The 54,372-nt window shown below is 42.9% G+C and carries 64 protein-coding genes (2 of these 64 running past the window's edge); 31 read left to right on the forward strand and 33 right to left on the reverse strand.

The genetic code is table 11. The features are described from left to right. Positions 1-1,226 carry the 5' end (the start) of an excinuclease ABC subunit UvrA gene (gene uvrA / locus ACZIX4_RS16725; RefSeq protein WP_463336790.1) on the reverse strand. 1,606 nt of this gene lie to the left of the window's left edge, so the window shows 1,226 of its 2,832 coding nt (coding positions 1-1,226); it begins with the start codon at positions 1,224-1,226; the stop codon falls past the left edge of the window. A 142-nt stretch (positions 1,227-1,368) separates the two neighbouring features. Between uvrA and ACZIX4_RS16730 the strand changes: the two genes are divergently transcribed. After that, positions 1,369-1,854, forward strand: a complete 486-nt coding sequence (locus ACZIX4_RS16730; RefSeq protein ID WP_463336791.1) for a DUF6650 family protein — start codon at positions 1,369-1,371, stop codon at positions 1,852-1,854. A 168-nt stretch (positions 1,855-2,022) separates the two neighbouring features. Here the strand turns inward: ACZIX4_RS16730 and ACZIX4_RS16735 are convergent, their stop codons facing one another. Further along, on the reverse strand, positions 2,023-2,322 hold the full coding sequence (locus ACZIX4_RS16735) for a GIY-YIG nuclease family protein (protein WP_463336792.1): 300 nt from the start codon (positions 2,320-2,322) through the stop codon (positions 2,023-2,025). Positions 2,323-2,798: 476 nt separating this feature from the next. On the opposite strand from ACZIX4_RS16735, the gene ACZIX4_RS16740 reads away from it, so the two are divergent. From ACZIX4_RS16740 to ACZIX4_RS16755, 4 genes are all read left to right on the forward strand, one after another. Beyond that, positions 2,799-3,044: a hypothetical protein gene (locus tag ACZIX4_RS16740; RefSeq protein ID WP_463336793.1), complete on the forward strand. Its 246-nt coding sequence runs from the start codon at positions 2,799-2,801 to the stop codon at positions 3,042-3,044. 178 nt (positions 3,045-3,222) lie between these two features. Then, positions 3,223-3,426, forward strand: coding sequence for a hypothetical protein (locus ACZIX4_RS16745; RefSeq protein ID WP_463336794.1), 204 nt, complete (start codon positions 3,223-3,225; stop codon positions 3,424-3,426). A gap of 103 nt (positions 3,427-3,529) precedes the next feature. Then, entirely contained in the window at positions 3,530-3,715 is a 186-nt protein-coding gene (locus ACZIX4_RS16750) for a hypothetical protein (protein ID WP_463336795.1), read from the forward strand. A 31-nt stretch (positions 3,716-3,746) separates the two neighbouring features. Continuing rightward, entirely contained in the window at positions 3,747-3,995 is a 249-nt protein-coding gene (locus tag ACZIX4_RS16755) for a hypothetical protein (protein WP_463336796.1), read from the forward strand. A 61-nt stretch (positions 3,996-4,056) separates the two neighbouring features. Here the strand turns inward: ACZIX4_RS16755 and ACZIX4_RS16760 are convergent, their stop codons facing one another. From ACZIX4_RS16760 to ACZIX4_RS16770, 3 genes are all read right to left on the reverse strand, one after another. Next, positions 4,057-4,755 carry a carboxypeptidase-like regulatory domain-containing protein gene (locus tag ACZIX4_RS16760; RefSeq protein ID WP_463336797.1) on the reverse strand — a complete coding sequence of 233 codons (699 nt, stop codon included), beginning with the start codon at positions 4,753-4,755 and terminating at the stop codon, positions 4,057-4,059. A gap of 72 nt (positions 4,756-4,827) precedes the next feature. Next, on the reverse strand, positions 4,828-5,748 hold the full coding sequence (locus ACZIX4_RS16765) for an alpha/beta hydrolase fold domain-containing protein (protein ID WP_463336798.1): 921 nt from the start codon (positions 5,746-5,748) through the stop codon (positions 4,828-4,830). A gap of 3 nt (positions 5,749-5,751) precedes the next feature. Next, positions 5,752-6,513, reverse strand: coding sequence for a C40 family peptidase (locus tag ACZIX4_RS16770; protein WP_463336799.1), 762 nt, complete (start codon positions 6,511-6,513; stop codon positions 5,752-5,754). A 272-nt stretch (positions 6,514-6,785) separates the two neighbouring features. Between ACZIX4_RS16770 and ACZIX4_RS16775 the strand changes: the two genes are divergently transcribed. Both ACZIX4_RS16775 and ACZIX4_RS16780 read left to right on the forward strand, forming a co-directional pair. Then, positions 6,786-7,505, forward strand: coding sequence for a PaeR7I family type II restriction endonuclease (locus ACZIX4_RS16775; RefSeq protein ID WP_463336800.1), 720 nt, complete (start codon positions 6,786-6,788; stop codon positions 7,503-7,505). Between the two features lie 3 nt (positions 7,506-7,508). Beyond that, positions 7,509-9,122: an Eco57I restriction-modification methylase domain-containing protein gene (locus tag ACZIX4_RS16780; RefSeq protein WP_463336801.1), complete on the forward strand. Its 1,614-nt coding sequence runs from the start codon at positions 7,509-7,511 to the stop codon at positions 9,120-9,122. Between the two features lie 95 nt (positions 9,123-9,217). Here ACZIX4_RS16780 and ACZIX4_RS16785 read toward each other — a convergent pair whose 3' ends face one another. Continuing rightward, on the reverse strand, positions 9,218-10,396 hold the full coding sequence (locus ACZIX4_RS16785; RefSeq protein WP_463336802.1) for an acetyl-CoA C-acyltransferase: 1,179 nt from the start codon (positions 10,394-10,396) through the stop codon (positions 9,218-9,220). A 187-nt stretch (positions 10,397-10,583) separates the two neighbouring features. Between ACZIX4_RS16785 and ACZIX4_RS16790 the strand changes: the two genes are divergently transcribed. The 3 genes from ACZIX4_RS16790 to ACZIX4_RS16800 all read left to right on the forward strand — a co-directional run bounded on the left by ACZIX4_RS16790 (position 10,584) and on the right by ACZIX4_RS16800 (position 11,768). Then, positions 10,584-10,946 (forward strand): hypothetical protein, encoded by a 363-nt coding sequence (locus tag ACZIX4_RS16790; protein ID WP_463336803.1) that lies wholly within the window; start codon positions 10,584-10,586, stop codon positions 10,944-10,946. Between the two features lie 109 nt (positions 10,947-11,055). After that, the gene (locus ACZIX4_RS16795; RefSeq protein ID WP_463336804.1) at positions 11,056-11,412 is read left to right on the forward strand and encodes a hypothetical protein; all 357 of its coding nucleotides are present in this window, start codon (positions 11,056-11,058) and stop codon (positions 11,410-11,412) included. Positions 11,413-11,471: 59 nt separating this feature from the next. Continuing rightward, a complete protein-coding gene (locus tag ACZIX4_RS16800) occupies positions 11,472-11,768 on the forward strand; it encodes a hypothetical protein (RefSeq protein ID WP_463336805.1) in 297 nt (98 codons plus the stop codon). Positions 11,769-11,817: 49 nt separating this feature from the next. Here the strand turns inward: ACZIX4_RS16800 and ACZIX4_RS16805 are convergent, their stop codons facing one another. Together ACZIX4_RS16805 and ACZIX4_RS16810 are read right to left on the reverse strand one after the other, a co-directional pair. After that, positions 11,818-12,237, reverse strand: coding sequence for an OsmC family protein (locus ACZIX4_RS16805; RefSeq protein ID WP_411406972.1), 420 nt, complete (start codon positions 12,235-12,237; stop codon positions 11,818-11,820). A gap of 124 nt (positions 12,238-12,361) precedes the next feature. Next, a complete protein-coding gene (locus tag ACZIX4_RS16810) occupies positions 12,362-13,390 on the reverse strand; it encodes an alpha/beta hydrolase (protein ID WP_463336806.1) in 1,029 nt (342 codons plus the stop codon). A 143-nt stretch (positions 13,391-13,533) separates the two neighbouring features. On the opposite strand from ACZIX4_RS16810, the gene ACZIX4_RS16815 reads away from it, so the two are divergent. Further along, entirely contained in the window at positions 13,534-14,514 is a 981-nt protein-coding gene (locus tag ACZIX4_RS16815) for a hydrogen peroxide-inducible genes activator (RefSeq protein WP_463336807.1), read from the forward strand. Between the two features lie 170 nt (positions 14,515-14,684). Here the strand turns inward: ACZIX4_RS16815 and ACZIX4_RS16820 are convergent, their stop codons facing one another. The 4 genes from ACZIX4_RS16820 to rpsF form a co-directional block, all read right to left on the reverse strand. Next, the gene (locus tag ACZIX4_RS16820; protein ID WP_463336808.1) at positions 14,685-15,152 is read right to left on the reverse strand and encodes a DUF6495 family protein; all 468 of its coding nucleotides are present in this window, start codon (positions 15,150-15,152) and stop codon (positions 14,685-14,687) included. A gap of 161 nt (positions 15,153-15,313) precedes the next feature. Further along, positions 15,314-15,772 carry a 50S ribosomal protein L9 gene (rplI, locus tag ACZIX4_RS16825; RefSeq protein ID WP_463336809.1) on the reverse strand — a complete coding sequence of 153 codons (459 nt, stop codon included), beginning with the start codon at positions 15,770-15,772 and terminating at the stop codon, positions 15,314-15,316. Between the two features lie 15 nt (positions 15,773-15,787). Next, positions 15,788-16,084 (reverse strand): 30S ribosomal protein S18, encoded by a 297-nt coding sequence (gene rpsR / locus ACZIX4_RS16830; protein WP_322624722.1) that lies wholly within the window; start codon positions 16,082-16,084, stop codon positions 15,788-15,790. A gap of 2 nt (positions 16,085-16,086) precedes the next feature. After that, positions 16,087-16,428, reverse strand: a complete 342-nt coding sequence (rpsF, locus tag ACZIX4_RS16835) for a 30S ribosomal protein S6 (protein ID WP_322624723.1) — start codon at positions 16,426-16,428, stop codon at positions 16,087-16,089. Positions 16,429-16,609: 181 nt separating this feature from the next. On the opposite strand from rpsF, the gene ACZIX4_RS16840 reads away from it, so the two are divergent. After that, the gene (locus tag ACZIX4_RS16840) at positions 16,610-17,308 is read left to right on the forward strand and encodes a LytR/AlgR family response regulator transcription factor (RefSeq protein WP_463336810.1); all 699 of its coding nucleotides are present in this window, start codon (positions 16,610-16,612) and stop codon (positions 17,306-17,308) included. 81 nt (positions 17,309-17,389) lie between these two features. Here ACZIX4_RS16840 and priA read toward each other — a convergent pair whose 3' ends face one another. Then, positions 17,390-19,840: a replication restart helicase PriA gene (gene priA, locus ACZIX4_RS16845; RefSeq protein ID WP_463336811.1), complete on the reverse strand. Its 2,451-nt coding sequence runs from the start codon at positions 19,838-19,840 to the stop codon at positions 17,390-17,392. A gap of 112 nt (positions 19,841-19,952) precedes the next feature. On the opposite strand from priA, the gene ACZIX4_RS16850 reads away from it, so the two are divergent. Together ACZIX4_RS16850 and ACZIX4_RS16855 are read left to right on the forward strand one after the other, a co-directional pair. Further along, a complete protein-coding gene (locus tag ACZIX4_RS16850) occupies positions 19,953-20,408 on the forward strand; it encodes a DUF6932 family protein (protein ID WP_463336812.1) in 456 nt (151 codons plus the stop codon). A gap of 1 nt (position 20,409) precedes the next feature. Next, a complete protein-coding gene (locus tag ACZIX4_RS16855) occupies positions 20,410-20,712 on the forward strand; it encodes a hypothetical protein (protein ID WP_463336813.1) in 303 nt (100 codons plus the stop codon). A gap of 3 nt (positions 20,713-20,715) precedes the next feature. Here ACZIX4_RS16855 and ACZIX4_RS16860 read toward each other — a convergent pair whose 3' ends face one another. Then, positions 20,716-21,399 carry a hypothetical protein gene (locus ACZIX4_RS16860; RefSeq protein WP_463336814.1) on the reverse strand — a complete coding sequence of 228 codons (684 nt, stop codon included), beginning with the start codon at positions 21,397-21,399 and terminating at the stop codon, positions 20,716-20,718. 221 nt (positions 21,400-21,620) lie between these two features. After that, positions 21,621-22,722, reverse strand: a protein-coding gene (prfB, locus tag ACZIX4_RS16865) for a peptide chain release factor 2 (protein WP_463336815.1) whose coding sequence is annotated in 2 segments (ribosomal slippage) — positions 21,621-22,658 and positions 22,660-22,722 — 1,101 coding nt in all. Because the reading frame shifts where the segments join, the coding sequence is not laid out codon by codon here. A gap of 52 nt (positions 22,723-22,774) precedes the next feature. Here prfB and ACZIX4_RS16870 point away from each other — a divergent pair. Then, positions 22,775-23,800, forward strand: coding sequence for a threonine aldolase family protein (locus tag ACZIX4_RS16870; protein WP_463336816.1), 1,026 nt, complete (start codon positions 22,775-22,777; stop codon positions 23,798-23,800). A gap of 54 nt (positions 23,801-23,854) precedes the next feature. Further along, complete coding sequence (locus tag ACZIX4_RS16875; protein ID WP_463336817.1) at positions 23,855-24,154, forward strand: hypothetical protein; 300 nt, start codon at positions 23,855-23,857, stop codon at positions 24,152-24,154. Between the two features lie 230 nt (positions 24,155-24,384). On the opposite strand, the gene trmD is transcribed toward ACZIX4_RS16875, so the two are convergent. From trmD to ACZIX4_RS16890, 3 genes are all read right to left on the reverse strand, one after another. Beyond that, positions 24,385-25,059, reverse strand: coding sequence for a tRNA (guanosine(37)-N1)-methyltransferase TrmD (trmD, locus tag ACZIX4_RS16880; RefSeq protein WP_463336818.1), 675 nt, complete (start codon positions 25,057-25,059; stop codon positions 24,385-24,387). A gap of 129 nt (positions 25,060-25,188) precedes the next feature. Next, positions 25,189-25,641, reverse strand: coding sequence for a DUF1569 domain-containing protein (locus tag ACZIX4_RS16885; protein WP_463336819.1), 453 nt, complete (start codon positions 25,639-25,641; stop codon positions 25,189-25,191). A gap of 92 nt (positions 25,642-25,733) precedes the next feature. Continuing rightward, on the reverse strand, positions 25,734-26,534 hold the full coding sequence (locus tag ACZIX4_RS16890; protein WP_463336820.1) for a class I SAM-dependent methyltransferase: 801 nt from the start codon (positions 26,532-26,534) through the stop codon (positions 25,734-25,736). Positions 26,535-26,633: 99 nt separating this feature from the next. On the opposite strand from ACZIX4_RS16890, the gene ACZIX4_RS16895 reads away from it, so the two are divergent. After that, positions 26,634-27,566 carry a peptidylprolyl isomerase gene (locus ACZIX4_RS16895; protein ID WP_463336821.1) on the forward strand — a complete coding sequence of 311 codons (933 nt, stop codon included), beginning with the start codon at positions 26,634-26,636 and terminating at the stop codon, positions 27,564-27,566. A 535-nt stretch (positions 27,567-28,101) separates the two neighbouring features. On the opposite strand, the gene ACZIX4_RS16900 is transcribed toward ACZIX4_RS16895, so the two are convergent. Further along, positions 28,102-28,701, reverse strand: a complete 600-nt coding sequence (locus tag ACZIX4_RS16900; protein WP_463336822.1) for a DUF1684 domain-containing protein — start codon at positions 28,699-28,701, stop codon at positions 28,102-28,104. Positions 28,702-28,842: 141 nt separating this feature from the next. On the opposite strand from ACZIX4_RS16900, the gene ACZIX4_RS16905 reads away from it, so the two are divergent. Both ACZIX4_RS16905 and ACZIX4_RS16910 read left to right on the forward strand, forming a co-directional pair. Beyond that, the gene (locus ACZIX4_RS16905; RefSeq protein WP_463336823.1) at positions 28,843-29,727 is read left to right on the forward strand and encodes a toxin-antitoxin system YwqK family antitoxin; all 885 of its coding nucleotides are present in this window, start codon (positions 28,843-28,845) and stop codon (positions 29,725-29,727) included. Continuing rightward, complete coding sequence (locus ACZIX4_RS16910) at positions 29,711-30,202, forward strand: GyrI-like domain-containing protein (RefSeq protein WP_463336824.1); 492 nt, start codon at positions 29,711-29,713, stop codon at positions 30,200-30,202. The genes ACZIX4_RS16905 and ACZIX4_RS16910 overlap by 17 nt, the downstream gene beginning before the upstream one ends. Before the next feature lie 108 nt (positions 30,203-30,310). On the opposite strand, the gene ACZIX4_RS16915 is transcribed toward ACZIX4_RS16910, so the two are convergent. After that, positions 30,311-31,144 (reverse strand): hypothetical protein, encoded by an 834-nt coding sequence (locus tag ACZIX4_RS16915; protein WP_463336825.1) that lies wholly within the window; start codon positions 31,142-31,144, stop codon positions 30,311-30,313. Between the two features lie 4 nt (positions 31,145-31,148). Then, complete coding sequence (locus ACZIX4_RS16920; protein WP_463336826.1) at positions 31,149-31,580, reverse strand: hypothetical protein; 432 nt, start codon at positions 31,578-31,580, stop codon at positions 31,149-31,151. Positions 31,581-31,878: 298 nt separating this feature from the next. Between ACZIX4_RS16920 and ACZIX4_RS16925 the strand changes: the two genes are divergently transcribed. Continuing rightward, complete coding sequence (locus tag ACZIX4_RS16925) at positions 31,879-32,205, forward strand: hypothetical protein (protein ID WP_463336827.1); 327 nt, start codon at positions 31,879-31,881, stop codon at positions 32,203-32,205. Positions 32,206-32,267: 62 nt separating this feature from the next. On the opposite strand, the gene ACZIX4_RS16930 is transcribed toward ACZIX4_RS16925, so the two are convergent. After that, positions 32,268-32,915: an NAD(P)-dependent oxidoreductase gene (locus ACZIX4_RS16930; protein ID WP_463336828.1), complete on the reverse strand. Its 648-nt coding sequence runs from the start codon at positions 32,913-32,915 to the stop codon at positions 32,268-32,270. Positions 32,916-32,945: 30 nt separating this feature from the next. Beyond that, positions 32,946-33,368 (reverse strand): RrF2 family transcriptional regulator, encoded by a 423-nt coding sequence (locus ACZIX4_RS16935; RefSeq protein WP_463336829.1) that lies wholly within the window; start codon positions 33,366-33,368, stop codon positions 32,946-32,948. A 683-nt stretch (positions 33,369-34,051) separates the two neighbouring features. On the opposite strand from ACZIX4_RS16935, the gene ACZIX4_RS16940 reads away from it, so the two are divergent. Next, positions 34,052-34,963: an AEC family transporter gene (locus ACZIX4_RS16940; protein ID WP_463336830.1), complete on the forward strand. Its 912-nt coding sequence runs from the start codon at positions 34,052-34,054 to the stop codon at positions 34,961-34,963. 231 nt (positions 34,964-35,194) lie between these two features. Next, complete coding sequence (locus tag ACZIX4_RS16945) at positions 35,195-35,623, forward strand: DoxX family protein (protein ID WP_463336831.1); 429 nt, start codon at positions 35,195-35,197, stop codon at positions 35,621-35,623. On the opposite strand, the gene ACZIX4_RS16950 is transcribed toward ACZIX4_RS16945, so the two are convergent. Then, positions 35,624-36,151, reverse strand: a complete 528-nt coding sequence (locus tag ACZIX4_RS16950; protein WP_463336832.1) for a hypothetical protein — start codon at positions 36,149-36,151, stop codon at positions 35,624-35,626. A 95-nt stretch (positions 36,152-36,246) separates the two neighbouring features. Continuing rightward, complete coding sequence (locus tag ACZIX4_RS16955) at positions 36,247-36,723, reverse strand: hypothetical protein (RefSeq protein WP_463336833.1); 477 nt, start codon at positions 36,721-36,723, stop codon at positions 36,247-36,249. Positions 36,724-36,816: 93 nt separating this feature from the next. Here ACZIX4_RS16955 and ACZIX4_RS16960 point away from each other — a divergent pair, with 93 nt between their 5' ends. Next, complete coding sequence (locus ACZIX4_RS16960; protein WP_463337103.1) at positions 36,817-38,223, forward strand: FAD-binding oxidoreductase; 1,407 nt, start codon at positions 36,817-36,819, stop codon at positions 38,221-38,223. Positions 38,224-38,263: 40 nt separating this feature from the next. Here the strand turns inward: ACZIX4_RS16960 and ACZIX4_RS16965 are convergent, their stop codons facing one another. Both ACZIX4_RS16965 and ACZIX4_RS16970 read right to left on the reverse strand, forming a co-directional pair. Continuing rightward, positions 38,264-39,508, reverse strand: a complete 1,245-nt coding sequence (locus ACZIX4_RS16965) for a cation:proton antiporter (RefSeq protein ID WP_463336834.1) — start codon at positions 39,506-39,508, stop codon at positions 38,264-38,266. 332 nt (positions 39,509-39,840) lie between these two features. Then, positions 39,841-40,410 carry a hypothetical protein gene (locus tag ACZIX4_RS16970; protein ID WP_463336835.1) on the reverse strand — a complete coding sequence of 190 codons (570 nt, stop codon included), beginning with the start codon at positions 40,408-40,410 and terminating at the stop codon, positions 39,841-39,843. Between the two features lie 110 nt (positions 40,411-40,520). Here ACZIX4_RS16970 and ACZIX4_RS16975 point away from each other — a divergent pair, with 110 nt between their 5' ends. Continuing rightward, positions 40,521-41,657 (forward strand): hypothetical protein, encoded by a 1,137-nt coding sequence (locus ACZIX4_RS16975; protein WP_463336836.1) that lies wholly within the window; start codon positions 40,521-40,523, stop codon positions 41,655-41,657. Between the two features lie 7 nt (positions 41,658-41,664). On the opposite strand, the gene ACZIX4_RS16980 is transcribed toward ACZIX4_RS16975, so the two are convergent. Next, on the reverse strand, positions 41,665-43,170 hold the full coding sequence (locus ACZIX4_RS16980) for a DUF2254 family protein (RefSeq protein ID WP_463336837.1): 1,506 nt from the start codon (positions 43,168-43,170) through the stop codon (positions 41,665-41,667). A gap of 142 nt (positions 43,171-43,312) precedes the next feature. On the opposite strand from ACZIX4_RS16980, the gene ACZIX4_RS16985 reads away from it, so the two are divergent. Both ACZIX4_RS16985 and ACZIX4_RS16990 read left to right on the forward strand, forming a co-directional pair. Beyond that, a complete protein-coding gene (locus ACZIX4_RS16985) occupies positions 43,313-43,822 on the forward strand; it encodes a DUF4833 domain-containing protein (protein WP_463336838.1) in 510 nt (169 codons plus the stop codon). A gap of 118 nt (positions 43,823-43,940) precedes the next feature. Further along, entirely contained in the window at positions 43,941-45,464 is a 1,524-nt protein-coding gene (locus ACZIX4_RS16990) for a hypothetical protein (protein ID WP_463336839.1), read from the forward strand. A gap of 73 nt (positions 45,465-45,537) precedes the next feature. On the opposite strand, the gene rplT is transcribed toward ACZIX4_RS16990, so the two are convergent. From rplT to ACZIX4_RS17015, 5 genes are all read right to left on the reverse strand, one after another. Further along, positions 45,538-45,882: a 50S ribosomal protein L20 gene (gene rplT, locus ACZIX4_RS16995; RefSeq protein ID WP_463336840.1), complete on the reverse strand. Its 345-nt coding sequence runs from the start codon at positions 45,880-45,882 to the stop codon at positions 45,538-45,540. A 115-nt stretch (positions 45,883-45,997) separates the two neighbouring features. After that, entirely contained in the window at positions 45,998-46,195 is a 198-nt protein-coding gene (gene rpmI, locus ACZIX4_RS17000) for a 50S ribosomal protein L35 (protein ID WP_411409486.1), read from the reverse strand. Positions 46,196-46,348: 153 nt separating this feature from the next. Then, on the reverse strand, positions 46,349-46,906 hold the full coding sequence (gene infC, locus ACZIX4_RS17005) for a translation initiation factor IF-3 (protein WP_463337104.1): 558 nt from the start codon (positions 46,904-46,906) through the stop codon (positions 46,349-46,351). A 24-nt stretch (positions 46,907-46,930) separates the two neighbouring features. Then, positions 46,931-48,877, reverse strand: a complete 1,947-nt coding sequence (gene thrS, locus ACZIX4_RS17010; protein WP_463336841.1) for a threonine--tRNA ligase — start codon at positions 48,875-48,877, stop codon at positions 46,931-46,933. Between the two features lie 269 nt (positions 48,878-49,146). Beyond that, the gene (locus ACZIX4_RS17015; protein ID WP_463336842.1) at positions 49,147-50,556 is read right to left on the reverse strand and encodes a hypothetical protein; all 1,410 of its coding nucleotides are present in this window, start codon (positions 50,554-50,556) and stop codon (positions 49,147-49,149) included. 467 nt (positions 50,557-51,023) lie between these two features. Between ACZIX4_RS17015 and ACZIX4_RS17020 the strand changes: the two genes are divergently transcribed. The 5 genes from ACZIX4_RS17020 to ACZIX4_RS17040 form a co-directional block, all read left to right on the forward strand. Beyond that, positions 51,024-51,653: a hypothetical protein gene (locus ACZIX4_RS17020; RefSeq protein ID WP_463336843.1), complete on the forward strand. Its 630-nt coding sequence runs from the start codon at positions 51,024-51,026 to the stop codon at positions 51,651-51,653. Between the two features lie 18 nt (positions 51,654-51,671). Next, positions 51,672-53,015: a 2TM domain-containing protein gene (locus ACZIX4_RS17025; RefSeq protein ID WP_463336844.1), complete on the forward strand. Its 1,344-nt coding sequence runs from the start codon at positions 51,672-51,674 to the stop codon at positions 53,013-53,015. A 96-nt stretch (positions 53,016-53,111) separates the two neighbouring features. Continuing rightward, positions 53,112-53,423 carry a 2TM domain-containing protein gene (locus tag ACZIX4_RS17030; RefSeq protein ID WP_463336845.1) on the forward strand — a complete coding sequence of 104 codons (312 nt, stop codon included), beginning with the start codon at positions 53,112-53,114 and terminating at the stop codon, positions 53,421-53,423. Between the two features lie 44 nt (positions 53,424-53,467). Further along, the gene (locus ACZIX4_RS17035; RefSeq protein WP_463336846.1) at positions 53,468-53,824 is read left to right on the forward strand and encodes a 2TM domain-containing protein; all 357 of its coding nucleotides are present in this window, start codon (positions 53,468-53,470) and stop codon (positions 53,822-53,824) included. Continuing rightward, a protein-coding gene (locus ACZIX4_RS17040) for a 2TM domain-containing protein (RefSeq protein WP_463336847.1) crosses the window boundary here: on the forward strand, positions 53,815-54,372 show its 5' portion. It continues 99 nt past the right edge of the window; only the first 558 of its 657 coding nucleotides appear in the window; the start codon lies at positions 53,815-53,817; its stop codon lies off the right edge, out of view. Before ACZIX4_RS17035 ends, ACZIX4_RS17040 begins: the two co-directional genes overlap by 10 nt.

Consider the following 54,372-nt stretch of genomic DNA (forward strand, 5'->3'; position numbering starts at 1 on the left):
CAGGGGATTTCATCCATGAATTCCTTGGCCCAACGCTTTATGGATGCCGAAGCCTCCTCGCTGAACTGATTTTTTATGAACGCCGATATGCCTTCAAATTCTATTTTGTACTCGCGGTTAACGCCGAGTGTTTTACTGTTTACGGTAAATTTTTCCTTGCCGCCGTTCAGTATCATTTCCATGGCTTCGGCAGGGATTTTTTCAATCGGGTCGGTTATCTTGAATTCAAACTTTTCGCCAATTGCCTCCAGCTGCTTGAATATCCATGAGTTTTTATATTCGCCCAGTGGCGCAAAACCACCCTGCTTTATGCTTAGCTTAGGGTTAGGGATAATCTTCTTAATGTTGATTTCGTTCACGATACCCAGCCCGTTACAGTGCGGGCAGGCACCCTTAGGCGAGTTAAACGAAAAGTTATTCGGCTCAGGGTTAGGGTAGGAGATGCCGCTGGTGGGGCACATAAGGTTACGGCTGTAGTAGCGTACCTCGTTGCTGTCGTGCTCTATCACCATCATTACATCTTCGCCGTGGTACATGGCCGTTTTTATGCTTTCGGTAAGGCGCTTATCGGCTTCTTCACTGTCGTTTACCGCCATACGGTCTATGACAATCTCTATGTCGTGCACCTTATAACGGTCCAGTTTCATGCCTGGCTCTATATCCTTTATTTCGCCATCCACACGCACCTTCAGGAAGCCCTGTTTCTGTACCTGCTCAAACAGCTCGCGGTAGTGGCCTTTACGGGCACGCACCACAGGCGCAAGTATATTGATACGCTTATTGCCGAATTTTTCGGTAATCAGTTCCTTAATCTGGTCGTCGCTGTAGCTCACCATCTTTTCGCCGGTAACGTAGCTGTAAGCATCGGCACCACGGGCAAAAAGCAGTCGGAGGAAGTCGTATATTTCGGTAATGGTACCCACGGTAGAACGCGGGCTTTTAGTGGTCGTCTTTTGTTCGATGGCAATTACGGGGCTAAGGCCGTCTATCTTATCGACATCGGGGCGCTCCAGACCGCCAAGGAACTGACGTGCATAAGCGGAAAAAGTTTCTATATAACGGCGCTGGCCCTCGGCATAAATGGTATCAAACGCCAGGCTCGACTTACCGGAACCCGATAGCCCGGTGATGACCACAAGCTTTTCGCGGGGTATGGTAACGTCTATATTTTTAAGGTTGTGGGCGCGTGCGCCAAGCACTTCAATCGTTTCGTCGGTATTCAGCATATTGGGTATGTGTGCAAAACGCAAAGGTACTGATTTTATGGCAATTTTTTAGGGTAGGGCAGTGGTAAGGGAGTGTTAAAAAGGGAAGTAATTTATCTTTAGCTATAAAATTGTATATTAGCTCTATATTGTAATTATTTATATGACATTCAAAGAAATAGCAAATAGAATAACAGGGTTTAGTATACCTGTTTTTGGAGTTTCATGGAATCCACCAATTCTTGAACAAAAAATAGCGGATAAAGTAATAACTTTTCTGGAGGACAGAAGAGTTTTATATAATCCATATGAGCTTGAGTCTCCAGAATATAGTAAACAATCTATACTTAAAATTAGAGAATTTTTGACTGAACAATTATATGATGTTGATAAAGATTCAGAACTAAGTATAATCTTGAGGACTATGCGTAGTAGTTGCCGAAAGTTTTTAGATATGTTAGAAAAAAATGATTTCTATTTTAAAGAAATGACTTATAATTTAAACTTTGGTGGGCAAATTTTATTTTATAGTGGTATTGGGGAACTTAGAGGTGTTGTCGGTTTCATGGTAGCAAAATTATTAATTATGTATGGAATAGATTGTGAAAGTGATTTACTGAAAATTATTCCTTTCGAAATTGATGAATAGTTTATGGCTTATATAATAAGATTGCTTCGTCGTACCTCCTCGCAAAGACAGTGCGTGAAAAAGGGAGTGTGAAAAACACAATGTAATTACAGTACCTCATTTTCCGGTCCAATCCGGTCCGTCTTTGCGAGCGCAACGCAGTGGAGCGCGGCAATCTATATAAACCCATTACAAAAACTCCTCTATTTTGTAAAACAAATCCTCCCACTCAGGATTTATCGATTCAATTAGTTTAATTTTCTTAGCCCTTGATCCTGCTTTAATTTGTTTCTCGCGGGCAATTGCATCTTCAATCATCAGGAAAGATTCAAAATACACCAATTTATTCAGGTTATATCGTGCCGAAAAAGAATCGGAATAACGCTTTTCTTTATGTTGTTTTATCCTTAGGTGTATATCGCTTGTAACCCCAGTGTAAAGAACTGTATTGGTGTGATTGGTAATGATGTATGTAAATCCTGTTTTCATTTTGGTTGGTTGTACATGCAAATTACAAAAAAATAGATTGCCGCGCTCCGTTGCACTTCGCTCGCAAAGACGGTGCGTGAAGAAATGAACGTGAAGAAAGGTGCGTAAAAAATGACGTTATTAAACCCTTACGACCCTGAAAGGGTCGCATGTATTAGCATGGGGCAACGCCCTACGAAGGTATAATGGATGATTTAAGACGTGTGCAGTGTGAGACGCATGCAATGCGTCTCTACGGGGAAAACTGTGAAAAATCCGTGAAAATCCATTTAATCTGTGTCATCAGTGTTCCGGTTTGTCCAACAACTAACAACCATTAACCAATAACTAAATCAGCATCTTAGCATCCTTATTTATAACCAATCTATTTTCAAATAACTCAAAACCAGTTATTTAGAATTTCTCTAACATATATTCTCCATAACTTTGCTGTATAGAAATTAAAATACGAAGTATAACCTCAAAAAATAATAGTTATGGATATTAAACTGGCAAATTGTTGTGGTAACTGCGACCACCACATAAAAGGACAACTTTGTAACGTACACGAAATTGTTACAGCAGAAACACAGGCTTGCGGCGCTTATGAGTTCCGTGCGGTACTAAACAGGGAAACCGACTGCCTTAAATGCTCTAAATTCCAAACGCAGCACTGCCCTCACTCAGAAAAAGCAAGCGAAGGCATGATGTGTACCGTATTCTACCCAAGGATTGTAGCATAACGGTTGTTGGTTGTCAGTTGCCGGTTGTTGGACATCAACCGGTTAACTTATAGACAAAACTAAATACATTTTTATAACGAAAGGCTGCCCAAAACGGGTGGCCTTTTTTATGCTTTCGTTGGCACTTCGCTAACAGTATGCTATGGTTTTACATGGTAACTTTACTATAAAAATTATCATGAAAAAGCTTGTTGCTATTATATTTCTACTACTTGGCTATGCTTGTGCTACCGGTACAAGCACCCCTGCCGATGAAGCCGTGCAGCCATTGCCGGGGCAAAACCTTCGCACGTCAAGCGATATGAATATTACCCCGGCTGCCAATACCGTGCCCGACGGCCCCGAACCCACGCCTGCCGATACACTAAAACCTAAAGAGTAACGGTTAATCTTTAAGGGTTTATTATCAGTAATTTATGATTTCTTTAGCTAAAGGGTGTGGTTTATACCTATAACTTTGGGTAAAACCGTAAAAACACCATGATATGAAGAAAATTGTTTTTGCAATACTACTGGCCGGAAGCCTGGGTATTATGTCTTGTAAATCTAATAAAAGCGGTGAAGGTGAAACCACAGACACCATTGCTGCAGATACGGCCACTGCGGTTGTAGACACTGCTACGACACCTACAGATACGGTACCTGCCGTAACCGATACCATACCGAAATAGTACCAAACGGCTGCGGCCAAAACATAAGCTTATGAAAAAGATAGCTACAACAGCAATGTACACGGTGCTTATTTTTGGGGCGCTTAGCGTGCAGTCGTGCAAAGACAAGCCTGCTGATGAAAGCAGTGAAAGCGGCGATATGGTAACCGATACCGTGCCGCCCGAAGGTATGTCGTCTAAACCGGTGGCAGATACTATTATTACCGAAAAAGATACGGTAGTAAGTACTAAAGATGCCAGTAAAGGAAAAGAGAATGTTACAGGGACACAAGTCCCTTAGTAATTATTATTTAATTTGGGTAGAAAAAGGACGGCTCCGCTTTTGCGGGGCTGTTTGTTTTTTATCGGAACAGGTTACCTATTTTGTGGAAAATACGGCCGAAGAAAGAGCGTTTAGGCTCTATCATCCCCTGGACAGTAGCCTCAAGCTTAATATTATAAAATGATTTACTGTTTAACGTTATATGTTTTGGTTCAAAACCGATATATGTTAACTCTAATACCTCTCCCGGCAGGGCTTCAATTGTAAAGTTGCCATCAATATCAGTCTGAATACAAAGGCCTGTAGATACGTTTTTAACGGTTACCCCTGGTAATGGTAAATCTAAGTCATCGTTAATTATTCCACTTACTGTTGCAATTTTTTCTACACTATCTGTAGCAGGAATATTCTCAGAAACATTGCTATTTGTTGTGTCCTTTTTCTGAGGTGAAGTTTCAGTTTTTATGGGTGAACCCTGTGCTATTGCCTTGTTACTGCCCAATACCAAAAAGCTTATAATAGCGGCGCAGGCTGTTGCCCACATGCTGCTTTTCTCTTTTGTAATGGCAAGGTCGCGGTTCAGCTGTGTAGCAGTAAACCTGCCGCACAGGTTGTTATCCTGCCGGAGTGCCGTGGTAATCTCCCTGTCTGATGCTTTTGTAAAATCAAACACCTGTTTCTGGCAGGCGGCGCAAAACCTTCCTTTATCGGTAGGCGTCATGGTAGCCCAGTTTTCATGGCAGGGTGTGGGGATGGATATTTGTATACGCTGGTTCATACCGGAAAGATTTTGTCCTTTATTATTAAGGATAACTTTCCGTGGTAAAAGGTTGGGTCACCTTTTGAAAAATTATTCCAAATGCGTCTGGAAAAAGGCCGTAACCTTGGTAAACAGCTCGCTGTATGTAGCATCGTCCCAGTCGCCATGTCCGCCGTCAGGGTAAAAGTTAAACTCGTTTGCCACCCCGGCATTGTCCAGCGCTTCGTGTAGTATAGGGCCTTGTGTGGCGGGAACCAACTCATCCATACCGCCATAGAAGCTGATTGTTGGAGGGGATTGCGCCGTAATGTGCGATACCGGGTTTACTTCGGTTATCATGCTTTGGGTAGGGGTGTAGGTGCCTAACAGGTAATAAGCTGCAAAACTGTAAATGGGGTGCGATGTATACATGGGGTCTGTAAAATCTGCCGGCCCTACAATATCGCAAATCGCTTTTACTTTGTGCTGGGTGTCGTAATTATAGCCGTGCAGCATGGCCAGGTGGGCACCTGCACTGGCGCCTATCAGGGCATATTCATCGTCTATAACATAACCGCTGCGGTTTTCCAGGTAGTCAAATACCTTTTTTATATCATCGGTCTGTTTCGGGAATGCCGGGCTTCCCTCAGTTGCCAGGCGGTAATTGATGTTGACAATGGCACAATCAGGGAATGCAGTTTTAAGCAATTGCACAAAACCGGTAAAGTCTGCCTTATCGCCTTCTATCCAGCCGCCGCCGTGTATCATTACAATTACTTTGGTGTTTTCGGTACGCCCGGCGGGCAGGTACACGTCCATTATTTGTTCGGGGTCATTGCCATAAGCCAGGTTGGTATATTCTTTGGCGGCAGAGGTGTCATCTGTGGGAAGGTTATTGTTGCTGTCGTCTGACGAACAAGCGGTGAATAACCCGCCAAGCAGGAACAGTATATAAAGCATTTTTTTCATAGCACAAGGTTTTGATAAACAGGCTGCAAAAACCGTGCAGAAAAAAAGCAGCGCTTTTGGCACTGCTTATATTATCTTTTTTATTACCCGTAGCTTGTGGCTGTGGCGTTTGGTATCTACGTTGTAAATGCCTAAGTGGTCCAGGCGGTCTATACGCACCTTGCCGTGAGCGTGGATAATGTAGTTGTCTTCCATAATAATACCCACGTGGATAATGCGGCCTTCTTCATTGTCAAAAAAGGCAAGGTCGCCCGGTTCGCTTTCTTCGATAAAGCTCAGGGCTTCACCCTGTGTGGCCTGTTGGCTGGCATCGCGCAGCAGCTTATAGCCATTCAGCTTATATACCATTTGCACCATGCCTGAACAGTCTATGCCGAATGGTGTTTTGCCTCCCCAAAGGTAAGGTGCATTAAGGTACATGTAAGCGGTATCCAGTATCTGGCTTTTGCCTTTAACGCCTGATACGCGCAATCCGTCAAATACAAATTGCTCAGGGTTAAGGCTTGCATCATCAAGTGCGGTAAGGGCTACACCCATGGGTACGGGCAGCAGCTGGTTGTTTGCAGAGGCAAGGTATTCTATAAGGTCGCCATTCATTACCGGTTCGGTTTCCTGCAGGCGGTTATAGGCGCCCTCACTTATAGTAAGGAATTGTTTGTTGTCTATCCAGCCGTTATAACCGTCATAACCAAGTTCTATGCGGCTCCATTTTTCGGTTTGTTCCAGTATTTTGAAATGTTCGCCAAACAATACCTGCGAGGTTAGCTCACTGCGGTCGCTGGGTTCCAGCCTTAAGGGTACAATAGCAAGGTTACAAATACCAAACATTTAATGTTCTATTTTTTATTGTCTATTTTTTATTGATCGCTGCCTGATAGGTTTGCCGTTGCGGTTTTTCGCGTTGCTACAAATATAGCAGTTAATTCGGAAGCTTCTCTATATAAATCAATGCAGATATTAACCGGAAGTAAATTTTCATCCATGGCAAATTCGAGCTAATATAATTCGAGTGTTTCTTAATATTGTTAATACTTCTAATTCGTTGTGAGTATTTATGCAAAGAAATAAAAGCTAAATTTGCTATATTGAGACGATAAAAAATGGATTTGAAAAAATATGACTCACTTTTAAAAGATGCTATTAAAGTGTTTTGGGAAACCCGTAATAGTCAAAAGGATTCTCAAAGTGAGAAAGAAATTAAAGATACCGGCAACAGAAGTTCGGTTACCGGAGGTAAACAGCTTGATGGATTTTTAAAGTTATTGTTCATTGTAGCAAAAGACATAGGTATACCTGAAGATTGCATATTCATTAAAGGAAATCAATTGCCAGGCTATTTCAGGCCTACAAAGGATTGGGATATGCTTATTATAACACCAACGAAAAAACTTGTTGCAGTTATTGAGTTAAAATCTCAAGTTGGGTCTTTTGGAAATAATTTTAATAACAGGACCGAAGAAGCTATAGGAAGTGCAACAGATTTGTGGACAGCTTTCAGAGAAAAAGTATTTCCGGAACAATCTGCACCTTGGTTAGGTTATTTAATAGTTGTAGAAAAAACAATAAAGTCTACATCTATTGTTAGAATATCCGAACCATATTACAAAGTTTTCGAAGAGTTTAAAAATACATCATATTTAGATAGGTATAAGCTTTTTTGCAAAAAATTAATGTTGGAGAGGCTCTATTCTCAATGTTGTCTTATTTGGGTAACTAACGATCATAAATTTGGAAATATTGAAGATAGTATTTCAATTGAGGCTTTTTTAAGTTCTTTTATAGGACACCTTATCGGCCAACTACGTGAGTTTAAAAGATAAATTATGAAAAGGAAAAATGGAAGAAATTATGGGGAAGTATATACTGATAAGAATGTTATACAATTTATCTTAGATGAAGTCGGTTATGTATCTTCAATTGATTTAAGTTTAATATCAATTCTTGAGCCTGCATCTGGTAAAGGAGCTTTTGCTCAGGAAATTGTTAAAAGGCTTTTTCGTTCGTCTGTTAGGTTTAATTTTTCCTTTAGAGAAGCCCTGATTAGAAATGTATGTTTTGTTGAAAAGGATTTTGAGGCATATACTGTTCTTAAAACTTCTATTAATGAAACAATAAAAAGAATAACAAACGAGACATCGAGCCTTGGTGAGAAGCTTTGTGTTAACAATGATTTTCTCTTCATGGCATTCGATGAAAAATTTGATTGTATTGTTGGAAATCCACCATATATACGCAATGAATTAATCTCGAAGGAATGTAAAAAGTATTATAAAAAATTTTACAAAACTTTCAAGTACAGAGCAGATTTATATATTGCATTCTTCGAAAAGTCACTTAGGCTTTTGAAACGAAATGGAGAATTATGTTTTATTTCCCCGAACAGATGGCTAAATAATCAATATGGTGATGCATTGAGAGAACTTATTTCAACGGAATATAATTTAAAAAAACTATTCAATATTGAAAAGTCTTCACCTTTCGATGAGGCAGTTATTGCTTACCCTTGTATAACGACAATTTCAAATAGCTTTAATACAGGAACAACACTTTATTGTGAGGACAATTCAAAAAATATAGAATTTAATAACATATTGTTTAACAAGGTGAAAATGCCCAAATGTTCATCATGGCAAAATCTTTTTTTAAGTTATGACATAAATCATAAAGCATTACTAGGTATTGTAGAACAGGGATTTAAAATAGGTATTGGAGTAGCAACAGGGGCGGATAAAATATTTATTAGACATATAACGGAAATAAAAGATATTGAAAGTGATAGGCTAATTCCTATACTTAAATCGGATGATTTAAAAAACAATAGCTTTAATTGGGGGGAGAATTTTATAATAAATCCTTATGAAGATGAAGAACTTTGCGATTTAGAAAAATATCCAAATTTAAAAGAATACTTTATCAAAAATAAAGAAGCCCTTTTAGAACGTTATACTGCACGAAAATCACCTGATAAATGGTATAAAACTATAGATAAAATCAGACCTGAATTACAGCATGTCCCAAAATTATTACTACCTGATTTAACGGGGAATAAAATGCTTTTTATTGATGATGGGGATTATTATCCGCATCATAATTTATATTATATAATATCGGATAGTAAAGAGCATTTGATTATTTTAGCAGCAGTTTTGATGTCTGATTTTGTTCGTAATCAAATGAGTAAAATAGGTGTTAGAATGAATGGTGGTACCCCACGGTTTCAATCTCAAGTGCTTAAAAAAATTAAAATTCCCAATTTGATATTTATAAGCGATGAAGATAAAGCTGTCTTAATTGATTGTTACAATCGTCAAGATATTAACAGTATAAATTCGGTATTAGATTATTATAATGCTCAACATAATATAATGCCGAATGTAGTTAATAATGAAAAAACTATTGAACCTTTTGAAAGTGTTGTTAATATGGAATTGATTTGATATTTTTCATTGGCTGATTGTTGGTAAAAATAAATTAAATAAAAAATTTGCCATTACAATCAGCCAATAAAAAATAATCAATAGAACATAGAAAATTACAGGCGTTCTATAACAACTGCCGAAGCGCCGCCACCGCCGTTACAAATAGCAGCTGCACCGGTTTTGGCATTGTTTTGTTCCAACACATTAATAAGTGTTACCAGTATACGCGCACCCGATGCACCCAGCGGATGCCCCAGTGATACAGCACCACCGTTTACATTTATTTTATTGCCATCAAGGCCAAGGATTTTTGCATTGGCAAGGCCAACTACCGAGAAGGCTTCGTTAAATTCAAAGAAATCTATATCATCTTTGGTAATGCCTGCTTTCTCAAGCGCCTTAGGCAATGCTTTGGCAGGAGCAGTGGTAAACCACTTTGGCTCCTGCTCGGCATCGGCATAGCTTTTTATGTAGGCAAGCGGTTTCAGGCCAAGGCTGTTCGCTTTTTCCTCGCTCATAAGTACAAGTGCAGCAGCACCGTCGTTTATGGTAGAGGCGTTGGCAGCAGTAACGGTACCATCTTTGGTAAACACAGCGTTTAGCGACGGAATTTTGTCCAGCTTCACATTAGTATATTCTTCGTCCTTGCTTACAATGATTGGTTCGCCACGGCGCTGCGGTACAGCAACCGGTACTACTTCATTGTCAAACTTACCCGCATCCCATGCGGCGGCAGAGCGCTTGTATGAGTTGATGGCAAATTCATCCTGCTCTTCGCGGGTTATTTTATATTCGGTAGCGCACAGGTCGGCGCAAACCCCCATGGCGTTGTTGTCATAAGCATCGGTAAGGCCGTCTTTCTGCAGGCCGTCTACCATAGTGGCAGGGCCAAACTTGTAACCGTTCCTCATGTGTACGTAATGCGGAATCTGGCTCATGCTTTCCATACCGCCGGCTACTACAATTTCTGCATCGCCCAGCATTATGGCCTGTGCTGCCTGGGTTACGGCTTTCATGCCGCTGGCGCACACCTTGTTTACCGTGGTGGCTATAACGCTGTCCGGTAGCCCGGCTAACCTCGATGCCTGCCTGGCCGGGGCCTGGCCTACACCGGCCTGCACCACATTGCCCATAAGCACTTCGTCTACCAGTGTGGGGTCAAGGTTTATTTTTTCAAGGGCACCTTTTATTGCTGCCGCGCCAAGCTGCGGAGCCGTAAGGGTAGAAAGCCCGCCAAGGAAACTGCCGATAGGCGTACGTACCGCCGATACTATTACAACTTTTTTATCCATGGTTTTAAATGTCTTTACTTTTATGTTGTTTGTATTGCGAATTTAATGATTTGTTTGGCTTAAAAAAATACTTTATTGAAAAATAATTATAAAATAGCTGGTCTTGTTAAAAATCGGAGAAATTTAATGCATAATGGCGCAAGTACTGTTTTATAGCCTAATATTGCAGTTTAAAATTGATTTTGTTATGAATATAGTTGCAGTATTGATGGGGATAGCTGCCCTTGTTTTTTTAGTGAATAAAATTTACAGCACGCCGGGTAAAGTGGTTTTTACGGAGTCGGATAACACTGCCGATGCACTGCTGGCCAATATAAATGAAGAGGTGCTTGCCGGGCTTACCCTTGTAAAAGGCGATGCTCTTGTTTTCCAGGAAAGCGCTGCATCGGGTGAGGTATTTGTAAAGGCAAAGAATGCAGCCGGTAACTACCAGACCATTGGTTCGCTAAACGATATAGAATTGTATAAAAAGGTACAACAGAAACGTGCCCGTGGCAAGGTGTCTGATATTTCGGGTAATGCTATAACCATTGGCTACAGCTATTCGTAGTTTTCTTTAAGGTGGAATTTTTTTGCTGTAAAGGGAAATAAGCGATTGTGTATTAAGTATATCTGAAAATTAATAAGTATCATTGCAACCTAACCAATTATAATACTTTATGTCAGGCGAATACCGATTAGTGATAAGGGTAGGGCTTATAGTCCTCTTCTTTGTAATACGACAGGTTTATAAAAGCAGCAATAAACCAGCTAAAGAATTTAATATAAGCTCTGCACTTGAGGTAGACAGCAGCCTTATGGAAAAATTACAGCTTAAGCCCGGCGAACTTTTAGCCCTTATACCCAACCCTGACACATTTGAGGTTATAGTAAAGGCCAAAGGTATCTCTGACCGCTATGAGCAGATAGGTATTATAGAAGACCGCGAACTTTCTGAAAGAGTAAAGAGCAACACTGCACGGGGCTATATAGCTACTATTGACGGTAATAACGTAAAAGTAACACTTACTTATTAAGCGGTATGCTGTCTGTTATACTTCTCATTGTTTCTGTAGTGGCATTTATCTTAAGCCAAATGGCACGTATGAAGGCAGATGCTATTTTAGTAACCCAGACGCTTACAGTGCCCGAAGAAAAAATTAAATCTTTAGGGTTATACACAGGGCTTGCGCTGCGCCTTCACCGCGCCGAAGAAGTCAATATAATACAGGTATGGGTAAAAGATGCTGCCGGCATGGATGTATTGCTGGGCGAATATACCGGCCCTGTAGAACACGATTTGCTCAGGAAGAAAAAAGTGTATGCTTTTGTACATTCAGTATACGGCGATACCGTAGTGGTAGAAATTAAACTAAATGATGCCTTAAAATAACAAACCCCGCAATTGCGGGGTTTTTGTTTGTATGCGGAGGGCGTTGTAATTAACCTACCAGTGTAGCCGATAGTGTTTTTTCGGCATTAAGCACTTTAGATACCGGGCAAATTTCTTTTGCCTTGGCAGCAGTTTCCTGGAAGTCCTGCTCTGTCATACCCGGAACGTTAGCTTCAAGTTTCAGGTGGATTTTGGTAATAGTACCGTCCTCAAAAGTAACCTGAGCCTCAGTAGTAAGGTCTTCAGGGGTAAAGCCTTTTTCTGAGATAAGGAAGCTTAGCTGCATGGTAAAGCAACCGGAATGTGCAGCGGCTATCAGTTCTTCAGGGTTTGTACCTATACCGTCGGCAAAACGGGTTTTAAATGAAAGCTGTGTGTTGTTCAGTACGGTGCTTTGAGTTGTAACGCTTCCTGCGCCTTCCATACCTGTGCCTTTCCAGTTTGTGCTTGCTGTTCTTGTGAATTTCATGGTGATAATTTTAAAGTGATTATTTATTTGTTATTGTTTTTAAAGATAGGGCTTAATCAGTAAAGTTATTTAATCTGTAAGCTGTAACTTGTTAAGCCTTTGTTATTTTTAGTGATGTGTGTGCTTAGTTCCTTAGTTTTTCTTTCAGTGCATCAACAGCCTGTTTTATAGCGGCGCGTGGTGCAGGGGTATCTGTAATAGGGTTTAGCATTACAAAGTCGTGTATGGTGCCTATGTAGCGTGTAGCGGTAACTTTTACACCGGCAGCATTCAGTTTTTTGGCATAAGCTTCGCCTTCATCACGTAGTACGTCGTTCTCAGCAGTGATAACAAGCGCTTCAGGCAGGCCTTTCAGCTGGTCGAATTCAGCACGTAGTGGCGATGCGGTAATCTGGTTACGGTCGGCCCTGTTTGGTGCATACTGGTCCCAAAACCATACCATGGCATTCAGGGTAAGGAAGTGCCCGTTTGCAAACTGCTGGTACGATGATGTGTTGAAGTTAGCATCTGTTACAGGGTAGAACAGTAGCTGGAAGTCAATTTTAGGGCCTTTACGGTCTTTCGCCATAAGGGTTACTGCTATGGCCATGTTGCCACCAACACTGTCGCCACCTACGGCAAGCTTATCAGTATTCAGGTTCAGTTTGGCACCGTTTTCTTTTATCCATTTAGTAGCAGCATAGGCTTCTTCGTTAGACTGAGGATAGTGTGCCTCGGGAGTAGGGGTGTAGTTTACAAATACTACGGCTACGTTAGCGCCCACTGCCAATTCCCTTACCAGTCGGTCGTGGGTAAAGGCGTTGCCCAGTATCCATCCGCCACCGTGGAAGTACATTAGCACCGGCAGCTTTTCTTTGCTGCCCTGTGGCCTTACTATACGTATAGATACTGTGCGGCCGTCTTGTGTTATGGTGCGTTCTTCTATATCAGCGTTCAGTTTTTTGTAGTTGCCGGTTTGAGCGTTGATGAGTACGTTACGGGCATCCTGTATAGAAAGTTCATAAAGTTGTGGGCCGGTGCCGCCGTGTACTGCTTTAAGGAACTCGCGGGTGTTTTTTTCAATGCTGTAGCTACCTGCAAGTGAAGGGTCGGTTTGTGCTGTGGCTGCGGTTAGTCCTAAAATCGCTAAGGCCAGTGTTGCTAATTTTTTCATGGTATTAAATTTTTGTGATGTTGAGTAATTTGTTCTTTTCTGTCAGGAGGTTGTTCCTTCATTTTGACAAGACAAATTTATCTCAATAGGCATATATAAAACAAATTAATAATTTTTTACCTTTATAAAATAATTTTATAATCATGACAATTCAACAACTGAGATATATAGTAGCGCTCGACGAACACCGCCATTTTGCAAGGGCTGCCGAAGAAAGCATGGTGACCCAGCCCGGGCTTACCATACAGCTAAAAAATCTTGAAGAAGAGATAGGAATTAAAATTTTCGACCGTACAAAGGTGCCTTTAAAGCCCACAGCGGCAGGTGAGGAGATTATTTTGCGTGCCCGAAAGGTACTCCGTGAAGCCGATGCCATACGCGATTATGTAGTAAATAAGAAAAACGACCTGGAGGGTACGGTAACGCTTGGGGTTATCAGTACGCTGTCGCCGTATCTTATGCCACAGTTTATAAAAGCGATGAGCGTAATTGTGCCGAACATGCAATTTATTATCCGCGAAAGCAGTACGGGCCAACTGATGGGCGACCTGGAGACCGGTGCTATAGACATAGCGCTTATGGCTACGCCTACCGGTAATGCCACGCTGAGGGAATATCCTGTTTTCCAGGAGCCGTTTGTGGCCTACCTGAATGAAGGGCACCCTATGGCAGAGGCCAAACAGTATAAGCTGCAGCCGCAGGACAGGCCGGAATTATTACTGTTAGAACACGAATACTGTTACAATGCCCAGCTGCTGGATATTTGTGGGATTAAAGACGGTGGTTTCAGTAAGGACCGTTTTAAGTACGAGATAAATTCTATAGAGACGCTGAAAAACCTGGTGAGGGCAGGGTTGGGATTTGCGTTAGTGCCACAGCTTTCGGTGCTGAACGAGCCTGAATCGCCTATGTTTAAGCCGTTTGAAGAGCCGGTGCCGGTACGCGAAATAAGCCTTGTAGTGGCAGACACCTTTACGCGAAAGCTGCTATTGGAAAAAATGAGTGAGGCTATATGGAACTGCCTGCCTGAAAATATAAGGCAAAACAAAGCCTATAAAAAAATCAGGTGGAATGACTCGCCGTATTTTATTGAGAAGGTTGCTGAAGCTATGAAGGGGTTGTAGTTTAGCCTTTTATAAATTATTAAACCTACAAGGTTTTTTAAAACCTTGCAGGTGTCGGACTCAATGTTGGGTGTTCTACTCTCCTGCAAGGTTTCTAAGACCTTGTAGGTGTTTAACAATATTGGGGTTGCAGTAGTGTTTTGGCTGTTCGCTATGTGGCTAAGCCAATGCTAAAACATATCTTCAAACTGTGCATACAGTTGGCCATCGGTTAGTGTGGCACCCTGTTCCATAAGGCTGAAAATTTCGGCATTGCGGTCTTCACCAAAGTCCTTTTTACCTCGGGTAACCTTTACGTCATCATGAAAAATATTTTCATTCAGCCATATCAGGCCGCTTTCGGTGGTAAGGTCGGCAGTAGGGGTGTGGGCATGTATAATGATGCTTTCCATACTCTCCTTGCCCATTTTAAACAAAAATATATGGTTCGGGCTATAGTGTTCCAGCCACTGGGCTTTATCCAGAACGGCTTCCCATATCAGGTCGCTAAACACGTCGAGCTCCTGTTCGGCTACTTCCGGTTTTTCGGCTTTAAGGGTTTCCCACTCGTTGCGGTCTATTTGCTGTGATGCCAGGAAACGGCTGAACTCCGGGTGCAGTTCTTCCAGCTGTTCTTTTGTAAGGCGGATGTATTTCATCAGTAAAAATTTGCCACGAATTTCGCTAATTATCACTAATTACTTAACCGTGCAGCGGTAATTTAAAGGATAAATTTGTGCGAATTCGTGAAATTAGTGGCTAAATGCATAAATAAAAAAGCCTTCCGGTGAGGGAAGGCTTAGTATATCGCATTTGCTAATTAGTTAGCAGCTGCAGCGGGTTGCTCAGCAACGATTTCGTACGGAAGCTCAACAATAACTTCGCGGTGAAGCCTTACTGAAGCAGTGTACTTACCTGTACGCTTAACAATACCGCTGGTGATGAATTTTTTGTCGATAGCCTGACCGTTAGCCGCAAGGATCTCAGCAAGATCTGCGTTAGTAACAGAACCGAAAAGTTTTTCGCCACCTGCTTTAGCAGTAATTTTTATTTCGATAGCTTTGATAGCCTCAGCAGTAGCTTTAGCATCATTTACAAGCTTTTGCTCTTTGAAAGCCCTTTGTTTAAGGTTTTCAGCAAGAACTTTTTTAGCTGAAGGAGTTGCAAGTGTTGCAAATCCTTGTGGTATAAGGAAGTTACGGCCGTATCCTGGCTTTACTGTAACTACATCATCTTTAAAACCTAAGTTTTGTACGTCTTGTTTAAGTATAAGTTCCATAATATTGCCTCTTTATTATTTTAGTAAGTCAGCCACATATGGCATTAGTGCTAGGTGACGTGCCCTTTTAACGGCTACAGATACTTTCCTTTGGTATTTTAGTGAAGTACCGGTAAGGCGACGAGGAAGGATTTTACCTTGCTCGTTTACAAATTTAAGTAGGAAATCTGCATCTTTGTAATCTACATACTTGATACCTGATTTCTTGAAACGGCAATACTTTTTAGTCTTGTTTGTCTCTATGTTCAAAGGCGTAAGATACCTGATATCTCCGTCTTTTTTTCCTTTAGCTGACTGTTCTATTGTTGACATAATTAGTTTGCTTTAGCTTTTAGTTTTTCCCTTCTTCTTTCTGCCCAAGATATAGCGTGTTTGTCTAGTGCTACGGTTAGGAAACGCATAACCCTTTCGTCACGGCGGAACTCAGTTTCAAAGCCTATAAGTGCCTCAGCAGGAGCTTTGAATTCAAACAGGTGGTAAAACCCGCTTTTTTTGTTCTGGATTTCATAAGCCAGTTTTTTAAGGCCCCAATCCTCTTTTGATACAAACTCGGCACCCTTTGAAGTAAGGTAGTCTTCAAACTTACTTACTGTTTCCTTTACCTGGGTTTCAGATAAAACGGGATTCAAGATGAAAACAGTTTCATAGTGATTCATAATACTATATAAATTTTGTTATAAAATTGGCTGCAAAGGTAATCCTTTTTATTTAATGTGCAACTTTACTTTTTTAGTTTTTTCCCTGTTAACTAAAACGAAAAAATTCTTTATATTTGTAAGCATTCCATCAAAAAAAGCATAATACTGATTACTAAAACCTTCAAAAATAATTTGACAGATGAAACTTAACTGTGTTGTTGTTGATGATAGCACAATACAAAGGATTACCATCGCCAAGCTTGTAAACGAGCATCCTAACCTTACGTTAGTAGGTGATTTTTCTAATGCTTCTGAAACGCGCAATTGTATATTGCATAAGCATGTAGACCTGCTTTTTTTGGATATTGAAATGCCGGTACAAACAGGTTTCGACCTGCTCGACGGATTAAAGGTAAGGCCACAGATTATTTTTGTGTCTTCCAAGTCAGACTATGCCCTTAAGGCTTTTGACTATGCAGCCCTCGATTACCTGCATAAACCGGTAACCAAAGACCGCTTTTATAAAGCGGTACAAAAAGCAATAGACATGAAGCTCCTGCAAAAGGACGGGGGCGAGGAAGAAGGCGAATTTATCTTTGTAAAGAGCAACCTTAAGAACTTTAAGGTATACATTTCAAAAATCCGATGGGTAGAGGCCTTTGGCGATTACATTAAAATAATCACCGAAGAGGACTCCCACCTTGTATTGTCTACCATGAAAGCTTTTGAAAGCGAGCTGCCCACAGACAAATTTATGCGGGTGCACAAGTCCTATATTATTAACCTGGACAAAGTGGAGCGTTTCAACAGCAAGTTCGCCGAAATAGGCGACACAAAAATCCCGCTTAGCCGCAACAAGAAAGAAGAGCTTGTTGCCGTGCTGAACAGGCCGCAATAAACCATTCCTAAAACAAACTACAGTAACAAAATACACTTCGGGCTGCTTTTATAAGCGGCCCGTTTTGTTTTAAACAGGCTCTTAGTACGGGTCTACATTTACGGTAACTTTTACGGCGCGGTACTGTGGTACGGCTTCCATACTGGAGAGTATCTTTTGTATGCTTCCTTTGGTGTTGCCCAGTGCAGTGCCCAGCGGTATCTTTACCATAATGGTACGTATGTACTCGTTACGTATGCGGCTGATGCCCGGTTCTTCAGGGCCGAGTATGGGGATGCTGAGGTTTTGGTTCAAAACATTGTACAGCCAGAATGAGGCTTCTTTCAGCTCTTCGTAGTCTTTGTGCTTTAAGATAAGGCGTACCATACGGAAGTAGGGCGGGTATTTAAAGTTTTTGCGTTCGTACAGCTGCTCCTTAAACATACCTTCGTAATCGCCTTCGGTAACCTGCTGAATAATATTATGCAGCGGATTGTAGGTTTGTATATACACCTTACCCCGGTCGTCTTTACGTCCGGCGCGGCCTGCAACCTGTACCATCATTTGGTACGCGCGTTCAAAGGCACGGAAGTCGGGCTGGAAGAGCATGTTATCAGCATTCAGTATGCCCACAAGGCCCACATTGTCAAAATGCAGCCCCTTAGCCAGCATCTGCGTGCCAACAAGGATGTCTATCTCGTGGTTTTTAAACGCATCGATAATCTTTTCGTAACCGTGCTTGCCGCGCGTGGTGTCCTGGTCCATGCGCCAGGCATTCTTTTTAGGGAACAGTGTTTTCAGTTCCTGCTCTATCTGTTCAGTGCCAAAACCTTTGGTACTGATGTCCAGGCTGTGGCACTGGTGGCAGTGCGTGGGCATGGCTATATGATGGGCGCAGTAGTGGCAGCGTAGCTGGTTTTTGTACTTATAATAGGTAAGGCTCACGTCGCACTGTGGGCATTGCGGCACGTGGCCACAGTTCATACACTCCACCCATGGCGAGTAGCCGCGGCGGTTCTGGAACAGTATAACCTGCTTGCCCAGCGCCATGGTTTCGGCCATAGCCTCGGTAAGGGTATCGCTAAAGTGTCCCGTCATTTGCTTGCGTTTGTACTTGTCCTTCAGGTCGACCAGAATAATTTCAGGGGGGAGCACCCGCCCGAAACGTTCTTTCAGTTCGGCAAAGGCATACTTACCGCTTTGCACATTGGTATAACTTTCAATACTTGGCGTAGCCGAACCCAGCAGTGTTTTAGCCCCGAAATAATTTGCCAACACTATAGCTGCATCCCTTGCATGATAGCGTGGTGCCGGGTCTTGCTGTTTAAAGGTTTGCTCGTGTTCCTCGTCAATTACGATAAGGCCCAGGTTCTGGAACGGTAAAAACAACGCTGACCGCGCACCGATAACTACCTGCGCTTTTTCGCTTTGCTGCAAGACCTGGTTCCAAACTTCTATGCGTTCGTTATTGGTATACTTGCTGTGGAATACAGCTACTTTATTGCCAAAATACGCTGACAGCCGGTGTACCAACTGCGTAGTAAGGGCTATTTCGGGCAACAGGTACAGCACCTGCTTACCGGAATTGATGTATTCTTCAATGAGTTTTATGTAGACTTCGGTCTTGCCGCTGCTGGTAATGCCGTGCAGCAGGGTAACAGGCAGCAGCTCGAAACCTGCCTTAATGCTGTTTAGTGCCAACTGCTGGCGGTCGCTCAGGGTAAAGCCTGCATCGTCGCTTCCGGAAAAACTTACACGGTCTTCCTGTAAAAAGTATTCTTCAAAAATGTTTTTGTCTACCAATGATTTTACTACTGCAGCCGTACTCCCTGCTGATTCTATAAGCGCTTTTACGGTAATGGGCTTGCGTTCCCGCGCCTGTAACTGGAAGTAATGCAATACCAGTTCGCGCTGTTTTTGCGCACGGCTGAGCAGTTGCAGCAATTCGCTAAGCTGTTCTTCCTGCAAAAACTCCTCCTGCAGGCGGATGTAACGGATAACCTTAGGTTTGTACTTTTCAGTGATTTCCTCCTGTAGCACCACTACGTTTTTACTGAGCAGGCGGTTAAGGGTGGGCAGTACCGTTTTTTTGTTGAGTATCGCTGCCACTTCCTGTACTTTTATAGCCGATTGCTTTTGCAGCGCTTCGTAAATCAGGTATTCGTCGTCGGTGAGTTGGCCTGCATCGGGGCGGAAGTCTTTAGTAGGGGTAATTATGGTTTCACTTTCCAGTAGCAGCCCGCTTGGCAGTGCCGAACGGTACACCTCGCCAATGGTACACATATAGTAGGAGGCTATCCACTCCCAGTGTTTCAGTTGGTTTACGGTGACTATGGGGGCATCGTCCAGTATCTGGTCGATTTCCTTGGCTTCGTAGGTAGACGGTGGGTTTTGGTGCAGTGCCTTAACCAGCCCTGTAAATATTTTGCTCTTACCAAAGGGCACTGCTACGCGCATACCGGGCTGCAAAAACGCGTACTCCGCCGCATTGACCGAGTAGGTAAAGGTTTTTGGCACAGCCAGCGGCAGTATCACTTCAATAAAATAAGGCATGGAGTGTGTTTAGGGCAAAGATAGGGATTTGGTATTTAAATTTAAAGCGGCATAACTGTCCTGTACTGTCTGTAGCTGGATAAATTTTAGTAAATTTGATAAAATATGTTTGATGTTGCAATTTGACACGCGTGGATATTTAAGGCCTGAAGGAAATATTGTTTCGGATATTAATGAACTTGAAACGATGTTTAGTGTAAACGAAAGCAGGAAAGGTTTGTTTGAACTTTTTTCAATTTATGCTCGCTCGCTTAAAGAAGTTTTGGGAGAAGACCTTAAAATATGGGTTGACGGTTCTTTTGTAACCAAGAAAGAAAAACCAAATGATATTGATATTGTAACATTTGTACAACATGATGTTTTTGAGAAGTTTGAAAAAGACCTGAAAGATTTCTTTTATCCACAGTCAAAAAGCAAGTATACTATCGATGCATATATTGTAGTTGTATATCCTGAAGGGCATAAAAAGAATTTCTTTTATAAAAGTGATTATGCACACTGGTTGCAGGACTTCTCTAAAGATTTAAAAACAAATAGTAAAAAAGGTTTCTTAGAAATAGTAGTATAATATGGAAAGGCAGGAAATAGATTACCTGATTAATTTGCTCGACAAATTAAAGAGGACCGACGAAATGATAAAGTTGCATCGTGAGAATGACTCTACGGCGATGCTAAATCAATATGAGGCCATATTAAACGATACCATTTTTGAAATCATGAAAGTGGTGTATACTGACAATAATAAAAACCACGAACTGGCTAATAAAATTAGCTATAATATACTATTTAAATACCCTAATGTAAGTACCCACAGGATTTTAAGTGAAGATGATATGATACCGAATTTAGAGAAGATGCTGTTGAGTTCTTAGGTGTTAATCAGTGATTTGTAAGCTAGTTTCTTTTGAGATTTCTATAACTACGCCTACATATAAGTGCCAGTCATTTAGGATATCCCAATCAGTTCCTCCTTCAGATAAATCAACAGGAGTGTCTTTTGGATATAATTGATCCATTACTGTGTCAACCTTGATTGTTAAATTTAATTCATTGTGAATCAATAGTTTTTTAAAGTTTTCTGTCCAATCGCTATATTTTGTTTCAATAAGCTGCTCGAAATTTTCTTTATCTTCTTTGTGTAGAAAAATGTTTGCTTTTTCTATACAAGCAAAATATGCATTTTGTATTTGGGATTTTCCTGTATTTTTATCGTTAATTAGAAAATATTCATAATTCCTCATTAGGTCTTCTAATACAAGTGTCTTGCTTGGGTTTATACCTTTTAATTCAATGGGGAATAATGCGGGCAAATTCGTTAAATATTTATTCGTTAAAGAATTACTATAAACAGCAATATCTATTCTTCCATTTCTTTTAACATTATGTCTGTCGGATGGTTCCCATTTTTCATTTATCTGCGGTATACATGAACTGGCAAAGTTTTTTGTAGAATCTTCTAATTTGACAGTAAACTTATTTTCGCTATCCGAAAATTGTTTCGCAACAAGCACAGTTAGTAGATATTCGGGTTTGATTTCCGTGAAATCTCCATTTTTCATAAAGAAAGATGTAAGACATGCATCTTTTAAACCTGACATTATTTTTGAAACCATAGTGAATAGCCTTTGATTTTGAGAGTGAATTTAATTATTTGTAGTCAAATTTAACAAAAAAAACCTGCAACTCTTCAGCTACAGGTTTCCAATATTCAGAGATTTCTCCACTCCACTTTGTTCCGGTCGAAATAGAAAATAGTCAATATTAAATAGAAAATAAAAAATTACTCCTCACTTTCCTGTTGCCCCATCATCATCAGGTAGGCTTTAAGGAACGGGTCAATTTCGCCGTTCATCACAGCGTCAACGTCGCTGGTTTCGTGTGCCGTGCGTACGTCTTTAACCAGTTTGTACGGGTGCATTACATAGTTTCGTATCTGCGAACCCCACTCAATTTTCATTTTGTTGGCCTCAATCTCGTCGCGCATTGCCTGGCGTTTCTTCAGCTCTATTTCATAAAGCTGCGATTTCAGGAGCTGCATGGCCTTAATCTTGTTATCCAGCTGCGAACGCGTTTCCGAGTTTTCAATGATAATCCCGGTAGGGTGGTGGCGCAGTCGTACAGCGGTTTCCACCTTGTTAACGTTCTGTCCGCCCGCACCGCTGCTTCGCATGGTTTCCCAACTGATGTCGGCAGGGCTTATTTCTATCTCTATGGTATCGTCGGCAAGCGGGTATACATACACCGATGCAAACGAGGTATGGCGCTTGGCATTACTGTCAAACGGGCTGATGCGTACCAACCTGTGTACGCCGTTTTCGCCCTTAAGCCACCCAAAGCTGTAATCGCCTTCAAACTCAAGCGTTACGGTCTTAATACCGGCAACCTCACCCTCCTGGAAGTTGAGTTCCTTTACTTTATAGCCGTGCTTTTCGCCCCACATAATGTACATACGCATCAGCATGCTGGCCCAGTCACAGCTTTCGGTACCACCGGCGCCGGCCGTTATTTGCAGTACGGCACTCATGCTGTCGCCTTCATCTGATAGCATGTTTTTAAACTCCAGGTTTTCTATGTGGGTTATGGTGTCGCTGTATTGGTTTTCCAGTTCTTCTGCGCTAACGTCGCCTTCCTTAAAAAAGTCGTACATTATTTGCAGTTCTTCGGCTAACTCGTTGGCTTTGTTATAGTCTTCCACCCACTTTTTCTTACTGCGCAGGTTGCGCACAATAAGCTCTGCCTGCTTGGCGTTGTTCCAAAAGTCAGGGGCGTAGGTCTTTTCTTCTTCGTTGGTTATTTCTATTAACTTCCTGTCGATGTCAAAGATACCTCCTCAGTGCTCCAAGGCGCTCCATAATACCTTTAATTTGTTCGGTATTTGTCATAAAAAATGTAGTTTTGTAATTGCTTACAAAAATAAGCGATACTTTTCATAATATGGAAATTAATTTAATTAGCGATACGGTTACCAAACCATCCCACGAAATGCTGCAACAAATGTTCCGGGCACGTGTGGGCGACGATGTGTACAAACAAGACCCTTCGGTAAACGAACTGGAGGAAACAGTAGCAGGGCTTTTCGGTAAGGAAGCCGGGCTGTTTTTTCCCAGTGGTACCATGGCAAACCAAACCGCGATTAAACTCCATACCCAGCCAGGCGATGAGCTTATTTGCGATAAATGGGCACATGTATACAACTACGAAGGTGGCGGCGCTGCTTTTAACAGCGGCGTATCGTGCAAGCTGATAGACGGTAACCGCGGCATGGTGACGGCGCAGCAGGTACGTGATGCCGTGAACCCACCCGACTTTTACCACAGCCCGCTTACATCATTGGTTTGCATAGAAAATACGACTAACAAAGGGGGAGGGGCGTGCTACGACCTGCAAACCCTGCGCGATATTAAAGAGGTTTGTACCCAAAACAACCTTAAATACCATCTGGACGGCGCCCGCCTGTGGAATGCCCTTGTGGCAAAGCGCCAGCACCCACGCCAGTTTGGCGAACTGTTCGATACGGTATCGGTATGCCTTAGCAAGGGGCTTGGTGCTCCGGTAGGTTCGGTACTGGTGGGCAGCAAAACCGATATTAACCGTGCGCTGCGCATTCGTAAGGTATTGGGCGGCGGTATGAGGCAGGCCGGTTACCTTGCTGCTGCGGGTATGTATGCGCTACAGCACAACGTAGGCCGCCTTGAGGAAGACCACCGCCGTGCAAAACAGCTGGGCCAACTGCTGAGCCAACTCCCGTGGGTGGCAAAAGTGGAGCCTGTGGAAACGAATATCCTGATTTTTACGCTTCGCGAAGGTTTCAGCGAAACGGCTGTGATAGAAAAACTAAAGCAAAAAAGTATCTTTATCAGCTCTATGGGGCAGGGCAAACTACGTATAGTAACCCACCTGGATTATAAAGAGGTGATGCACCAGTATGTGGTGGAAACGCTGAGCAGGTTTACGATTTAATTTTGTTTCAAGTTTAAAGTTTCAGGTTGCTGACTCTGGCGTAAAATGACAGTTATGAAAAAAAAACTTCTGTTTTTACTTTTTATAAGCTGCTTGTTTTCGTGTGCGAAATCAAATGAAGAGATTGTGGCTTCGCATCAGTGGAAGTTTGGCGAAGGAGCACATGAACTTGGTGATTGGGTAAATTTTAACGGAAAAAGTATAAAGCTACAAAACGATACAATATTCAAAAATGGCAAGCCTACAGCTGTAATTGATTCTGTCTACCATAATTATGACCATTATATGCTTGTGGTCCGCTCTGTAAAAACAGGCCAAAAAGGGCTTTATTTTGAAAAAGGGGAAGTAGATTAATTTCACTTAAGGTTTCAGGTTGAGTTTCACTCATTCCGTCATTGCGAGGAGGAACGACGAAGCAATCTTATAAAGAAGCTAAGCTACCAGTTTTACAACGATAAGATTACTCCGTCAGTTCGGGCTGTACCCTCGGGTGCTTCGTGCCTCGCAATGACAGATCGGATTGGACTTTGAGAATAGATTATCCGAGTAAGCAACTTTAAACCTTAAACTTTAAACAAAAATAACTACTCTAAAAGATCCGGCCTGCGTGTTTTAGTATGCTCGTACGCCATATCCTCGCGCCATTTGTCTATGTTAGCCTGGTGGCCGCTCAGTAGAATATCGGGTACTTTCCAGCCTTTATATTCAGCCGGGCGCGTATATACCGGCGGAGCCAGCAGGTTGTCCTGGAAGCTGTCGGTAAGGGCAGATGTTTCATTGCTCAAAACACCCGGAATCAGGCGAATGATAGAGTCGGCTACCACGGCAGCGGCAAGTTCGCCACCCGAAAGCACAAAATCACCTATAGATATTTCTTTGGTAATAAACTGGTCGCGCACGCGCTGGTCTACACCCTTGTAATGCCCACACAGGATGATGATGTTCTTTAAAAGCGACATCTTATTGGCCATGCCCTGGTTCAGCGTTTCGCCATCGGGGGTCATATAAATCACCTCGTCATACTCGCGTTCGGCTTTCAGTTTGCTGATGCAAAGGTCTATGGGTTCTATCATCATTACCATACCTGCACCACCGCCAAACTGGTAATCGTCTACATTTTTGTGCTTGTTGGTGCTGTAATCGCGCAGGTTATGCAGGTGTACTTCCACCAGGCCTTTGTCTATGGCACGTTTCAGGATAGAAGCCTCGAAAGGGCTGCGTAAAAGTTCAGGCAGTACAGTAATGATGTCGATGCGCATTTTTTAATGTATCAATTTTTCAATGTGCAAATGTAACAATTAAAGACGGTGCATAAAACACAACGCATACACTTTCATTAATTGTTACATCAAAGCATTGATTCATTGCTACATTAACCAATTGTTACATTATACCCCGAATTGCTTCAAATGGTGGTCCAGGTGTTTCCACTGTGCGGTATCAATTTCCTCGTACGTCATTTTCCCGAACAGTGGGTGCTCGGTAACTTTTATACCCTCATGGCCGTCGCGGCTGAACTGTGATACAAGTTCCTTTAGCTTTTGTTTTGCCGTTTCGAAATGTGGTTCATGGGTAACTTTAAACTCTTTCGCAGTAGGCATGCCTTTACCGAAAGGATGCACGCTGGTAAACTGTTTCTTGGCGCTTTTACCGAAAAAGAATTTAACCAGCGGGTTTACTTTAATTACGCGGGTGCCGTAAACTACCTCCAGCGGCATCTGGCAGTGTTCCAGCATCTGGCTTACGGTCATTACGCCCCATTCAGATAGTTTTATAGGGGTAAGTTTATCTATGCGGTCTAATATATGTTGGTTCCCTACCGGGTGAAAAAGGCTTTCCATAATGTGATTTTTAGCGTATCAAAATTAAGAATATTTCTGAAACGTTTCAATGGGGCGAACGGAATGTTTAACGGTAATAAATCGCACTTTAGTTAGGGCTTAACAGCAAGTACTGAATACACCATAGGGATGTTATTGCCCAGGTGCTTTACGCGGTATTTACCCGGCGCAAATTCCTCAAGGTGGCTGAAGCAGTTGTATGGCGAATAATCATATTCATTAAACTTTTCTATACGCAGGCCATGATGTAAGAGCGCCCCAAGCACTTCTCCTATACTGTGGTTCCAGTTTATGGTTTCGCTGCGCAGGTCGGCTTCCTTTTCGGCGTAGGTACCAGTTTCTTCTTCTATAATAGCCTCGTCCTTAAAGTAGTTGTAGGTTACTTTGGTAAAGTCGTTATCCATCATCCATACCACAGGGTGGAAGTCGGCAAATACAAACCTGCCGCCGGGCTTCAGGAAACGGGCTACCACAGCAGCCCATTTATCTACATCGGGCAGCCAGCCAATGGTGCCGTAGGTAGTGAATACAATATCAAACTGCTCGTCCAGTACATCGGGCAGGCTGTATACATCACAGCATATAAAGCGGGTGTTAAGCCCCATTTGCGTAGCCAGCCCTTTACCTTTTTCAATAGCCGCAGGGGAGAAATCGACCCCTGTAGCTACAGCGCCCATCCGCGAAAGCGAAAGCGTATCCTGCCCGAAATGGCATTGCAGGTGCAGTATGGTTTTTCCGCTAACATCGCCTAGCAGTTCCAGTTCTATTGGGTTAAGGCTATTGCGCCCGGCCAGGAAACCCGGCAGGTCATAAAAGTCGGATGCGGCGTGGTGTTCCGTTTTGGCATCCCAGGCTTTTTGGTTAATGGCTATGTAATTGTCTTCTTTTTTCATTTGGATTTGCATTGGCTTTCGCCAAATTTACTGTTTTGTTATGAGTTACCTCCGCAAATAAATTTGTAAATTTGCACTTTCAAACAAACTTGATAGATAATGGAAAACGGAATTTACGCAAAATTTCATACTTCAAAAGGGGATATCCTTGTGAAGCTTACCTATGACCTTACTCCCGGAACTGTGGGCAACTTTGTGGGCCTTGCCGAGGGTAACCTTGATAATGATGCCAAGCCAATGGGCAAACCATATTATGACGGCCTTGTTTTTCACCGTGTGATTTCTGACTTTATGATTCAGGGCGGATGCCCGCTGGGTAAAGGTACAGGCGGCCCGGGTTACCAATTTGACGATGAGTTCCACCCAAGCCTTAAACACGATGCGCCGGGTGTACTGAGTATGGCTAATGCCGGTCCGGGCTCTAACGGTTCTCAGTTCTTCATTACCCACGTGGCTACACCATGGCTGGATAACAAGCACACTGTGTTTGGTAATGTAGTAGACGGACAGGATATAGTAGATGCTATACAGCAAGGCGATAAAATAGAGAAACTTGAAATTATCCGCGTAGGCGAGGAGGCACAAAAATGGAATGCCATAGAGGCGTTCCGTACGTTTGAAGGCTCTCGCGAAAAGCGTATTGCCGAGCAGAAACGCCAGGCAGAGGAAGCCCTTGAAAAACTGGCTGCCGGTTTCGAAAAAACTGAAAGCGGCCTTCGTTACCAAATAATCCAGAAAGGTAACGGTAAAAAAGCCGAAGCCGGACGTAAAGTATCGGTACACTATAAAGGCGCCCTTGAAAACGGTATGGAGTTCGACTCATCATACAAGCGCAAGCAGCCTATAGAGTTCCCGTTAGGACAAGGCCACGTTATTGAAGGATGGGATGAAGGTATTGCCCTGCTACAGGTAGGTGACAAAGCCCGTTTTGTAATACCGTCTTACCTTGGTTACGGTTCGCGTGGTGCAGGTGGCGTTATCCCTCCGGATGCTACACTTATTTTCGACGTAGAACTTATGGACGTTAAATAGTCTCAAGACATCAGTACAAAGTATATATAAGGCTGCCCAACGGGCAGCCTTTGTACTTTATTATCAGTATTAACACAACCTTAGGTTGCCTTTAATACGGCGCTAAGAAAACTGCGCCTAACTTTATAGTAGATAAAAGGACAACCCACAACAGCGCTGCCTGTAGAAACGAAGATGACGGGTAGGCAGCCTGCCGATGGGATGCTGTAAAGGGCGCTGCGCTTTCCACCCGTTCGTGCAGTGCATTAACCTACGCCGGCACAGTAATGTGAAAAACGGCCAGCAACACGGCAGGCGGGCAGCAGTGCGGAAATCCTTTCTAACATATATCCTCCCTTGGGAAACAAAGCAAAGCTGCCTGTAATGGGCGGCTTTTTTGTTAGCTATCAGCTATCAGCGTTTAAAGTGTATACCCGCTACCAGTTCTGAGACGCATGCAATGCGTCTCTACTGAAGTATTTGCCAATAAAAACATACTTATATTTCCGAGTGAAGTTCCCAATAACCGACAACTAACAACCATCAACCAAAAAAACTACTTCTTATACGCCTTTACCCCTGCTTCAATTTTTAGTTGCAGGTAATTGCCTGTTGGCGGTATGGGGCAACTATAGTCGTGGTTGTAGGCACAGTACGGGTTATAGGCTTTATTAAAATCAATCTGTATGGTTGTGCCCTGCGGTATGCGCAGGTCTATGTATCGGCCGCCGGCATAGCTGCCCTCATCATTGGTGTCGTCGGTAAACGGAAGGAACAGGTAGTCCTTGTATTCCTCGCGCTTTATAAGATCCAGGCTTTGGTACACATCAAGCTTGCAGGCTTTGCCGTCTACGGTAAAACGCAGTTCGCCGTACTTTACATACTGGCGGGTTTGGCCATCGGTAGTCGCCATGGCAAAGGGCTTTTCGTTTGGCGTGCGTGCCAGTGTTGCGGTAACGCAGTATTTGAGGTCTACCGGGTAAAAAGCGAGCGATTTAAATGCCTTGCGGTCTTTTTTGGTAAGCGGCGACGTTTTTGGGTTGGCATACTCCTCGTTCAGTTTTTTTTGTGCTTCGAGAGATGCCGCCTTGCTGCAGTCCTGCGCATAGGTAAGGGATATAATAGACAATGCCGCGATGGCAAACATTTTTTTCATGGACCTGATTTTTACCAAAAGTAAGGATTTCGGCTGTATTGCCAAGGATTTTGGCAATTCACCCAACTAAAATGGCGCAATATTTGTGCAGCATAGGGCGTTTTTATTATTAATTTTACCAATAAAACCACCTTTGCTTTTATGATACAGAAATTACGTTTCGGTGTTTTGCTGCTTATGCTTACCAGTGCCACAACCGCCCAGGTTAAAAAGCTAAAAACCCAACATATAACCAACCCCTGCACTAACGAGGAAACCACACAGCACTTTGATAAAAAAGGTAAACTTACCGAGGAGATAAACAAAACTACATCGGCCAAAGGCAAGGTGGTGGTAAACCGCACCCTTTATAAATACCAGGAAAACAACCCCGTACTGGTGCAGTACGTGTGTAACGATACCCTGGTAAGCGAGGAAACCAGCGAATACATGAACGGCGATTTGGTACACTTCCGCCGTACGGTAAAGGGCAGCCTGGCGCTTGATGAGGCCTATACGTACAAAAAGGGCAAGGTACTCAGCGTGATCTCCACTACCCCGAAAGGCGTGCTTACCAAAACCGTAAAGTACGACAGCGGCCTCAGGCTAAAGGAAACGATATGCCGCACCGGCGATATTGTTACCTCTATAGAACGCGAATATACCCATGGAAATGCTAAAACGGTGCAGTACTTTTCGCAACCTATTACAAACGACCCGCAGATGATTAAGGAGTTTGTGTTTGACTACGACGGTAATGTTATAGACGAACGCACGATTATGAAAGGCGTGGAAACCGGCCGCATAGTGCAGCGTTTTGAAAAAGGCAGGCCTGCACTGCGTAAGGAATACGAATACAGCAACCCCGTGTATGAAATGCAGTTTGACGAGCGTGGCAACCCGCTGCGTGAGGAAAATTTTGAAACCGGCGATGTTACGCTTTATGACAGTAAGTTCAACCCGAACCGCGACCTTAAAGAGGTAAAAGTATTTAAAAACGACAAGGAGCAATGCATAAAGAAAGTGGACAATGAGTATTGGGAATAGTCTTTCATTGCCCGAAATAATTACCTTTCCTGAAACAAGGCTTGTGGGGCTGCACTGCACCATGAGCTTTGCGCAAAATACCACGCCGCTGCTTTGGCAACAGTTTATGCCGCGCCGTAAGGAAATATGGGCGGTTGATGCCAACCTGTTTTCGCTGCAACACTATCCTAAAGGATTTTTTGAGCATTTCAACCCGAATGCACAGTTTGAAAAATGGGCGGCGGTGGCTGCAACTGATTTTAGTACTGTGCCACAGGGCATGGCTACCATAACTATTCCTGCCGGAAAATATGCAGTATTCCACTACAAAGGCAACCCTGCCAATGGTGCCGAAGTGTTCCGGTATATTTTAGGTGAATGGCTGCCGCAAAGCGGTTATACTCTCGGTGCACGCCCGCATTTCGAAATCCTTGGTGCTAACTACAAAAACGGCTCCGACGACAGCGAAGAGGATATTTATATCCCTGTAGTGTAGTTGTTGGTCATTTTTTAAGATGGAAGTAAAACCAAGAGCATGCAAGGCTTATAAAAGTGAGTAGGATTATTATCTTGCCAATGGTTTTACTCCTTTAGTTATAATGATTTAGTCCCTGTAGGGAAGTACTATGGTACATTCATCATCTGTATGGCTGTCGTAGTCGTTACTTATAGCTGTACATTGCCCGGGCAGCAGGTAAACATCCGTCCAGCGGTGCCAGTTCAGTTCGCGCAGCATGGTGTTTAGCTGTGCTTCCACTATAGCCGCATTATCTGCTACCTGGGGGCGCAGGCGGTTTTCTATACTGCCGGTAAACAGCCCTCCTTCTATCCAGTACCACCAGCCTGCTACGGCTCCCTGCAAAACATGGTCTGACGTAATAAAGAGGTCTACATAATAGCCAATTTTAGCTTTATAGGTGATAAAAAGCGGCAGGTTTATCTTTAACGGGACCTCTATTTTTATGAGGTCATTACCAAATTGCCCTATCTCAAAGGCGTCGATTTTAAATTTAAATAAAACATTGCCATCACGCTTAATTTCATTTATACCCCTTAGCATATCATCAATAAGGCCGTTAACCCTTGCCCCGGCGAGCCGCCTTATATTTAGCAGTGATTTCCGTTCGGTAGGGTCGTGTGAAACCAATAACACAGACGATGTTTTGTCGTTAAAATCAGGTAGCGAATTAACATCCCTGTTACCCGTATAGGCAAAGGCTTTTAATTTCCCAGAAAACCGCGCATCTTCAAAAAGGTAGCAGGTATTGGGAGGAGATGCTGCCGATGCTCCCAGGCGCAGGGATGAAGCCTTATCATTAAACCCCATTTCGTTAATAAACCCGTATGTAGCCAGCAGGTAGCGTTGCGGCGCAGGGTTGTCTACATTCAGCTGTCGGCCGCCGAGACCGTTGTGCTCAAATAGTCTTGCATTTGCCATAATATCAGGTATTAAAAGGTTTGGTTAAAGAAAGTTCGGAAATCCGGTCGATGAGCGAATTGATTTTTTCATCAGCTTTTACGTGGTTACTGATATAGTTAGACAAGTGTACAAGGTCATCATACCTGCTTCGGGTAGGATTTTGCTCATACCTGGCTATTACGTTGTTTAAAGCATCATAAGGGTCTTTAAAATTATACACATCGGCATGCCCCAGTTTCCTCAGGTCATAGTTCCATCCGTCCATTACCTGGTAATCGTGCGAAAGGACTTTTTGTGCATGGTATTTTGAAGTTAGCCCGCCAAAGGCTTCACGGTTGGTTTTCCTGTCTTTAGTGTGTGGAAACCAGCCCAGTTCATGAATGATATAGCCCGCGTTAAAAATGAGGCTAATTGCGGCAACCCCTAAGGTTACCCCTAAAAGAATTGTATCCATAATTTTTTGTTTTTGCCCTTACTCGTATGGCTTTTCAGGATTCTCCCCGTTTTTTACAAGTGTTTCCCGGCTCACTTATGCATATGGGAGGTCACCCCGGCATAACCTGGATTTATATAAGAAACTTGAGTTAAGTGGTTGTAAATCTATTGATTAAGATTTCTCTTGGCAATACCTAACTGTAGGGAATTATTAGCAGGGGAAACTTATGCACAGCATAATGTTAAAAAATACACAAAGAAAAAAATCTTACAAATAGATTTTTTTCTTAAAATTGCTTTGTATTTAAATCGAATGTATGAAACACTTTATTGAATTTGCAGAACCTGATTTCGGTACGGTGGAAATTGTAAAGCCACACGGGTTTAACCAACTTGACCTTGAAAATGGCCGGACAACGTATTTAGAAGTGAGGAAATCCAGTTGGGAAGCTTTTGGCAAGCTAGTATCATCGTTAAAGCTTCGAGGAGCTGGTGCTGTAGCCAACTATATATATCAGAATGAAGGATACCCTCCTGTAGCATTAAATATCTGTATGTTGCGCGCCCATACAGATGAGTATACCTATTTCGGGATGTATGTAAATGATTACAGCCCGGCAGTGTTTGTGCGGCGCATAGGGTAATAAAAAAAGGAGTGGCATTACACCACTCCTTACATATAGGCCGTTACGGAACTAAAAACTTTTTAATATCCCGCAGTAAAGCGCTGCCTGCGGAAACGCGGTGTTTCGGCTTCATCGGCTATCACTACGGCGAGGTCTTCTACAGATAGGGTATTACGGTGGTTATCGTCAAATACGGGGCTGTCAAAGCCCAGGCGGTAATTACCTGTGCGGCCTGTGGTAATGCCCGGATGCATTTCTATAGCAGGGCTAAAGAATACCCAGTCCAGTTCTTTTTCATCCTGAAGGGTTTTCAGGTACTTGCGTACTGCATTGGCACCTGCTTTATAATCATCTGGGAATTTAGGCGTGTCTATAAGCTGTAAGCCCGGAGCCACGTACAGGCTGCCCGCACCACCTATAACTATAAAACGGCTGATGCCCGCCTGCTTCACGGCCTTTTGTATGCTTTCGGCACCTTTAAGGTAGTCCACGTAAATATCAGGGTTGGTCCACCCCGGGTTGTAGGCGCTTATTACCACATCGTGGCCTTTCAGTATTTCGGCAAGATCGGCGGTATCAAAAATATCGGCCTTAACGCCAACCACACCCTGCGGAAGTGTTTGCTTAGGGTGGCGGCTTATGGCAGTGGCCCTGTGGCCGCGGTGAGAGAACTCGTTTACAAGTGCCTGGCCTACAAAGCCTGTAGCACCTATTATCGCTACTTTCATAATCTGTTTGTTTATTTGTTTGTGTCTGGGTTATACGGTTTCGGTTGTAAACTGCCTGCTGAAGTCGTGCAGCGTTACCCCTTTCAGCTCGGCGCAAATACAATGGTTAATGTTTTTGTACAGGCTGTCCAGGCTCTCCCTTATGTTTTTGCCCACAGGGCATTTGCCATTTGGCTCATTGCGCGAAAATCCCAGCGACATACACTCAAACGTGGTGTTGTACACGTCTTCCAGCGTAATGTCTGTAGCGGGGCGTGCCAGGCGTGCACCGCCAAACTTGCCCTCGCGGCTTTCTACAATGTTGTGTTTTTTAAGGTTGCTTATTTCTTTGCGTATGAGCACGGGGTTAATGTTCATGCAGCCTGCAAGGTAATCTGACGATAAAAAATCTTCCGGGTGCCTGCTCATCAGGGTAAGGATGTGGAGTGTTATGGCAAATTTTCCGGAAATCATTCTGTAATATTATTTGTTACTAATGTAAGAAAAATTTCGGTAAGGAAAAATAACTTTTACCACGAATTTCGCGAATTAAACGAATCTGTTTGCTAAAATAAAGGATTATATAATTTATGATTTGATTTAGTGCTAAATACCAAATCTGTTTACACACCCCCAGCCCCTCTCAAGAGCTATCGTGTGGACACATTTATTGAGGAGACACTAATTCGCCATATAGTCCTCTCCCCCGACCCCTCTCCTTTGGAGAGGGGAGCGTGAACGGGTACAGTTAGTAAACATTTCGCATAAAAACACGAATAAATATAGTCCTAAATATACGAGTGAAGCTACTCCCTCCCCATTGGGGGAGGGTTGGGGAGGGGATAAAAAAGATGTGTCCACACGATAGTCTCAAGAGGGGAGCTACCACTCATACCCTTTAAGCTTCACTCAAAGTAAATACATTTTTAACACAAGAGTTATGCTTTTCCCTTTCTGAGACTATCGTGAGGACACATTTCCAAGACCATGATTTATCGGGATGAGTGAAGCTATTCCCCTCTTGAGAGGGGTTAGGGGTGTGTCATTACTTTCTTTGCCTCCAACAAGATGGTAACAACTACTAAATTGACAAAAATCATATACAGGCTGTGGCTTTGTACCGTATCTTTGAGAAATTACCAAAATTCCCCGCTTTTATGGATAGCCTTATCCTTATTGTAGTATGTATGCTGGCCGGTGTAATGCTGCGCCGCCAAAATGTGGTGCCGCCTAATGCCCACGTGGCACTAAACCAGTTTGCCATATACCTGCTGCTTCCGGCGCTGTCGCTGTATTACATCCCTAAAATCCAGATAAGCGAAAAGCTGCTCTACCCCGTAGGTGCAGGGTGGTTCAGTTTTCTGTTCAGTTGGGTGTTTTTTGCCCTTATGGGCAAATTGCTGAAATGGCCGCGCAAGCTGCAGGGCTGCCTGATTATTACCGGCGGGTTCCTTAACTCATCGTTCATCGGGTTCCCGGTTATAGAGGCGCTGTACGGCAAGGAGGGGCTTAAAACCGCTATTATGGTAGATCAGCCCGGCACGTTTGTAATGCTGTCCACACTCGGCGTACTGGTAGCGGTACTGTACTCACGGGGGACGCCATCGGCAGGGGTGATTGCCAAAAGGGTATTCAGTTTCCCGCCGTTTATAGGCTTTGCCATAGGGGCAATAATGAACCTTACGGGCTATGATTTTATAGATGTGGTGCAAACCGTGCTGCAAAAACTGGGCAGCTGCGTAACACCCGTAGCACTGGTGGCCGTAGGCCTGCAACTGAGCATTGACCGTAAAAGTAAGCACTGGGGATTCCTTGCCTGGGGGCTTGCCATGAAACTGCTTATGATACCCGCTTTTTTCTTTATCGTGTACAAACTGGTACTTGATGCCCATGGCGAACTGATAGACATCTCTATTATGGAAGCCGCCACACCACCTATGATAAGCGCCGCGATACTTGCCTCGGCACACGGACTGAAACCTAAGCTTGCAGGAATGATGGTGGGCATAGGCATACCGCTTTCGGCTGTAAGCATGACGTTTTGGTACCTGCTACTACAGTATTTTTAGTTAAATTTTAAATAAAAAGACGAATTTTAAGTTTAAACTATTGAATAACAGTGCAGTATTGTTGCTGTTTTCTGCAAAATAGCCTGCTTGTGGGTAAGGTTCGCCGCAACATTTTGAAAAATCCATAATAGTTTGATTAACAATGTAAAAATGTGAAATTTAACATTGTAAGTGTAAAGAAATTCTTAAATTTCGATTTCCTGAACAAACTACTTATTTCCTTGAAATCTTATGTGGATCTTTAAAAGCACCATTAACAAAAACCTGAACAGTTTTGCCCTGCTTTTGGTACGCGTTGTCTCCGGCGGGCTTATGCTTACCCATGGCATTATGAAATACAAACTACTGGTAGGCCCCGGCCCCATAAAGTTTGCCGACCCCATAGGCATTGGCGACGGCCCCACATTAGTCTTTGCCGTACTGGCCGAGTTGGTATGCTCCATACTGCTCATTGTGGGCTTTGCTACGCGGCTGGCTGCATTGCCGCCTATAATTACTATGTTTGTGGCAGTGTTTGTAGTGCATGCCCACGAAGGTTTGGAAAAACAGGAACTTGCTATACTGTACCTGCTTATTTATATAATGCTACTCATTACCGGCAGTGGCAAGTACTCTATAGACCGAATTATCCCAAGGAAGAAACGGTATATTTTTGGTTAGTTATCTTTTACCATCCAGATATTCCTGCCTGCGATCTAAACCATCTTCCATGAATTGCGCTTTAGGATGTTTTAGGAGATAATCCCTTATAGAGACACTTCTCAGTGAGTCTATGAAATGCTCTCCATATTGTTCATATATATAATCATTCATGGTCCCTTCATAACATTGCATTTCAAAACAGCCCAATTGAATGTCATAAAAGAGTGTTTCCTGATATTCAATTCCCTGTTTTTTCAATAGGTCTTTCATCCCCTCAGTTTGCGGAATTAAAAATGTAAAATATATTCTCTTTCCCTTTTTTATATCATCAAGTGCACGCTTAGTGTTGTAGGGGCATATGGTATCAATACATTTTATTTTTGCCTTTCGGTTTTCAAAAAATATTTTACTGTAATCTTCTACATTATATACTACAAAGCTGTCGTTTACAATTTCAATTCCCGGATAAGGACTTTCATTATTAGTCTTACAGGCGAATAATGTGATGAGGATTAACATAATCAATACAACTGACTTACTTTTCATTGATTGAGGTTTATTATATTAACTCAAAAAGATACATATATTGTATGAAGACAAGTATACAACAGGCCTCTTTGGCTGATTTTATTTCCTGGAAACTACTCCCCAAAATTAGCCTCATCATTTGAAATTACTTCGCGTATAGCTGCGTTGCCCACTATACGCCACTTGGCTGTATAGGTACCCGCGCCGTCTGAAAAGAATCCCGAAAGTACATATCGGTCGCCGTATTTCCTGATTTTAACCTGGTTATCATTCAGTGTACCGCTAAAATTGGTGTTGAACATACCGCTGATTTCAGGATAAATGTACGTGCCGTCTATCACCAGGGTAAATTTTACCAACTGGTTTCGGGGCATTTCCATACCCATATCGCTGCCGTACCATGGTTTGCCGTCTATGGTGCAGATATATTGCAGTTCGCCCGATTGGCATGTCTGCACAGTATGCTCCTTTTCAACGAAAGGCTTTATCTCCCAAATAAGCGAAACGTTTTCTGCAAGCTGTAGTTTCCCTTTTTTGGACTGGCTAAAAGCTAATAAAGGAACAGACAGCAGTATGATTAAATACTTCATGGCGTGGCAGTTTTAGTAAATGTAAGAATTAAAAGATATGCTTAGCCGTTTTTTTAAATTTCCCTACTTTTGAAACGTAATTTATACACTGCAATGAACACTACGCTTACCACTCCCTTTATAGAGCAACTACAGGCCGTAACCGGCGCCCAATACGTTTTTACTGACGAGGCTACCCGCATTACTTACGGCCATGACGAAACCGAAGACTATAGCTTTCCGCCTGCCGTGGTGGTAAAGCCGGGCACGCCCGAAGAGGTTTCGGCTATAATGAGGCTGGCCAACGAATATAAAATCCCCATAGTGCCCATAGGTGCACGTACCGGCCTCAGTGGCGGCGCGCTGAGCATCTACGGCGGTATAGGGCTGAGCATGGAGCGTTTTACCCAACTGGAAATCGACGAAAAGAATCTGCAGGCTATAGCAGGCCCGGCAGTGATAACGCAGGTTTTGCGCGATACGGCTTCCGAAAAGGGACTGTTTTATCCGCCCGACCCAAGCAGCCAGGGGAGCTGTTCTATAGGCGGTAACGTTGCCGAAAACAGTGGTGGTGCCCGCGCCGTAAAGTATGGCGTGACCAAAGATTACATCCTGAACCTTGAGGTGGTTTTGCCTAATGGCGAAATCATCTGGACGGGGGCCAATACCCTGAAAAACTCTACCGGGTACAACCTTACCCAGCTTATGGTGGGCAGCGAGGGGACGCTGGGCATCATTACCAAGATTGTATTAAAACTCATCCCGAAACCTACACATAACGTACTGATGCTGATACCGTTTTTTAAGGCGGGTCAGGCGTGTGAGGCTGTTGCCGAAATTTTCCGTGCGGGGATTGTGCCCAGTGCACTGGAATTTATGGAGCGCGATGCCATAGACTGGGGCCTGAAATACCTGGACAATGTAAGCATTGACATTAAGGATGAAGTACAGGCGCACCTGCTGGTAGAGGTAGACGGTAATTATCCTGACGTGCTGTTTAGCGAAGCCGAAAAGATTATGGGTGTAGTAGAGCAGTTTGATATTGACGAAATACTGTTTGCCGATACAGAAGACCAAAAAAACGCCCTGTGGAAATTGCGCCGCACCGTAGCCGAAGCGGTAAAATCACACTCAGTATATAAGGAGGAAGACACGGTGGTACCCCGCTATGAGTTGCCCGTACTGCTTGAAGGTATAAAAGCCATTGGTAAAAAATACGGTTTCCATTCGGTGTGCTATGGCCATGCCGGCGATGGCAACCTCCACGTGAACATCATTAAGGGTGATATGACCGATGAAAACTGGCTTGTTGAGGTGCCAAAAGGCATCCGCGAGATATTTGAGCTAACGGTTTCGCTGAAAGGTACGCTAAGCGGCGAACACGGCATTGGTTTCGTACAGAAAAATTATATGGATATTGCATTCCCGGAAGTGCAACTGCAACTAATGAAAGGCATTAAGCAATTATTCGACCCGAATAATATTTTGAATCCCGGTAAGATATTGCCGGACAATTTATAGAAGAGCTGCTGAGCTTCTTAGCCACTAAGCTGCTTAGAAGCTAAGAAGCTTCTTTAGATAATATCTTTGTAGCCACTTTAGCAATGGTAAGCCCCTGCACTATAATGCTGAATACCACTACAAAATAGGTAATGGCTATCAGGGTGTTTTTGTATGGGTTGTCGTGCATGGACAGTGCCAGTGCTATGGAAACCCCACCGCGCAGGCCACCCCATACCAGTATTTTTATGGTACCGCTACTGAATTTCTCCCTGAATGTAATGAGCTTTGTAGGAAGCCAAATCGATATAAACCTGCCCAGTAGCACCAGTGCCACAGTTATAAAACCCGGCACCCAGTAATTATGGAAATCCTTAATCATCAGCAGGTCCAGCCCTATGATAAGGAACAGTATCGCGTTTAGTATTTCGTCGTTCAGTTCCCAAAATTTATCCAGGTAGTCCTTTGTAATGGCACTCATGGCGAAACGCTTGCGCAGGTTGCCTATCATTATCCCCGCGAAAACCATCGTCAGCGGGCCCGATATGTGCAGGTAGCGTGCTATGAGATAACCGCCCATTACTACAGACAGTGTTATAAGTACCGATACTTTATAATCGTCCACCTTTCGCATGGCGCGCGATGCCGTGATGCCCAGTGTAAGCCCCACGATGAAAGCCCCACCGGCTTCCTTAACCAGCAGCCACAGTACGTGCAGCGGGGTAAGGTCAGATGCTTTTCCTTCGGCCAGTTGCAGTATTACGGCAAACACCACTACGGCCACGCCGTCGTTAAATAGCGATTCTCCTGCGATTTTGGTTTCGAGTGATTTACGTACTTTGGCCTGCTTCAGTATGCTGAGTACCGCCACCGGGTCGGTAGGGGAGATGAGCGCCCCAAACAGTAGGCAGTAGATATACGGTATCTCCAAACCTTTTATAGGGATAAAATACACCAGTGTACCCACCACAAATGTGGAAATCACCACACTTACGGTAGAGAATACCATTACAGGGCCGCGCTGTTCGCGGAGGTCTTTTATGTTAATATGGATGGCGCCCGCAAAGAGCAGGAAGTTCAGCATGGCGCCCATAAGGAGCTCGGTAAAATCGAACTTATTAATAAGCTCTGACAGCCCGTGCAGCGTCTTCGGGAAAATATTACCAAAGGCTACCAGCAATATAGATACCGCCATGGCTATGACCATAACCCCTATGGTAGAAGGCAGCTTCAGGTAGCGTACGTTGAGGTATGCAAAAAAGCTGGCCAGTACAATGAGGATAGAAACGGTATAGTATAATTCCATAGGCGTGCAAAAAAGGTAGTAAGTGGATTTTTACAAAGATAACTTTTTTAGACGCTGTGGCAGTTTTTTTAACAGTTATAAGCCTTTTCGGGTACCCTTTCCAAAGGTTATCGTATCGACACATCTTTTCGACTTCACGGCTTTACGTGAAATTTTACCACAAAGAACACCAAGGGAGGCACAAAGTTCCACAAAGTTGCCCGAAAATTCATCAAAAACCTATGATAAGGACACAAGGGCTTTCCTTTTGAAAGCTGAGAAGTACACGAAGTGATTTGTGACTACAAGGGCCTTAAAGGAGGGAGGTGAAGTTTCAGTAAGTTTAGTTTTAATTATACCCCCAGTTCCTTACACACTTCTTCGCCCAGTACCTTAGCCATAAGGCCATGCCCGGCGCGGTTCAGGAACTTCCATTTGCTTTTGGTAAGGCTGTCTGATATGGCTATGATATCGGCCTTTTGCTTTATGGTAAACGAATTGAATTTCGGGTTGAAGGTAACATCCTCTGTTTTCATAGACGTTTTCAGGTTCTTCAGCATTTCTTTGGCATCAATGCCGCTAAGCGGTTCCATAAAGGTCATTTTCATTACCAGGTCGTGCTTTATAATACAGTAGCTGCCACCGTTTATCTGCTTTATTTCACCAAACTCAAAGTTGGCAGGTTCCTCCAGTATGTCCATAATATAGCCGTCGCCCTTCAGCATTGCTTTCAGGCCTTCCATCATTTTTTCCTTCGGTATAATTTCAAATATCTTTGGGTAGGTATCGGCTATAAGAGCTTCGTATTTGCCCATAGTGGTATTTTTATAAAAACGTGCGGCATCGGTTTCCAGTGTTTTGCGATCCTGGGCTATGGTTGCCAGCGAAAACGTAAGTGCGAGGAATAAAAATAATTGCTTCATGTCCGTAAAGATAGGCATTAGCACACATTATCCGTTCATTTTAACAGGCACTGCATTGCAGTATTTGTTTTAATTTTTATTATTGCAGGTAATATTGTAAACTGTTGTCAATGAATACAATTATAAAGCCTTACCTGTTGTGCCTGTGGGCTGTTATCGGCTGCGTGGCGGCTGCGCATGCGCAAAGCGGTTTTAAGACTGATTTACAGGACGAAAACCTGAAAGGGAAGGTTAAGAGTTACAGCCTGAGGATAGATTATATAGATGAATATGACAAAACTTTGGGCCAAACCCGTATAGTGACACCAAAAGCCGCAATTGGCGAAAATGCTTACGCAGAATATAACAGGGACGGGCTACTGGTAAGCACCCTTATGGGGACTTTTGATGATGACCTGAAATTTAAGAAACATGATGAGGGCGAAACAATGTATTATGAATATGATGCCATGGACATTGCCGAAAAAAAGAAGTACGCCACAAAATATAAGTATCCGCCCATGCTCCCGAAGGAGTTTTATGCTGTTCACGCTAATTTCAGTACTTTCCGGAAAGATACAACACGTTTAAAAATTGGTATTGTAGAATTATACGGGGCCGGTTATGATGACAAAACCGGTAACCTTACGGGCGTTGTAAGGTTCAGGAAATCGTATAACCCTGCTAAACCCAATATTATGGCTAACGAAAAGGAACTAAAACTGATATTGACAGATAAATATACCGAGGAGCAACGCAGGTTTGAGTATGATGAAAAGGGGAGGCTGAAGAGCTGCATTTTGTACAAGCATGGGCACACGGTAAGCCACATTTATAATTTTAGTGAGGTGACTAACATACCCAAAACTAAAGTTACCTTTGCGTATGATGACCGGGGCAGGTTATACAAGTATACTTTGTATAACGGCGAAGATAAAGAGTTAGGCTCTGTAACATACCAATATAATAACAAGGAAAATTGGGTAGAGAGCGAACGTATTTATCTTGTGAACCCGCCCGAGTATTACCTTGCCTCAGTGCATTATCGCGAAAAAAAGTATAATAAGCAGGGCGACCTCATTGCCTATACCCTTAAAGTAGACCCAAGATATGCTGATTTGGTACGGGTACAGCAACAGTATGCCGATAAGTTTTTTTCGTATACCTATGATAAGCAGTCTAACTGGGTTAAGTGCGATATTTACCTTGATAGCGCACAAAGTAAACGTGTGTGTACAATGTACAGGGATATAGAGTATTATAAATAGCGCAACATTATTGCCCTGCAAAAACGGTTAAGTAATGTACGGCTTCGTGCTCGCGGGCTTCAATTTCGGCATGCAGGCCTTTGGCGGTGTGCTGTAGCCTGCCCAGTTTTTCCAGGTAGGCTATGCGCTTTTTGGCCACATCTTCAAAATGGTGGAGCGAGTTAGATATCCCTACCAGCTTTTCCCCCGAAATTTTAATATGCCGGTCGGCTATATTTTGCTCGGTATATATTTTTTGCAATTCCATATCGCGTACCTGCCGTATCAGTACCATAAGGTTATATGGGTTTTCGGCATTATCGGCCAGCAGGGTAAGGGTATGCAGCAGGCGGCGCACCACGGTAGGGTCTTCCTTTCCCCACTGGAAAATCTGGTCGAAACAAAAGTCAATCAGCAGGTCGAAGTTAAATTCATTTACAATAATATTCTTGCCCTCCAGCTTTCGTGCCTCGGTGGTAGGGAACTGTTTCTTTTGCAGGTTAAAGGCTATATCGGCCAGCTGGTCTATACAATTCAGGCAGGTAGTAGGGTCATTTACAGCAGGCGAAATAGCCTTTATGGCAATATCTACCAGCTTGCGTACCCCAAAATTTATATCCTGCGTGTAGCTGCGGAAGGTATTTACGCTGAATACGCTGTCTGCTATTTCGGCAAAGGCAGCCTGTAGTATGCTTTCCTGCTGCGGGGTAGGGGGAGTTTTCATTTCCACAGCCAAAAGGGTAGAAGCGTTGTGCATTACAAATTCGCCCACTACCGGTTTTTGGTACACAAAAAGCCCGTCGGCCCAGGGGTGGCTGTCTACAAATACAGTAACCAGCTTTTCCAGTTTCAGGTAGTTAATGTGTTCCAGGTAGCCGCTTTTAAGGCAGCTCTTTATTATAACCTGTGCCGATTGTGCATTGGGCTTCAGCGGGGCATACAGCATTGGGCTGCCCGGTTTCCAGTTTTCGCTGTACAGGGCATTTATTTCGGTTACGATGTCTACCTTAATTTTATCGGCTATGGCGGCCACATTCATGTTTACGCTGAGGTAGGTAATAAGGCGCGGGTAGCTCCACACCAGGCAATGCAGTGCCAGCAGTATGCCCATACCGATGGTTATGGGGAATGGCCTGCCGTGGAAGAGTGCCGATGCCGCCATGGGCATTACACAAAGCCCCACGGTACCTATAAACAGTCCTATGAATTGCTGTATGCGTACGTCATTGGCCAAAAAATGCCTCAGTATACGTGGCGAAAACTGCGATGATGCCAGCTGCATTACCACAAATATTACCGAAAAGGAAGTGAGCGATATGCCTATAACGATAGACACCATGAGCGATGCTATGCCGGTAAGGCGGTCGTAAATAATGGTTTCATCGGTAAGGGCAGAGAGGTCGGCTACGTAATCTATAGTGAGGAGCGCCAGGCTGATGATGATGGCAAAGGCATTGCCCATAAGGGTGCCTATGTATTTAATGCGGTGCTCCAGCCACTGGCTTAAGCGGTATTTAAGAGTGTTTTGGCCCATAAAAGCTTTAGGGTTTGCAGTACTAATATACAAATTTACGGCCCCAAAGATGCTAAATGTTTGTTAGCACACACGGTATTTTTTAATGTGACTGCGTTTTGTATTTGTAAAAAATGTAATTTTAAAGGAAACCGAAACCGCTATGAGATTACTTTTGGCACTGCTTTTTTTACTACCGCTTGTACCGCATGCCCAGCAGGGCTATCCCACACCGGCCGATTCGTACCGGCGGTTGTTTTATATCCAGCACAGTAAAAACCACAACACCTTTGTATACGATGCTAACCTTGCTAAGTCGGGCAAATTAAACACTGCCGACCCTATAGAGGTGTACCGCATTACCTACGAAAAGGGTGGGATGAAGGAGGAGCTAAGCCCGGTGCAGCGCAAAATGGCCTATGGTGTTACGGTAACAAGTGTTTCGGCTACAGGATGCGAGTTTACGCTATCGGCATATCCTACACAAAGGCTGCTGCTGAAGCTGGCCAAAGATGGTGAGCCGTATGTAATTACTGCTGTAAACGGCAAAACCATTATACTGAAACGCCTGTACCTGCAAATGGGTAAACTGGGTACTAATGTGCTGTTTGTAGATTTTTATGGGAAAGATGCAAACGGTAAGGAGGTGAGTGAAAGGTTATCTGTTAAGTAGGTTACTTTATTTATAATTAATGTTTTAGTTATATTTTTTGGAAATACCTACATGTGGGTATTTTAGTGTCTTTTATAATTCATAGATTTACAGTGAACTAACTAAATAAACACTGTATATGAAACTAAGTTACTATTTTTCTGTAGTAGTTTTTTTACTGCTGGCGTCTTGCGGTAGTACAGGTACTATAACTCAAATCACGTATCATGCAGATAAAACTACCGAATTAACTCAGCAGAACGGTACTGTTGTAGGACAGCCTGATGCCTATGTTACTGAAGGCGCAAATGTAAATGTAAGAGTACAAAACCCTAACCCGTTAAATACATCAATTACTGTACAGCAGGATGCCAATGTGTTGTTTTTTGTGTCGGGTGCGGGTAACCAGCCTACAGTATTGTTAGATTATATTACTAAAGGCAGTACTGTAACGCAGGGGCAGGCTTCAGGTACAGCTTCAACTTCAGGCACACCGGCAAAGCGCGGATGGTCAGCTTCAACAAATGAAGCTACTAAAAAACTAAATGATGCTAAGTGCGCCCAGGTAAGTGTTGTAAATACCTCAGAAAAGAACCTGAGTGACCTTATTAATAATTGGAACAAATTTTACAAAGAGGTTGAGGCATTTAATGCCGTTTTTGATGCATACAAGACAGTACCTGTACTGGATAGGGATATTTTTTACCATGACCTTGATGTGTATATAGACAATATCAGGAAGCAATATAATGTACCCGAGACCAATGCCAATGCAACGGCCCAAGCTACGGATTATGTTTTTAAAAATTTAGCCGAAGGTGCAAACATAATTAAAGCTAAAACTGATTATTTAACTGCACTGCAACAAGGTATTGCTGATGTTCAAAAAGAAACGAAAAAACTGGAAGGAATGGCGGGTACTTGTAGTAGCGGGGCTTTAAATACCTCTATAACCAATACGGTAACCCAGGCCCAAACACTTATAGGAGATATAAATGCAAAGTTATCTGCAACAATTAACACTGCTTCGGGTAATATTATAAAAGCAAATTCATTACAGTTTACAGAAAACAAAGGGGCGTACATTGTAGGCGATACAGATGAGTTTTCGCTTAAAGTTTCGTTTAAAGATGCTGCTAATAATGTTACTACACACCCTTTAATAGTGCTGCCTGTAAAAAAAGCAATCAAAATAGATTATTCGGCAGGTATGTTCTTTTCCGGGCTTTATGATGAAACGTACACTAAAACTGTAGAGACTATAGAGACTACTGTGATTGGGGAAGATGTAACAAGTACTACTACTTCAACCGATGAATATACTTTACACAAACAAGATAAAGGCGGGCTTTCTTATGGGGCTATGGGTTTTGTAAATTTTCATACCCAGCTGCTTAAGCCGGTTAACTTTGGGGCTTCTTTAGGGGCCGGCCTCAGGTTTAACGATCAGGCCAAACTAACCATTGCGCCTACAATCAGCTTTTTATTCGGAAAATATCAAAGGCTTATCCTCCATGTAGGTATGGCATTCTCGGAAGTTGACCGGGTATATTCTAAATATGGAGATAACACGTTTACCGATGCGGCCTATACCCCTGAAACGAAACAGGTGGTTAAAAGTAGTTGGCTCGCATCAATTTCCTGGAACCTAAGCAAATCATAAAACAAAAAAACTCCCGCTATTGCGGGAGTTTCATTTATGTAAGTAAGATAAATATATTGTTTGACAAACGTTGTTATTTAACCTGGTTTACAATAGCTGCAAACGCCTCAGGGTGGTTAGTAGCAAGGTCAGCAAGAACTTTACGGTTCAGCTCGATACCAGCTGCTTTTACTTTACCAATGAACTGAGAATAGCTAAGGCCGTGCTGACGGGCACCTGCGTTAATACGCATAATCCATAGTGCACGGAAATTCCTTTTCTTTTGTTTGCGGTCGCGGTAAGCATAAACCATTGCTTTTTCTACCGCGTTTTTGGCTACTGTCCAAACGTTTTTACGTCTTCCAAAGAAACCTTTGGCTTGCTTAAGAACCCTTTTCCTGCGGGCCCTAGAAGCAACTGAATTTGTTGATTTTGGCATAATCTTTAATTTTTTTGTAGCAGGCGCCCCGTTTTAATTATTGTTTTGGGGACTTAAAAGCCGTACTCCAGGGTTATAAATTTATTTTAACCGAACAATTAAAGGACGTATCTTATTAGATAATCCTAAGTTGTTGTTTTACGCTCTTCTCATCACTTGGGTGAACAAGTGTAGCATGAGTAAGGGCAAGCTTACGCTTTGTAGATTTTTTTGTCAGGATGTGACTTTTGAAAGCGTGCTTCCTTTTGATTTTACCTGAACCAGTTACCTGAAAACGTTTCTTGGCACTGGATTTTGTCTTCATTTTAGGCATTTTCTTCCTGTATTTTGATTTATCTTACTTACTTTTCTTTAGTCATAAAGTCGAAAGTCGTAAAGTTTATAAAGTCATGGGCACAATCAGCTTAAACAGCATTTGTCGGCTTTATGACTTTTGACTTTAAGACCTTCGACCTTTGGACTTATTTTATGCTTTCTTCTTCTTAGGCGCTATAAACATAATCATCCTTTTACCTTCAAGCACGGGCATGGCTTCTACCTTACCCCATTCTTCAAGGTCGGTGGCAAGTTTAAGCAGCAATATCTGCCCCTGCTCTTTGTAGATGATACTACGGCCTTTAAAGAATACAAATGCCTTTAGCTTAGAACCTTCCTTAAGGAACTTCTCGGCATTCTTTCTTTTAAATTCGTAATCGTGCTCATCAGTCTGCGGCCCGAAGCGTATTTCTTTTACAACAATCTGCGTGCTTTTTGCCTTCAGCATTTTATCGCGCTTCTTTTGTTCATAAAGAAACTTCTTGTAGTCCATAATCTTACATACCGGCGGTGCGGCATTTGGAGATATTTCTACAAGGTCAAGCTCCTGCTCTTCGGCCCACTGTAGTGCCTGAGATGTACGGTATACACCCGGCTCTATGTTGTCACCTACAAGCCTTACTTCAGGTACCCTGATAAGGGCGTTAATCCTGTGCGGATCTTTTTTTTCTACGCGGGGTTGTGGCCCCCTGTTGTTTCTAATAGCTATGGCTCTTAAATTTTTAAGTTAAACTTAGAATGGTTTCAGCGTTTTGTTTATTTCTTCCTGTACCAGTTCAGCAAATTGTGCTACCGTCATCGTCTGGTTGCTCTTACCGGCATCGCCGTGCTTCCTTACAGAAATCGTACCGTTCTTCTCTTCTTCCTCGCCTACAATCAGCATAAACGGCAGTTTCTGAACCTCTGCATCGCGTATTTTTTTACCGATAGTCTCGTTACGGTTGTCAATTAGAGCGCGAATTTCGTGATTTTCGAGCAATTCCAAAACTTTTTTGGCATAATTTTCATATTTCTCACTAAGAGACAGTATGATAGCCTGCTCCGGCATCAGCCAAAGCGGGAAATTACCGGCTGTATTTTCCAGCAAAATCGCTATAAAGCGCTCCATAGAACCGAATGGTGCACGGTGAATCATAACCGGGCGGTGCAGCTCGTTATCTGAACCTTTATAGCTCAGGTCGAAACGTTCCGGCAGGTTATAGTCTACCTGTATGGTACCCAGCTGCCACTGGCGGCCCAGGGCATCCTTCACCATAAAGTCGAGCTTAGGGCCATAGAAGGCCGCTTCGCCGTACTCTACAACGGTGTTAAGCCCTTTGTCTTTAGCAGCGTTAATAATCGCATTTTCAGCCTTTTCCCAGTTTTCTTCAGAACCGATGTACTTGTCGCGGTTTTCCTTGTCGCGAAGCGAAATCTGCGCGCTGAAGTTTTCAAAACCAAGCGAACCGAATACATACAGTACAAGGTCGATTACTTTTTTGAACTCCTCATCAAGCTGGTCCGGCGTACAGAAAATGTGCGCGTCATCCTGAGTAAACCCGCGAACGCGTGTCAATCCGTGAAGCTCGCCACTCTGCTCATAGCGGTATACAGTACCAAACTCGGCATAACGCTTTGGCAGGTCTTTGTAAGACCACGGCTTGCTGTTGTATATTTCGCAGTGGTGCGGGCAGTTCATCGGCTTCAGCAAAAACTCCTCGCCTTCGTTTGGCGTGTGTATCGGCTGGAAGCTGTCGGCACCGTACTTAGCATAGTGGCCACTGGTTACGTATAGTTCTTTTTGGCCAATGTGCGGCGTTACCACCTGCTCATATCCGGCTTTTTTCTGTGCTTTTTTCAGGAATTGCTCCAGGCGGTCGCGCAGGGCGGCACCTTTTGGCAACCATAATGGAAGGCCTTGCCCAACTTTCTGCGAGAAAGTGAACAGTTCCAGCTCCTTGCCCAGCTTACGGTGGTCGCGGCGCTTGGCTTCTTCAAGTAGCTCAAGGTACTCGGTAAGGTCTTTCTGCTTAGGGAACGATATACCGTATACGCGGGTAAGCTGTTTGTTCTTTTCGTCACCGCGCCAGTAGGCACCGGCCACACTCATAATTTTAAACGCCTTTATAATACCGGTGTTCGGGATGTGCCCGCCGCGGCAAAGGTCGGTAAAGGTAGCGTGGTCGCAGAAGGTGATGGTACCGTCTTCAAGGTTCTCGATAAGCTCGGTCTTGTAAGGGTTTTCTTCAGCTTTATAAAACGCAAGCGCCTCGGCTTTTGAAGCCGAACGCATGGTGAACTCATATTTTTCTTTGGCTATGGCCAGTACGCGGTCTTCCACGGCTTTAAAGTCCTTATCGGTAATTGTTTGCCCGTTAAAGTCTACGTCGTAGTAAAAACCGTTGTCTATAGCAGGGCCTATGGTAAGCTTAATACCGGGGTAAAGCTCCTGTAGTGCCTGCGCCATAACGTGGCTGGTAGAGTGCCAGAAGGCTTTTTTACCCTCTTTGTCGTTCCAGGTGTATAATATTAGCGAACCGTCGGTCGTCAGTGGGGTCTTGGTTTCAACAGTTGTACCATTAAAAGATGCAGAAATTATATTCCTTGCAAGGCCCTCGCTTATGCTTACGGCCACATCGTGGGGAGTTGCTCCCGACTCAAACTGTTTTACCGAACCGTCCGGCAGTGTAATATTTATCATTAGTATTAAAAATTTACAATGTGCGCAAATATAGCGATTTTTAGATTGATAAGATTGTTAGATTATTAGATTTTTAGAGGGTTGTTGGTTGTTAGTTTTTGGTTGTTGGGAACTGCAACGGATGAGTGAAGCTGCTCCCCTCTGTAAGAGGGGCTGGGGGTGTGTTATAAGGAACGCGGATAAAACGCATGCTTCGCAATCGCGGGTTATCGCAGATTTTCCCGTAGAGACGCATTGTATGCGTCTTTATGATGGTATGTGATAGTATGTCATTTTAGAGTATAAGTAAAAGTAATTTTACTACCGTCTTCATCTGAGCTGGATTTTTCTTCTTTACAATTACATTTACTTTTGCAATTACAGGGACAACAGCAATTAGGCTTTTCTTTTTCGGTGTAATATTGCGCAAAAAAATCGGTAGGGATTTTAGGGACTTTAAAATCTATATGTGCGGACGACATAATTATAACAGCCTCCTGAAAAGAGATATGGGGGTTGTCGTTATGGAATTTTGCTGCGAGATGTCTATCTTCGTAATGACGTTGGAGTTTTATGTAATACTGTAAGGTACGGAAAATGAAAATCACAAAGTAGAATGCCAAAGCATATAAGGCAACCCACTTTATCATTTTAAATTTGTCTTGTAAAGATTTGTCTTCTAACTTAGTTAAAAGTTCCTGATGGTTTGCTGCTATAGTTTTGTTAGTGCTGTCCGATTTAAGTTCTATACTTTTTAGTTCCGTCTTTAAGTAATCTGTGTTCTCAATTATTTTCTTTAGAAACTCTGCAAGTTCGTCGTAGTTTTTAATTTGGTGTCCATCAGAGGTGTAATAAAATGTTTGAGTACTCGTAGCTTTTCCTTCATTGTGCGACCTATTTGGAGAATAATTTAGAGCAATATTTTCAGGCAGGGTAAATTTGGTTTCTGGTTTTTTAAAAAAATCTATAAGTGCCTTTGATAGTTCTCCTAATAGCGATATGAGCATATTATAATCGATACTTTTTTTATCAGGTTTTAAGCTCTCACCTAAATTAATCGGTTGGTTAATGTTAAATACTAATTGGGAAGTGTTGCTATTTTTGTTTCTATCACCAGTATTACTTGACTGGGGTGTTTTAGATGGTTTTTTCCTAATTATGTTTTTTTTGGTGTAAACTTTGTAATCTTCCAAAAGTTGGATGATATTTAATAAACTGCTGTTTATCGCGTTAAAGTTTGGTTTGTCACGAATTAAATTATTGTTTATAGCATTTATTTGATTTATTGTATAGTGGATATAAATCACTTCCTTGCGTAATGTGCTGATATCGATTTTTTTGGTGTCTAAACTATCAAGTTTATTTAGTGAGTTATCTAACGACTTGAGTCTAACCAAAATTTCATCAGAGACAAATGCGCGATTAACCTGGCTGAGTAGATGTCTTATTGTCGTATTTTCGGTTTTAATTTTTTCCTGAAGAGCAGTTAAAGATATTTCCTGAACAACTGTTGGCTGTTGGGCATAACAAGTTCCCAGTCCAGCAAATATTAGGATAAGCATAATCAATACAACATAAGAGAGAAATCTACTGATTCTTTTTGTTTGCCGTGAAGCATCATCTAATGATTCAGTTTTGATATAAGTATTTTCGTTTTTTTTGAAATTACTTTGTATTCGGATTATTATTTCTAAAGGCATTTGTTTAATGTTTTGATTATGTTGGGTTTAGTGTCTAAAATTAAATTAAGCAGAGCATAAAATCAATACCTATAAGTAGGTATTCTCATCTACCTTAATTTCCTTCCCACAAAATTACAACCCTTTTCTCCACCCCGTACTGAAGCCATTCCTTCAGTACAACCTACTAAAAAATCCGTAAGCAGCCGTGTGTTAAAAAGATATTCCACAGGGCGCAATCCAATTGTGGAACCAAAAACGCTTGTTTGTTGAAAAACAATACTTTAACCTTACACACGTTTTTGTATAAAAATGTGCAAAAAGTGGAATATTCGAGCATTTTTGTAAGTAAAATATTTCAAATTTAAACTTCGCTACAATTCATCCCTAAAAATCTACAATTGGGTAATTCTATTTTTTTTCGGTGCGATTTTGTGTGCAACTTTGTACTGTGAAAATGCAACAACAACCTTTAAAAAATTAAAATTATGATACGGATTATTACTACAGCGTTCCTTTTTATCTGCACCATGCTTACGGCACAAACCCAGTACGAAACCGGCATGAAAAAAGCGTTTACCCTATGGGGCGAAGGCAAGTCTACCGAGGCCTCGGCTATGTTTGAGCGCATTGCTGCAGTAGAGAAAAACAACTGGTTGCCAAGTTATTACGTGGCTCTTGTGAACACTACTGATGCGTTTCAAACCAAAGATAAAGAGAAGATTAGCGCACTGCTTACCAAGGCGCAGGCCGCCCAGGATGCCGCCAGCCTGCTCTCTGAAAACAACCCGGAACTGCTGGTAATGCAGGCCATGATATACACCGCCTGGATTGTATACGACCCTATGACTAACGGCATGAAGTACGGCCAAAAGGTAAATGAAACCTACGCCAAAGCCCTTGCGTTAGCACCTGATAACCCGCGTGTTGTGTTCTGTAAAGCGGAGTATGACCTGGGTTCGGCTAAGTATTTCGGTACCGATACCAAGCCTATTTGCGCCCAGGTAGAGCGTTCACTGACACTTTTTGCTAACTTTAAGCCTGAAACGCCGTTTCACCCTACGTGGGGTAAAGACCGCGCCGAAGCCATGGCAGTTCAGTGCGCTGCTAAGAAATAATTTTGTAAATTGCTGAATATGAGGTTTGTGTTAAAGGAGTTTTTCAGGGCGATAGGATTAGGCCTGGTAATATTTATAGTGCTTTATGTCATAGCACTTGCCGGTGGCCGCCCACTTGGCTGGAATGACGACCTTATACGGCAGTTCTTATACGTAATGCTATATACCATACTGCTACACATGGGTAATATGGGGGTGTTTATAGTAATGGACAGGATTTTTAAGGGAGTGAGGATTTCTCCAATCCGTTTATTATCAGGGTTTATAAGTTCCTTTATAGTGTCGTTCCTTATTGTTTTCCTGTTGCGTATTTTTGAAGATGTAGTGATGGAAGGCGAGACACTGCTGCAGTTTTTTAAAGAGGAGGAGCTGAGCAATTACTATGTTGCCATGATTATTACGCTGACAATCACCTTCTTGCTGCACCTGTTCCATTTTTATAAAAAGTACCAGGAAAACCGCCTTAAGCAGCAGAAAATAATAGCGGGTACGGCCTCGGCCAAGTTTGAAACGCTTAAAAACCAGATAGATCCACACTTTTTGTTCAACAGCCTTAATGTACTGAGCTCGCTTATAGAGGAGAACCCGGAGAGCGCACAGAAGTTTACCACGTCGCTCAGCAAGGTGTACCGTTATGTGCTGGAACAGAAGGATAAAGAGCTGGTAAGCGTTGCCGAGGAACTGGCTTTTGCCAAAACCTACATGAACCTGCTGAAGATGCGCTTTGAAAACAGCCTGTTCTATGAACTGCCCGAAAAGCTTGATAATCCTGAGGCTATGGTGGTGCCGCTGTCACTACAGCTGTTACTGGAAAACACCGTGAAACACAACGTGGTAAGCCAGCAAAAGCCGCTGCACATCAGGATATTTGAACAAAATGGTTACCTGGTGGTACAAAACGATTACCAGAAAAAAGAGGTACTGCAAGACCGCCGCGGGGTGGGGCTTCAGAACATATTCAGCCGGTATGCCATCATTACGGCACGCCAGGTGGAAATAGAACAGGACGAGAAACATTTTACCGTAAAGCTGCCCATGCTTACCAAACAAGTCACCATTATGGAACCTACCTATACCGCAGACCAGGAGCGTTATAACAAAGCGCTGAAACACGTAGAGAACGTTAAGGGTTTTTACAGCCACCTGTTTTCTTACGTGGTAGTCATCACCGGCCTTACCATACTGAACATAGCTACCAGCCCCGAACATCTTTGGTTTATATGGCCTGCACTGGGGTGGGGTTTTGGGTTGGCCGCCCACGCACTCAGCATCTTCCAGATTATCCCTTTCCTGGGGCGCGACTGGGAAGAACGCAAGATACGCAGCCTTATGGAAAAAGAAAAAAACAACCGATGGAGGTAAAAATGTTTATGGTTTATTGTTCATGGTTTATGGTTGCCACTCAGCCATAACAATGAACGGTGAACAGTGAACAACAAACAAAAAACGGAGTCAATCATGAATCATCAAAACGAACAGGAAGCCTATAAAAGGGCTAAGAAAAGGGCAAAGGAAATCAGGAGCTTTTATTATAACCTGCTTTGCTATTGTATTGTAATACCTGCGCTTATTATTACTAATGTAATAGTTACACCTGAGTTCCATTGGTTTTGGTTCTCGTTACTGGGGTGGGGTACCGGGCTGCTTATACACGGGTTAAATGCCTTTAACGTAATGCCGTTCCTCGGCGCAGGCTGGGAAGAACGTAAGATGAAAGAGTATATGGATAAGGAAGATAATTCCGGTACCCAAAACAACTCCCGGAATTAAAACAGGCTGTTAGCTATATTTCAATACATTAAAAGAAAATAGTCATGGAAAATTTATCTTTCAGTGAACAAATAAAATTTGAAAGGGCCCATAAAAAAGTAAAATCAATAGAAAGGTTTTATAAGCACCTTATTGTTTATATCATTGTAAATGTGTTGTTTCTTATTACAGCATATTACAGAAGTGTAAACCCGCAAACACACCATCATGAGTTTTGGTCGTTTCAAACGTTTAATACTGTGATATTTTGGGGTGTAGGATTACTGTGCCATGCTTTTGTGGTATTTGGTACAGATGTTTTTATTGGCAAAGGCTGGGAAGAACGTAAGATGAAGGAGTACCTGGACAAGGAAGATGAAATCAACGGCAAAGCCAGTAAAAATGATGGATTATGGCAATAAGTAAACCTTACAATAAAGCCGATGAAGCACTGAAACACGTGTGGGACATACGTGGGTTTTATATGCATGTTATGGCGTATATTTGTGTCAATGCACTGATATTCATAGGGTGGTTTTTCGAGATAGGGCTACCCGCCAGCTTTTGGGATACCTCACTTTTTATAACACTGGTGTTTGCAGGTATCGGCCTTTTTGGGCACTGGCTGTGGCTGTACGGTTACAGGCTGCTTTTTAGCAAGGCATGCGAACAGAAACTTTTACAAGACAATATACAGAGCCAGGAAGCTATATTTCAAAACATTAAACAACATACTATTATGGAAAATATATCATTTGAAGAACAGGCAAAATACGACAGGGCACGCAAAAGGGTAAAATCGGTTAAAGGATTTTATAAGCACTTTATGGTTTATGTTATGGTAAATGCCATACTACTGGCTATGAAGTGGTTTAACCTTGATGCCGGCGAAGAATTTTTTACTTACCAAACTTTCAGCACTGCATTCTTTTGGGGTATAGGCCTTGCCTTCCACGCCTTTGGGGTGTTT

The sequence above is a fragment of the Flavobacterium niveum genome, assembly GCF_055231775.1.

Excerpts from the sequence above, each read along its gene's own strand:
- ACZIX4_RS16730 (WP_463336791.1), top strand. The coding sequence starts at position 1,369 with ATGACATTCAAAGAAATAGCAAATAGAATAACAGGGTTTAGTATACCT.
- ACZIX4_RS16735 (WP_463336792.1), bottom strand. The coding sequence starts at position 2,322 with ATGAAAACAGGATTTACATACATCATTACCAATCACACCAATACAGTT.
- ACZIX4_RS16740 (WP_463336793.1), top strand. The coding sequence starts at position 2,799 with ATGGATATTAAACTGGCAAATTGTTGTGGTAACTGCGACCACCACATA.
- ACZIX4_RS16745 (WP_463336794.1), top strand. The coding sequence starts at position 3,223 with ATGAAAAAGCTTGTTGCTATTATATTTCTACTACTTGGCTATGCTTGT.
- ACZIX4_RS16750 (WP_463336795.1), top strand. The coding sequence starts at position 3,530 with ATGAAGAAAATTGTTTTTGCAATACTACTGGCCGGAAGCCTGGGTATT.
- ACZIX4_RS16755 (WP_463336796.1), top strand. The coding sequence starts at position 3,747 with ATGAAAAAGATAGCTACAACAGCAATGTACACGGTGCTTATTTTTGGG.
- ACZIX4_RS16760 (WP_463336797.1), bottom strand. The coding sequence starts at position 4,755 with ATGAACCAGCGTATACAAATATCCATCCCCACACCCTGCCATGAAAAC.
- ACZIX4_RS16770 (WP_463336799.1), bottom strand. The coding sequence starts at position 6,513 with ATGTTTGGTATTTGTAACCTTGCTATTGTACCCTTAAGGCTGGAACCC.
- ACZIX4_RS16775 (WP_463336800.1), top strand. The coding sequence starts at position 6,786 with ATGGATTTGAAAAAATATGACTCACTTTTAAAAGATGCTATTAAAGTG.
- ACZIX4_RS16780 (WP_463336801.1), top strand. The coding sequence starts at position 7,509 with ATGAAAAGGAAAAATGGAAGAAATTATGGGGAAGTATATACTGATAAG.
- ACZIX4_RS16785 (WP_463336802.1), bottom strand. The coding sequence starts at position 10,396 with ATGGATAAAAAAGTTGTAATAGTATCGGCGGTACGTACGCCTATCGGC.
- ACZIX4_RS16790 (WP_463336803.1), top strand. The coding sequence starts at position 10,584 with ATGAATATAGTTGCAGTATTGATGGGGATAGCTGCCCTTGTTTTTTTA.
- ACZIX4_RS16795 (WP_463336804.1), top strand. The coding sequence starts at position 11,056 with ATGTCAGGCGAATACCGATTAGTGATAAGGGTAGGGCTTATAGTCCTC.
- ACZIX4_RS16800 (WP_463336805.1), top strand. The coding sequence starts at position 11,472 with ATGGCACGTATGAAGGCAGATGCTATTTTAGTAACCCAGACGCTTACA.
- ACZIX4_RS16805 (WP_411406972.1), bottom strand. The coding sequence starts at position 12,237 with ATGAAATTCACAAGAACAGCAAGCACAAACTGGAAAGGCACAGGTATG.
- ACZIX4_RS16810 (WP_463336806.1), bottom strand. The coding sequence starts at position 13,390 with ATGAAAAAATTAGCAACACTGGCCTTAGCGATTTTAGGACTAACCGCA.
- ACZIX4_RS16815 (WP_463336807.1), top strand. The coding sequence starts at position 13,534 with ATGACAATTCAACAACTGAGATATATAGTAGCGCTCGACGAACACCGC.
- ACZIX4_RS16820 (WP_463336808.1), bottom strand. The coding sequence starts at position 15,152 with ATGAAATACATCCGCCTTACAAAAGAACAGCTGGAAGAACTGCACCCG.
- rplI (WP_463336809.1), bottom strand. The coding sequence starts at position 15,772 with ATGGAACTTATACTTAAACAAGACGTACAAAACTTAGGTTTTAAAGAT.
- rpsR (WP_322624722.1), bottom strand. The coding sequence starts at position 16,084 with ATGTCAACAATAGAACAGTCAGCTAAAGGAAAAAAAGACGGAGATATC.
- rpsF (WP_322624723.1), bottom strand. The coding sequence starts at position 16,428 with ATGAATCACTATGAAACTGTTTTCATCTTGAATCCCGTTTTATCTGAA.
- ACZIX4_RS16840 (WP_463336810.1), top strand. The coding sequence starts at position 16,610 with ATGAAACTTAACTGTGTTGTTGTTGATGATAGCACAATACAAAGGATT.
- priA (WP_463336811.1), bottom strand. The coding sequence starts at position 19,840 with ATGCCTTATTTTATTGAAGTGATACTGCCGCTGGCTGTGCCAAAAACC.
- ACZIX4_RS16850 (WP_463336812.1), top strand. The coding sequence starts at position 19,953 with ATGTTGCAATTTGACACGCGTGGATATTTAAGGCCTGAAGGAAATATT.
- ACZIX4_RS16855 (WP_463336813.1), top strand. The coding sequence starts at position 20,410 with ATGGAAAGGCAGGAAATAGATTACCTGATTAATTTGCTCGACAAATTA.
- ACZIX4_RS16860 (WP_463336814.1), bottom strand. The coding sequence starts at position 21,399 with ATGAAAAATGGAGATTTCACGGAAATCAAACCCGAATATCTACTAACT.
- ACZIX4_RS16870 (WP_463336816.1), top strand. The coding sequence starts at position 22,775 with ATGGAAATTAATTTAATTAGCGATACGGTTACCAAACCATCCCACGAA.
- ACZIX4_RS16875 (WP_463336817.1), top strand. The coding sequence starts at position 23,855 with ATGAAAAAAAAACTTCTGTTTTTACTTTTTATAAGCTGCTTGTTTTCG.
- trmD (WP_463336818.1), bottom strand. The coding sequence starts at position 25,059 with ATGCGCATCGACATCATTACTGTACTGCCTGAACTTTTACGCAGCCCT.
- ACZIX4_RS16885 (WP_463336819.1), bottom strand. The coding sequence starts at position 25,641 with ATGGAAAGCCTTTTTCACCCGGTAGGGAACCAACATATATTAGACCGC.
- ACZIX4_RS16890 (WP_463336820.1), bottom strand. The coding sequence starts at position 26,534 with ATGAAAAAAGAAGACAATTACATAGCCATTAACCAAAAAGCCTGGGAT.
- ACZIX4_RS16895 (WP_463336821.1), top strand. The coding sequence starts at position 26,634 with ATGGAAAACGGAATTTACGCAAAATTTCATACTTCAAAAGGGGATATC.
- ACZIX4_RS16900 (WP_463336822.1), bottom strand. The coding sequence starts at position 28,701 with ATGAAAAAAATGTTTGCCATCGCGGCATTGTCTATTATATCCCTTACC.
- ACZIX4_RS16905 (WP_463336823.1), top strand. The coding sequence starts at position 28,843 with ATGATACAGAAATTACGTTTCGGTGTTTTGCTGCTTATGCTTACCAGT.
- ACZIX4_RS16910 (WP_463336824.1), top strand. The coding sequence starts at position 29,711 with ATGAGTATTGGGAATAGTCTTTCATTGCCCGAAATAATTACCTTTCCT.
- ACZIX4_RS16915 (WP_463336825.1), bottom strand. The coding sequence starts at position 31,144 with ATGGCAAATGCAAGACTATTTGAGCACAACGGTCTCGGCGGCCGACAG.
- ACZIX4_RS16920 (WP_463336826.1), bottom strand. The coding sequence starts at position 31,580 with ATGGATACAATTCTTTTAGGGGTAACCTTAGGGGTTGCCGCAATTAGC.
- ACZIX4_RS16925 (WP_463336827.1), top strand. The coding sequence starts at position 31,879 with ATGAAACACTTTATTGAATTTGCAGAACCTGATTTCGGTACGGTGGAA.
- ACZIX4_RS16930 (WP_463336828.1), bottom strand. The coding sequence starts at position 32,915 with ATGAAAGTAGCGATAATAGGTGCTACAGGCTTTGTAGGCCAGGCACTT.
- ACZIX4_RS16935 (WP_463336829.1), bottom strand. The coding sequence starts at position 33,368 with ATGATTTCCGGAAAATTTGCCATAACACTCCACATCCTTACCCTGATG.
- ACZIX4_RS16940 (WP_463336830.1), top strand. The coding sequence starts at position 34,052 with ATGGATAGCCTTATCCTTATTGTAGTATGTATGCTGGCCGGTGTAATG.
- ACZIX4_RS16945 (WP_463336831.1), top strand. The coding sequence starts at position 35,195 with ATGTGGATCTTTAAAAGCACCATTAACAAAAACCTGAACAGTTTTGCC.
- ACZIX4_RS16950 (WP_463336832.1), bottom strand. The coding sequence starts at position 36,151 with ATGAAAAGTAAGTCAGTTGTATTGATTATGTTAATCCTCATCACATTA.
- ACZIX4_RS16955 (WP_463336833.1), bottom strand. The coding sequence starts at position 36,723 with ATGAAGTATTTAATCATACTGCTGTCTGTTCCTTTATTAGCTTTTAGC.
- ACZIX4_RS16960 (WP_463337103.1), top strand. The coding sequence starts at position 36,817 with ATGAACACTACGCTTACCACTCCCTTTATAGAGCAACTACAGGCCGTA.
- ACZIX4_RS16965 (WP_463336834.1), bottom strand. The coding sequence starts at position 39,508 with ATGGAATTATACTATACCGTTTCTATCCTCATTGTACTGGCCAGCTTT.
- ACZIX4_RS16970 (WP_463336835.1), bottom strand. The coding sequence starts at position 40,410 with ATGAAGCAATTATTTTTATTCCTCGCACTTACGTTTTCGCTGGCAACC.
- ACZIX4_RS16975 (WP_463336836.1), top strand. The coding sequence starts at position 40,521 with ATGAATACAATTATAAAGCCTTACCTGTTGTGCCTGTGGGCTGTTATC.
- ACZIX4_RS16980 (WP_463336837.1), bottom strand. The coding sequence starts at position 43,170 with ATGGGCCAAAACACTCTTAAATACCGCTTAAGCCAGTGGCTGGAGCAC.
- ACZIX4_RS16985 (WP_463336838.1), top strand. The coding sequence starts at position 43,313 with ATGAGATTACTTTTGGCACTGCTTTTTTTACTACCGCTTGTACCGCAT.
- ACZIX4_RS16990 (WP_463336839.1), top strand. The coding sequence starts at position 43,941 with ATGAAACTAAGTTACTATTTTTCTGTAGTAGTTTTTTTACTGCTGGCG.
- rplT (WP_463336840.1), bottom strand. The coding sequence starts at position 45,882 with ATGCCAAAATCAACAAATTCAGTTGCTTCTAGGGCCCGCAGGAAAAGG.
- rpmI (WP_411409486.1), bottom strand. The coding sequence starts at position 46,195 with ATGCCTAAAATGAAGACAAAATCCAGTGCCAAGAAACGTTTTCAGGTA.
- thrS (WP_463336841.1), bottom strand. The coding sequence starts at position 48,877 with ATGATAAATATTACACTGCCGGACGGTTCGGTAAAACAGTTTGAGTCG.
- ACZIX4_RS17015 (WP_463336842.1), bottom strand. The coding sequence starts at position 50,556 with ATGCCTTTAGAAATAATAATCCGAATACAAAGTAATTTCAAAAAAAAC.
- ACZIX4_RS17020 (WP_463336843.1), top strand. The coding sequence starts at position 51,024 with ATGATACGGATTATTACTACAGCGTTCCTTTTTATCTGCACCATGCTT.
- ACZIX4_RS17025 (WP_463336844.1), top strand. The coding sequence starts at position 51,672 with ATGAGGTTTGTGTTAAAGGAGTTTTTCAGGGCGATAGGATTAGGCCTG.
- ACZIX4_RS17030 (WP_463336845.1), top strand. The coding sequence starts at position 53,112 with ATGAATCATCAAAACGAACAGGAAGCCTATAAAAGGGCTAAGAAAAGG.
- ACZIX4_RS17035 (WP_463336846.1), top strand. The coding sequence starts at position 53,468 with ATGGAAAATTTATCTTTCAGTGAACAAATAAAATTTGAAAGGGCCCAT.